The organism is Streptomyces sp. 5-10, from assembly GCF_014712245.1.
Lineage (GTDB): Bacteria > Actinomycetota > Actinomycetes > Streptomycetales > Streptomycetaceae > Streptomyces > Streptomyces violaceusniger.
The window spans coordinates 55,457-113,127 of record NZ_JACVYG010000027.1 but is presented as its reverse complement, the minus strand read 5'-3'; the positions used below and the strand labels follow the sequence as shown (position 1 = coordinate 113,127).

The following is a 57,671-nucleotide window of genomic DNA, read 5'->3' as shown; positions in this document are numbered from 1 at the left end:
GAAGGTGCTGCACTGGCGGCCCGCGACCTCCGTCGCCATGGTCGGCGTCGTCGTCCTGGCGCTGGTCGCCGGCGGCATGAGCATGTTCGGCGGCAACGACGAGGGCCCCCAGGTCTCCGCCAACGTCGGCAAGGGCCAGTCGGTCAACATCGGCTACATCAACTGGGACGAGGGCGTCGCCACCACCTTCCTGTGGAAGGAACTCCTGGAACAGCGCGGCTTCAAGCCCAAGGTGCAGTCGTACGACGTCGGCGCCCTGTGGACCGGTATGGCCTCGGGCAACATCGACATGCAGACCGACGGCTGGCTGCCGGCCACCCACGCCGCGTACTGGTCGAAGTACAAGAGCAAGCTGGAGAACCTCGGCTCCTGGTACGGCTCCACCTCGCTGGAGGTCGCGGTCCCCTCGTACGTCAAGGGCGTCAAGACCCTGGACGACCTGGAGAAGAAGTCCAGCACCTTCAAGAAGAAGATCATCGGCATCGAGCCCGGCGCCGGTGAGATGAAGCTGATGCAGGACAAGGTCATGCCGGGCTACGGCCTGAACAAGAACTTCACCCTGGTGAAGGGCTCCACCGCGGCCATGCTCTCCCAGCTGGACCGCTCCTACGCCAAGAAGGAGCCGATCGCGGTCACCCTGTGGTCCCCGCACTGGGCGTACGACAAGTACAAGCTCACCAAGTTGAAGGACCCCAAGGGCGCCTTCGGCAAGGGCGACCACATCGACACGATCGCGCGCAAGGGCTTCTCCCAGGAGAGGCCGCAGATCGCCAAGTGGATGAAGAACTTCAAGCTGGACGAGAAGCAGCTCACCAGCCTGGAGTCGGCCATCCAGGACGCCGGTAAGGGCAAGGAGCAGCAGGGCGTGCGCGCCTGGCTGAAGCAGAACCCGGGCATGGCCAACAAGCTCGCCCCGGTGCCCGGCGGCGCCGACCAGAAGGGCAAGGACGCGGGCGCCGCGCCGAAGATCGGCTACTTCCCGTGGGACGAGGACGTCGCCACCACCTACCTGTGGAAGAACGTCCTGGAGCGGCGCGGCTACAAGCCGGAGATCAAGCAGTACGACGTCGGCTCCATGTTCACCGGGATGAGCACCGGACAGGTCGACGTCGAGTTCGACGGCTGGCTACCGGTCGCCCAGAAACAGTATTGGGACAAATACAAGAAGAACCTGGTCGACGTCGGGTCGTGGTACGACAAGACCTCCCTGGAGCTCGCGGTGCCGTCCTACGTCAAGGACGTGAAGTCGCTCGCGGACCTCAAGGGGAAGGCGTCCACCTTCAAGGGCAAGATCGTCGGTATCGAACCCGGGACCGGCGAGATGAAGATCCTGAAGGGCAAGGTGCTCAAGGAGTACGGTCTGGACAAGGAGTACACCGTCAGTGACGGCTCCTCGCCGGCGATGCTGGCCCAGCTTGAGCGGTCGTACGCCAAGAAGGAGCCGGTGGTCGTGGTCCTGTGGACCCCGCACTGGGCCTACAGCAAGTACAAGCTGACCAAGCTCGCCGACCCGAAGAAGGCATTCGGGGCCAACAACCAGCTCCACACGCTCGCCAACAAGTCCTTCCCGAAGAAGTTCCCCGAGTTCAACGGGTGGCTGAAGAAGTGGCACATGACCGAGAAGGAGCTGGCGACCCTGGAGCAGGCCATCCAGGACGCCGGTAAGGGCAACGAGGAGAAGGGCGTCCAGAAGTGGATGGACGCCCACCCCGGCATCGTCGACAAGATGGCGCCGGTGGCTTCCTGACCCACCGTCCGCACCACGCACACCGCGGCCCGGAGCGCATCGCGTGCTCCGGGCCGCGGTGTCTTCCTTTCCGGAACAGCCCGCCGCCCACTCATGACCTCCGCACGGCCCGTACCCGGCGTTGTGGAACCCACGGAGCCGGGCGGGCCGTCGCGCCGAATGGTGGAGCCGCCGTACGGTGGAGCGATGAGCCCTCGCACCCCCGTACGGCGCGTGGTGTCCCTCGTGCCCTCGCTCACCGAGGCCGTCGCCGCCACCGCGCCGGAGCTGCTCGCCGGGGCGACCGACTGGTGCACCCATCCGCCCGGCCTCACCGCGGAGCGGATCGGCGGCACCAAGAATCCCGACACCGCCCGGATCGCCGCCCTCGCCCCCGATCTCGTGATCGCCAACGAGGAGGAGAACCGCCCCTCCGACCTCGCCGCGCTGCGCGCCGCCGGACTCGAGGTCCTGGTGACCGAAGTGCGCACCCTGGAGCAGGCGTTCAGCGAGCTGGAGCGGGTCCTGGTGCGCGGCTGCGGACTGGCCCGGCCCGGCTGGCTTGACGCGGCCGAGGCCGCCTGGGCGGACGTACCGGCCGGGGGCCCGGCGCGGCACGCCGTCGTACCGGTGTGGCGGCGTCCGTGGATGGTGCTGGGCCGGGACACCTTCGCCGGTGACGTCCTGGCCCGGCTGGGCGTACGGCACCTCTACAGCGCGCATCCCGAGCGCTATCCCCGGATCCCGATCCAGGAGTTGACGGCGGGGGAGGCCGATCTGGTGGTGTTGCCCGACGAGCCGTACCGCTTCACGGCCGACGACGGGCCCGAGGCGTTCCCCGGCCTCCCCGCGGCCCTCGTCAGCGGCCGTCACCTCACCTGGTACGGCCCCTCGCTGGCGGAGGCGCCCGCCGTCCTCACGGCCGCGCTGTCGGCGGCGCGCTGACGGCCGTCGTACATTTCCTCGGTGAGAAGACGGGGAAGACGAGCCCGTCCACCCTCATGAGCCAGGATCACCCGGGAGTCCGGATCACCCGGGAGCCCGGATCACCTTCACCGAACACTTCACCGGAACACCTTCGACGGAGGACCGTTGCTGAACGTCATCGCCGTACCCATGGCGCCCGAGGCGGCCCGAGCGGTCCGCGACCGGCCCGACGCGCTGATCGCCGCCCCGCTGCCGGACGACGCCGAGGTGCGGGGCGACTGGGTCCGCGCGCCCGGCGCCCGCGGCGGCGCGGTGATCTACGTGCACGGCGGCGGGTTCGCCCACACCATGCCCGAGGCCGAGCGGGTGATGGCCTACCGGCTGTCGACGGCGACCGGACGCCCGGCCCTGCGGGTGGACTACCGGCTGGCGCCCGAACACCCCTATCCGGCGGCGCTCGAGGACGTGCTGGCCGCCTGGCGCGGGGTGCTGGACGAGGGCGTCCCGGCCGCCGAGGTCGTTCTCGCCGGGGAGTCGGCCGGTGCCACGCTGGTGCTCTCCGCCCTGCTGGAGATCCAGCGGACCGGCGGTCCGCGGCCCGGTGCCGCGATCGCGGTCTCGCCCATCACCGACTTCGCCCTTACGGGTGCGTCGATCGCCGCCAACGACGGTAAGGACGTACTGAGCCGGGCCGCGCTCGGCTCCATAAGCGCCCAGTACCTGGCCGGGGCGCCCGCCGACCGGGCCCCGCAGTCGCCGCTGTACGGGGATCCGCGCGGACTGCCGCCGCTGCTGATCGCCGTGGGCGCGGACGAGGTGCTCCTGGACGACGCCCGCCGCTTCGCCGAGGCGGCCGGCGCCGCCGGGGTGAGCGTGCGCCTGGAGGAGTACGCGGGCATGCCGCACGCCTTCCACCTGTCCGAGCCGGGCGAGGTGCTGCTGGACCGGATCGGCCGGTGGCTCGCCGACCCGGTCCGCGTCTTCACCGTCAGCGACCCGGACGCGGGCCCCTACGCGCTCACCGACGGCCCCGACGGCGCCCTGTGGTTCACATTGGTCCACCAAGGAGCGATCGGCCGCAGGGACGCCGACGGCCGGATCACCGTCCACTCCGTCGGAGCCAAGCCGACGATGATCGCCCAAGGGCCCGATGGCGCCCTGTGGTTCAGCGAGTACGGCACCCACCGCATCGGCCGGATCGCGATGGACGGCACGACCTCCTCCTTCGTCCCGCCGACCGCCGACGGCGGGCCTTACGGCATCGCCGCGGGCCCGGACGGGGCCATATGGTTCACGCTGTCGGCCGCCGACCGCATCGGGCGGATCACCATGGACGGCGACATCACCGAATACGCCGCGCCCGGAGCCTTCCCGTCCGCCATGGCGGCGGGGCCCGACGGCGCCCTGTGGTTCACCCTCAACCAGGGCAACGCCATCGGCCGGATCACCATGGACGGCCGGACGACCGCCCACCCCCTGCCGACCGAGGGCGCCGCGCCGGTGGGCCTCGCCCAAGGGCCGGACGGCGCCCTGTGGTTCACCGAGATCGGCGCGGGTCAGATCGGCCGCATCGCGATCGACGGCACCGTCACCGAGTACCCGCTACCCGACCGCCAGGCCCGGCCGCACGCCATCACCAGTGGTCCGGACGGGGCGCTGTGGTTCACCGAATGGGGCCGCGGCGGGGTCGGGCGCATCACCACGGACGGCCGGATCACGGCGTACGACCTGCCCCGAGCCGACTGCGAACCCCACGGCATCGCCGCGCACGACGGCGCGCTGTGGTGCGCCCTGGAGACGGGAGCCCTGGCCAGGATCGACGTCCCCCGCTGATCCTTCCGCACCCCTGGCTCGGCATGGCCTCGGCGGGGACGCGGGCGGGGCCGCGGGCCGAAGCCCCCGCCCCCGCTCACCCCCGCATCACCCTCAGCCGTCCACCGCGCAGCAGGAGTCGCGCCGCAGCAGCCGCCCCACCTCCAGCCACTCATCCGCCGACTTCCCGTGCGGTGCCGCCGCGGCACCGGCCCCCGGGAAGGACTCGACCAGCTCGCGCTGCTCGTACGGCACCCCGCCCCGCAGCACCGACACCGTCCGTACCAGCGTGTCGAAGTCCGTGAAGGGATCGCCGTCCACGACCGTCAGGTCCGCCAGCTTGCCGACCTCCAGGGTCCCCAGATCGCGGTCGGCGCCGAAGGCCCGCGCCGGGAGGACGGTCGCCGTGCGCAGCGCCTCCTCCGGCGACAGCCCGAACCGGTGCAGGGCGCGCAGCGCCATGTGCAGATGGAGGCCCACCGGCACCAGCGGCTGGTCCGTCCCCAGGGCCACCACCCCGCCCCCGGAGAGGATCCGCTGGTAGACCCCGATCTCTGTGCGCAACGTGGCCAGTTGGTCCGAGGTCGGGGGCGTCCCGGCGAGCTGCCGTACGAGCGCGGTGTCCCACGGCGGCATCAGCCGGGTGACCCGCTCGTCCTCCGCCAGCGAGGGGTCCGCCCCGACCAGGGGCGAGGCCGTGAACGGTGTGGCGATGAGCCGGAAGTCGGAGGTCGCGGTGTAGATGTCCGCCACGTCCTGCTGGGAGTGCCCGGTCGCCGTCGTGGCGTGGCCGTACTCCAGCCGCTGGGTGGCCTGCAGATGCGTCGTCAGGTCCTGTCCGAGCTGTATGCCCGGTGAGCACAGATGGCTGCCGGTGCGCACGCCGAGCCGCTCATGTGCGAACCGGGCCGCCTCCTCCATGATCCAGCCCGGTGCGCGGACATAGGTCTTGACGAAGTCCCAGTCGAGCGCGGCACCGCGCGCCAGGGAGCGCCGCAGACCATCGCGGGTGCGATGCGCCCGGCCCATGCTGTACGCGACGCGCGGCCCGTCCAGCAGCTCGCCGGTGGCCAGCAGCCGCGGCCCGGCCAGGGCGCCCGCCGCGACGGCCTCCCTGAGGCGCGCCTGCTCATAGGCGAACCCGCCGAGGGAGACCGCGGTGGTGATGCCGTACGCGAGCTGCAGGGCGGTCTGACGGCCGCCGTAGGTGTACTGCCAGGGGTGGGTGTGGGCGTCCCACAGCCCGGGGATCACGGTGCGGCCGGAGGCGTCGACGCGCCGCTTCGCGGGCCGCCCGGCCCGGTGCGCCTCCACGGCCGCGATGCGCCCGCCGCGCACCACGACGTCCACGTCCTCGCGGACCGTGCCGCCCTTACGGCCGTCACGACCGGCGCCGCCCTCGCCTCCGGTGCCGTCCCAGAACCGCCCGGCGTGGACGACGGTGTCCGCGGGGCGCGGCCGCCGGTGGTCCAGCGGGATACGGACCGTCCGGGCGGTGCCGCTCGTGACGTCCAGCAGCCGCAGCCGGCCCGCCGACAGATACAGGACGCTGCGGGAGTCCCCGGACCAGGAGGGGTGATCGGCGGCCTCGTCGGTCAGCCGGCGCGGCGCGCCGTCGGGGGTGCCATCCGCCCTTACGGGCAGCAGCCACAGGGCGGACTCGACGATGAGCGCCATATGGCGGCCATCGGGGGACCACACCGGTCCGGAGTCATAGCGGTCGGAGAGGGAGGTGTGCGGGGCGACGGCGTGCTGCCTGGCCGCACCCGTGCTGATGTCGATCACCCGGATCAGGTTGTAGCCCTCGCGGAATCGTTGATTCAGCCGATTGCGATCGCACAGGGCGACATAGCGCCCGTCGGGTGACCAGCTCGGTCGTCCGGGCAGCCCTCCGGCGCCCATCGGCGCGGCGAGCACCCGTTCCGTACCGGCGTCGAGATCGCGCAGGACCAGGTTTCCCGACATGTCGACACTGGCGAGCCGGGTGCCGTCGGGGGAGAGCGCCGGATGCACCCGGCCGCCGGAGGCCAGCACGGTCTCCTCGCCCGAGGCCAGCTCCCGGCGGCGCACGGCCAGCAGTCCGTCGCGGTCGTCGGCGTACACCAGGGCGCGCCCGTCCGGCGTCCAGGTGGGAGCCAGCAGATACCGGGTGGGGGCCGCCCGCACGACCCGGCGCGGGGCCCGGCCGCCGGAGACCTCGGCGACCCAGAGGGAGTTGAGGGCGGCGAAGGCCACCTTACGGCCGTCGGGAGAGAGCGCGGGCAGATGCAGCCCGCGCACCGGCCGCACCCCGCCACCGTCGAAGTCGTACCGCTTGACGCGGTACCGGGGCCGGTCGACGGGGAGGGTGGCGGAGAAGGGGATCTCCTCGTAGGCGAGCGCCTTACGGTCGGCATCCGCCGCGAGTGCCTTACGGTCGGCATCCTCATCGGCGCGCCCGGCCCGGGCGGTGCTCTCACCGGCAGCGTCTCCATCGCCGCCGGACCGTGTCGCCGAGGGCACCCGGAACACCCGGAACCGCCCGTCCACGGTGAGCAGCAGCTCATCCCGCGACACCCAACGGGGCGGCACGGGCTGCACGTCGCCCGTGACCGCCACCGGCTCCCCGTCCACGACCAGCGTGCAGGAGGCGGCGGGAGCGGCCGTGGTGCGCAGATAGGCGAGATGGCCGCCCGCCGACACGGACGGCGTCATCACCTGGGCGCCGGCGGTGGGATCGGTGTGCTCGACCGTGACGGGTCCGGTGCCGTCGGCCCGTACGGAGGCCACCGTACGGGCGCTCAGCGTCGTCTCGGCGGGCGCTCCGCGCACGAACAGCACCCGCTCGCCGTCCGCGGACCAGGTGGGGTCGAAGTCCTCCCAGGCGCCGTCCTGGAGCGGCCCGTCCTGGCCGTCCGCCCCCGTGAGCCGGGTGAGCTCACCGCTGGCCACCTCCAGCACCCAGATCCGATACGGGCTGCCCGCCACGGGGTCGCCGCCGCGCTCGGAGGCGAAGGCGATCCGGCTGCCGTCGGGCGACCAGGCCGGACCGCGGTCGTCCCACGGCCCGTCCGTTCGCTGTCGCAAACCGGAGCCATCGGGGCGCAGCGTCCAGATATGGAATCCGCCGCCCCGGTAGGCGCAGACGGCCAGCAGTTTCCCATCGGGGGAGTACACCGGCCGGGTGGGCTCCAGATCGGCCGGTGTGAGCGCGACGGCCTCGCCGCCCTTACGGGCGACCGACCACAGGACGTTCTGGACCTCGGCGATCAAGCGGTCGCCGGACGGGGAGAGGGTCGCGGCGCCGTTGGTGGCGGCGGTGAAGGAGAGCGAGCCCGCCCGGGCCGGTGCGGCGGCGGCCGTCTCGAAGGGCAGGGTGGCCGCGGTGGCGGCGGCGGTGCCCACGGCGGCGGCCTGCAGAAAGCGCCGCCGGGACAGGGCGAAGACATCCGCCGGGGCGGGGGAGCCGGAAGGGCCGGACGAACCGGGGGAGCCGGTCGAGCCAGAAGTGCCGGTCGAATCGGGAGAGCTGGGCGAATCAAGAGAGGTGGACGAACTGGAAGAGCCGGTCGAGCCAGTGGAGTCGGGGGAGTCGGGGGAACTGGTGGGAAGCGAAGCGTCGTGCGAGTCCAACGGTCCTCCTGGAGCAGGGGAGTTGCATGGATCGGCAGTCGATACGCGGTACCAAGCGCTTGATCGTTACACACCCCGCGCCCCGGGGGACAGGACCACGTTGATGCCCTTGGCTTGGGGGCCCGCCGCAGGGAGAGTGGGCTTCCATTCGCACCAGATCGATTCGAGCCAGGAGATGAGAGGCATGCCCGACGGCGGTATCACCCACCGCACCGACCATCTGCCCATGCCCGACGGTGTGCGGGTGGTGACCTACAGCTGGCTGCCGGAGAACGGCGCCGTGCGCGCGATCGTCCAGATCGCCCACGGCGCCGCCGAACACGCCCGGCGCTACGACCGGTTCGCCCGCTTCCTCGCCGCCCACGGCTATGCGGTGGTCGCCTCGGACCACCGCGGCCACGGAGCCACCGCCGAGTCGACGGGCGGCTTCGGCGTCGTGGGCGAGGAGGGCGACGGCTGGCGGGCGATCGTCTCGGACCTGCGCACCATCGGCGACCGCGCGCGGGCCGCGCACCCCCGCGCGCCCCTGGTCCTGCTCGGCCACAGCATGGGCTCGATGCTGGCCCGCGACTGCGCCCAGGAGTACGGCGAGGAGCTGGCCGGGCTGATCCTCTCCGGCACCTTCCGCTCACTGCCGGGCACCGAGACCGAGGAGGCGCTGGCGGGCATCGCCCAGGAGGTCGCGGAAGGGGGCCGGAACGCGCGGTCCACTTTCACCCCGACCCTCTTCGCCTCGTTCAACGACCCGTACGAGCACATCCGGGACCGGACGGGCTTCGAGTGGCTGTCGCGCGACGCGGCGGAGGTGGCCGCGTACGCGGCGGACGAGCGGTGCGGCTTCGCGTTCAGCGCCGGACTGTCCCAGGACTGGGTCCGTGGCGTCCGTAAGATCAACGACCCGCGCCACCAGGCCCGTATCCCGACCGCGCTGCCGGTGCACGTGGCGGTGGGCACCGAGGACCCGTGCAACCAGGGGATGACGCTGGTCTACGAACTCCTGGAGGACTTCCGCTACGGGGGAACGCGGGAGCTGACCTGGAAGGGATACCAGGGGGCCCGGCACGAGATCCTGAACGAGACCAACCGGGACGAGGTCCAGCAGGACCTGCTGACCTGGCTCGAAAAACACCTCTGATCCACGGGGCCGGCCCACCCCTCACCGCAGGAAAGCAGAGATCCGCTCACGCAGTGCCAGCGGGTCCAGCCCCTGACCCGCGAGATGCTCGTCGATCGTGCCGTAGCGGCGCAGCTCGCGCCGGGGAATGCCCAGGCCGAGCACCCGATGCGGGCGATCGGCGAGCGCGTCGTTCACGGCGGCGGTCGAGGTGCCCGCGAGATAGGGCTCGACGAGCACGACATCGCCCAGCCCGCCGATCGCCGCACGCAGCGCCGGCTCATCGAAGGGCCGCACGGTCGTGGCGTAGAGCACGGTGACGTCCAGCCCCTCGACGGCCGTAAGGACGCCATCGAGCATCGGCCCGACCGCGATCACCACACCGCGGCGCCCCTCCCGTACGGTCAGGAAGCGGCCGGGGGCGATGTCCCGCGGGGCGGAGTTGGAGTGCGCCGACAGCCGTACGTACACCGAGTCGTCACCGGCCGCGGCCGCGGCCCGCAGCAGGGTCTCGGCCTCGTCCGGATGGCCCGGCACATGGACGGTCCAGCCGTCGAGCGTGTCCAGCAGGGCCACATCGCCGGGCGCCATATGGGTGTAGCCGCCCGCCGGCCAGTCGTACGAACCGGCCGCGCTCACCAGCACCCCGCCCACGCCCTGATGCCCGAAGTCCAGCTTGACCTGCTCAAAGGGCCGCTCGACCAGAAAGCTGGCGAAGGTGTGCAGAATCGGCCGCATCCCGGTCAGGGCCAGTCCACCGCCGACGCCGATCAGCAGCTGCTCGCGGATGCCGACATTGATCACCCGGTCGGGATGCGCCCGGGCCGCGTCCGTGAAGCCGTCCTTACCGATCTCGGCCAGCACGACGGCCAGCCGGGGATCGTCGTCCAGAAGACGGGAGACGACGGAGGCGAAACGCTCACGCATGGTGTCCATGAGAACAGTCCCTCTCACACTGGAATCGGATCAGATCTTGGCCTCGACCCGGGCCACCACGACACGCGGCCGCCCCGGGTGCGGCGCGGTGTACGCCTCGTACAGCGCCTGGTGATCACGCCCGTCCACGGTCGCCGTGGACCACCCCGCGGCCTCGAAGCGCGCGGCGATGCCCCCGGGCCGCCCATGGCTGGCGGAGGCGTTGTCGACAACGACCGCGTGCAACCGCTCCAGCCCCACGGCCCCGGCGTACGCGATCGCCTCGTGATTGCTGCCCTCGTCCAGCTCGGCGTCACCGATGAGCGCCCACACCGCCGCCCCGGAGAGCCCCTGCGCCCCCAACCCGAGCGCACTCCCCACCGCCAACGGCAGCCCATGCCCGAGCGACCCACTGCTGATCTCGACCCCCGGCACGAGCACCCGATCCGGATGGTGCCCCAGCGGCGAGTCATACCCCCCGAACCCCGCCAGCAGCGACTCGGGGAAGAACCCCTTGGCGGCAAGCACGGCGTAGTACGCCATCGGCCCATGCCCCTTGGACAGCAAAAACCGATCCCGCTCCGGCGCCTCCACGTCCCCCGGCGAAACCCGCAGCACACGGTCGTAGAGCACCCAGAGCACGTCCAGCGTCGAGGTAGCGGCCGGCCCGTGCTTCTCGTCCCCGGTCATCAGACTCATCAGCCGAGGAAGATCGTCGTACCCATAATCGGTGTGAACGTCGGTGAAAGTCATGCTGCGAGCGTGCAACTTTAACCAAACTTCAAGTCAAGCCCCACCCACCCCACTCGCGCTCGCCACCCCTGGTCACAGGCTGCAATGACCCGACCCCACCAGGTGAACACCCCAGCTGGTCCCGCCGGACTCCCGATCTTCACCCGGGGGTGGCAGCGACCACCCCCTGAAGTGCGGTATTGTTCTTCATGCGCGGTCGGCGAGGGAAAGCCCAAGCCGAACGAGCACCGGGACGTGGCGCAGCTTGGTAGCGCACTTGACTGGGGGTCAAGGGGTCGCAGGTTCAAATCCTGTCGTCCCGACGGTGCAGAGGGTCTTCGCAGGTCAACACCTGTGAGGGCCCTCTTTTCGCGCTCCCGTTCCCCGCGTCGAGGTCGAGCACGCCGCTCACCGACACCTTGACTCGGAGGGTTTCTCTCCATGCCGCTTCTGGACCTGGACAAGATCACCGCAGGGCTCCCCAAGACCTGGGAGGGCTTCCTGCGGGACTGGGACCGCTCCCTGCGGGCGGGAAACTACCCGGAGACCACCCGCTACAACTACCTCCTCGCCGCCGCCCAGCTCGCCCGCTACCTGAACGAACACGCCACTCCCGACCTCGAGGCGGAGGACGCGGCCGAGGATCCGGCCGAGGTCACCCGGGCCCACGTCGAAGCCTTCCAGGGGTGGATGATCGAGACGCGGTCGGCGTCGACCGCGCTGAACAAGCACAAGGGACTTCAGCAGTTCTTCAAGTGGCTGATGCTGGACGAGGAGGAGAGCGACCGCTCGCCGATGGAACGCGTCCGCCAGCCCAAGACCGTGAAGAAGCTGATCCCGGTCATCCGGGATGACGACACCAGGAAGGTGCTGGCCGCCTGCAAGGGCAAGGCGTTCCTCCAGCTGCGGGACGAGGCCATCATCCGCCTCTACTACAACACCGGCGCCCGCCTGTCCGAGGTCGGCAACCTCACCCTGGAGGACATCGACCTGGTCACCGACTCGGTGCACTACCACGGCAAGGGCAGCCGCGACCGCCGCGTGCGGTTCGGCCCGAAGACCGCCCGTGCGGTGAGCCGGTATCTGCGGGCCCGCGCCAAGCGCAAGGGCGCAGAGCTGCCGGATCTGTGGCTGGCCGAGCGTGGCGGGAAGCGCCTGGCACCGAACGGCATCAAGATCATGATCAAGCGCCGCGGCCTGTCCGCCGGGCTAACAGGGGTGCACGCGCACCGGTGGCGGCACAACTTCGCCCATGAATGGAAGCGGGCCGGCGGGGACTCCGGTGACTTGATGCTGCTGATGGGCTGGGTCTCCGAGGACATGCCCCGCCACTACGGAGCCAGTGCGGCCGCCGAACGTGCGCAGGAGACCCACCAGCGGATGGGGATCGGCGAGAATGTCTGAACGCTTCACCCGCACCGCGCTGGAGCCTGGCGGTGCGTCGGACGGCGCGGCCACGGTCCGGGCGGTGACCGGCATGATGGCGGCCGTCGTCAGCCTGACCTTCCTCTTCGGCTTCGGCAACGTATGGAACCTGGCACTGCGGCTGGGCGTCCCGGCATGGGTGGCCCCGCTGGTCGCCCCGGCGGTCGACCTGTCCATCCTCGGCCTGCTGCTCGGTATCCGGTACCTCGCTCTGCACGGTGCACCGGTGGACCAGTTGCGTTCGGCGCGGCGGCTGCTGGTGCTCTCCAGCGGCATGACCCTGGCGCTGAACACAGCCGACCCGCTGATCGCGGGCGCCCTGGGGAAGGCCGCCTTCGACGCGGTCGGCCCCGTCCTCCTGATCGGATGGGCCGAGGTCGGACCCGGACTCCTCCACGCACTCGCCACCAGCCAACCCAGGCCGGCATCACACCCATCCGCGACGCCGCAGTACGAACAAGCCTCCGCTCAGGCAGCGGCGTCCCAGAACGATGGCCAAGCCACCAGCGCCTCTTCCCCGCATGCGGCAGGGGCGGAACGACATTGTGATGGTGATGAGTTGCTGGAGCGCGCCCGGCAGGAAGACGCTCGTCACTGGGAGACCTACCAGCGGCCGATCTCCGCGGAAACACTCCGCAAGCGGCTCCACGTCGGCGCGGCACGCTCACGCATGCTGGTGACGATGATCCGCTCCGACACCTCCTCCAGGCGCGCTGATCAGACGCATGGCCTCGAGGGAGTACCTGGGCGGCGGGAAGCGTGAACGTTCGGTGGGCGGCCTTTCACTTCCCGGCTCGTTTGGCTGACAAGTGGAGGAAGATGTCGCGGAAGACGGCTGTCTGAACCTTCGCGATCTCCTCGCCAAGCTGACCGGAAGCCAGCTCGACCTTGAACTCCATCCTGAGAGGATCGCTGCGCCCCTCGCCTGTGACCAGGCACGTGGTGAGGGGCGCGCCGTCCGCGGCCCCCTCAGGGCGCGAACCGTGCTCGCGAGTGCGTTCGTTTCTGTGGTGCTGAACCGTTTCTGTCATACCCACCGCTTACCGGGCGGCGGAACATCGCGCACGGCAACTGGGAGAAACGCCATTCGATGTAGTGAACAACTCGATACGGCTGACACTCCCGATCCAGCCGAGCCGCGCTGACGAGGCGATGGACAGACGTTGGACATTGGCGGTGCGATGCTGGGTGCCTCATGCCAGGAGGCAGATCCTTTTCTGCAAAAATAGTGTGCCAGGCGCCCCTACGCAGTCGAGGCAAGGTCGCAGCGGCACATCTCAACAGCGAGTGCGATCGAGCCCCGTGTCATCGGCTTCGTCGACGACCTCGTTGGAGGCGGTCGGATGTTAGTGCCCCCGGCAGGGCACCACGCAGAAGGATGACCCCACTGACCTGTGGAATTTGGTCGGCAGGCTGGTGATCAAGGGCAGCTTCGAACCCGTGTCGTGGGGCGGAGCGGGTCGATGAATGGCGAGAGGTCGACACACGCCGGTAGCCGGGCGGGGGCTCCTTTCGAGCGAGCGGTCACGCTTCGGGCGGTGACGCTGATCATGGCGGCGGTGGTGGGGCTGACGTTCTTGTTCGGCTTCGGCAATGTATGGACCCTCGCGTTGCGGTTGGGTGTGCCGTCGTGGGTGGCACCCCTTGTGGCCCCGGCGGTAGATCTTTCTGTGCTGGGTTTGCTGCTGGGTACCCGCTATCTCGCGCTGCAGGGTGCGAGCCGGGAGCAGCTCCGGCCAGCGCGTCGGTTGCTGGTCTTTTCCAGTCTGATGACCTTGGCGCTTAACGTGACGGATCCGCTGCTGGCCGGTCAGAACGGCAAAGCTGCTTTCGACGCGGTGGGGCCTTTGCTGTTGATCGGTTGGGCAGAGGTGGGTCCGGGGCTTCTGCAGGCCATAAGTCGTGCCGAGGGTGAGGTGTCATCTGAGTTTGAGAGAGTAGAAGCCCCCACGAGCCCCGCAGAACGCGCTGCGGCGATGATGGAGCAGGACCGCATCAACGTCGACCTCGTTCCGTCTCTGGACGAGGATGATCAGCGAAGCCAGCTCGGTGCTGATGGGGACGACCTTCTGAAGCTCGCGCTGGCAGAAGACGCGTGGCATTGGGAGACGTATCAACGGCCGATCTCGGCTGAGACGCTACGGAAGCAGCTGCACATCGGGGCAGCCAGATCCCGGATGCTGGTGTCCATGGTGCGCTCGGCAAGGGCTGATTATCTGTCGATGGGGGCACGGTCTGTCGAGTCTGGTCGTGTCTTCTCGGTCTCGCCGTCAGATTGACGGTGCGGGCGAAGAGGGCTGGTGCGTCGAGCACGTTTGAGGTGGCGGTTCCGTATCGCGCGAGGTGTGGTCTATGTCACCTAGGCTGAGCGAGGTGATTGTCCTGAATGTGGGCTCATGTCCCTTTGTGGCTGCCTGGACTGGTGTGCGAGGCGATGTCTACTCTCGCGTTCACGATTCCATCGAGAATTGTTCATAACTGAGCAAGGTCTGGGGAGGCCTTGTGGGGGGAGTCTGCTATGCCTTTGGGCATTCGGCGGTGTACGCGCGTGTCCGGGGTGGCGTTGGTTACCTCGGTCATCTTGGGAGCGCTCCCGCACGCTGGTGTACAGGGCGCCGACGTGCGCACGGCGCCGGTTGCCAAGGAGGCGCGCGGTGTGACGAGCGCGGTGAGCGAGGAGCTGGCGCGGGCGGCTGCTGAGCGTGAGGGCAAGCCGGTGGAGATCGCTTCACTGCGGGGTGAGAGCAGCGAGGTGTTCGCCACTCCTGACGGGAAGTTGGAGGCCAGAGAGTATCTGCGTCCCGTTCGAGCGCGCGTGGATGGTGAGTGGAAGGCCATCGATACCGCGCTGGTGAAGACTGGCGACGGGATGGTTGCGCCGAAGGCGACGACGGTGGACTTGAAGTTCTCCGGCGGTGGGAGTGTGCCGCTGGTGCGGATGACGAGGGCGGGGCGTGAGCTGGCGTTGTCCTGGCCGACGGACCTGCCGGCCCCACGATTACAGGGGGACACGGCCACCTATCCGGATGTCCTGCCGGGTGTGGACCTGCGGATGGGAGCTCAGGAGGACGGTTTCACACAGTTGTTGGTGGTGAAGTCGGCCGAGGCCGCGGCCAGTGAGGAATTGGCGGAGTTACGGCTGGAGCTGGACGCGGGCGGCCTGGACGTCCAGGAAACCGGCACCGGCGGGGTCGCGGCGAACGACAAGGGCGCGGGCGGCGCGGTGTTCGAAGCGCCTCAGCCAGTGATGTGGGACTCCAGCCCCGGCCCCGGCGCACAGGAGACCGTCGGCGCACGGGCAAAGGCCGCTGACGTATCCGAAGCCGACGATGGGGAAGAGCCGGCCGCGGGTGAGTCGGGGAAGCTGGCCCCGGTGGGGGTGGAGGTACCGGCGGCGCAGGATGAGCTGGTGCTGAAGCCGGATGCCGATGTGCTGAAGGGCGAGGGTACGGTGTACCCGGTCTTCATCGACCCTCAGTGGTACTCGCCGAAAGCGTCGGCGTGGACGATGGCGTCGAAGTACTGGGCGTCGTCACCGCAGTGGAAGTTCAACGGTGACTCAGACGGCGGCATGGGGTACTGCGGCTGGAATTACTGCCAGCCGCAGGACACCAAGCGCCTCTTCTACCGGATCCCGACGTCGCGGTTCGCGGGCAAGTCGGTGCTGTCGGCGGAGTTCGTGGTGCGGAACACATGGTCCGCCTCGTGTGACGCGCGAGGCGTGCAGCTGTGGCGCACCAAGGGGATCTCCTCCTCGACGACGTGGAACTCACAGAACGCGGACGGCTTTTGGATCGATCACCTGAAGACGGAGTCGTTCGCCTACGGCTACGACGGCTGTGCGGCAAAGGACGCGGAGTTCTCCGTGAGATCTGCCGTACAGGAGGCCGCGGACAAGAAGTGGTCGACGATGACGTTCGGCCTGCAGGCCTCCAGCGAGAGCGACCGGTACGGGTGGAAGCGGTTCTCGGATGACGCGTATCTGCGGGTGAAGTACAACCGTCCGCCCACACAGGTCAGGATGTCGCAGCTGACCATGGAGTACGGAGGCACCTGCAAGAAGCCGGGAGACACGGCTCGAGTACGCACCCTGGGCAAGGTCTACGCCAACAACATCACAGACCCGGACCGCGACAGTGTTGCGGTGCAGTTCCAGGCGAAGTGGGACGCGGGCGACGGCAAGGGGCTGATCGCGCGGTGGAAACCCGCGTTGACCTCGTCGAAGCGGTCGGGTTCGGACTTCGCGATCGCGTTGCCATCCTCGATTCCGGCGAACAAGACCGTCCATTGGTACGTCCGCTCCTACGACGGTGCGCAGTACTCGCCGTGGTCGTACGCGGGCGGTGCGACGGGGTGCTACTTCGTCTATGACACCTCGGTGCCGAAGGCACCCGCGGTCGCGTCGGGAGAGTATCCGGCGTCGGACCCGGAGGATCCTGAGGATCCGTGGCTGGACGGGGTGGGCCAGTACGGCACGTTCGAACTGGACTCGTCCTCCACGGATGTGACGCGGTACCGCTGGGGTTTCAACGGCGATCCGGTGTCGGCGAACCAGGTGTCCACCTCCGCCGGTGCGGCCAGGTCGGTCAAGGTGCTCCCGGCGAAGCCGGGCCTGAACTTCGTCACCGCCCAGGCCTTCGATGAGGCGGGGAACGGTTCGGAGATCCGCACCTATCAGTTCCGGGTGAAGGCCGGGCAGCCGGAGCGGGCGACGTGGCAACTGGACGAGAAGCCCGGTTCCGCTCAGGCGGAGGGTTCGACGCCGCCTCGTACGCTCGCTCTGCACGGTGGCGCCGCTACCGGGGCGGAGGGTGTTGTGGGCAAGGGGCTGTCGCTGAACGGTACGGACGGCTACGCGGCCACGGACCTGTCCGTGGTCGACGGCACCCGCGGGTTCTCGGTGTCGGCGTGGGTGAAGCTGTCGGAGGTGCCCGACCACGCGGCGATGGTGGCGTCCCAGATCGGCAACCAGACCGCCGGTTTCGAGCTGTACTACTCCGCTTCGTATGACCGGTGGGTGTTCAACACCTTCGCCGACGACGAGCCTGGCGCGACGATCGTGCGGGCGATGGCTGGCACACCGGGCGGGGTGAAGGCCGGGGTGTGGACTCATCTGGTCGGCGCGTACGACGGCGTGGACAAGAAGCTCCAGCTGTTCGTCAACGGCAAGCTGGCGGGCACGGCCTCCCACGACATCGACTGGAACGCCCGGCGGGGCTTGCGGATCGGCGCGGGCGCGTCCGGCGGGACCGCGAAGGACTTCTTTCCCGGCGCGATCGACGAGGCGCAGGTCTTCGACAAGCCCGTCGCCCAGGACGAGGTCGACAAGCTCTACGCCCACCAGACCGTCGGCGACCCCGGACGCCCGGCGGTGGCGGTCTTTCACCTCGATGAGGAAGCCGGCGCCGCCGATATCAAGGGCCACGGCGGGGTGATCCCCGCGAAGTACGTGGGCGGCGTCACCACGGGAGTGGCCGGTGTGGCGGGCAAGGCCACTCGGTTCAATGGCACGGACGGATACGCGAAGATCGGCCAGGAGCGCGCTCCGCACGTCAACACCTCGCGCAGCTTCACGGTCTCGGCCTGGGCCAAGCTGGACAAGAAGCCGGACGGCGCCGCGGTCATCACAGCCCAGGCCGGGGAATACGCCCCGGGCTTTGAGCTGTACTACTCCAAGACCTATGACCGGTGGGCGGTCAACCAGTACTCCGCCGACACTGCGGATGCGACACCGATCCGGGCCATGCAACCGGACGGGACGCAGGCGCGCGCGGGGGAGTGGGTGCATCTGGTCGGCGTGCACGACACGGTGGCCAACACCCTTACCCTGTACGTCAATGGGGCCAGGGCCGGATCGACTGAGCTGGCCGGTGCGTTCTATGCGGATCAGTCGATGTACATCGGGGCCGGCTCCTACAGCGGAGGGGTCGACAATCACTTCCCGGGCACAATCGACGATGTGCGGCTGTTCGACCGCCCCGTCTCGGCCACCGAGGCGCAGCAGCTGTTCAAGCAGCGCGCGCTGGTCAAGGGACGCTGGATGTTCCAGCAGGCGGCCGGTTCGCCACTGACCACACCGGACGCCTCAGCGTCCGGCAACGACATGACGCTCAACGGTGGCGCACAGGTCGGAGCGGGCTGGGTCGACGGTGGCCTCCTGCTCGACGGTGTCAACGACTACGCCGCGACGTCCACGGTGCCGGTGGACACGAGCGCGAGTTTCACGGTGACGGCATGGGCACAAGCCGCAGCCGTACCGAAGGACGAAGTGGCGCTGCTCAGCGCACCGGGCGCGCAGCAGAATGCCTTTGCCGTGCGGTATGTGCCCAGTACGACGCCGGACACAGATCCGGGCCGATGGCGGATCTCCATGGCGAGTGCCGACGGTAAGGACGCCATCGTCAAGCAGGTGGAGAACGGTCAGTTCTCCAGCTCGGCTGAATGGACACATCTGGCGTTGGTCTACGACGGGTTCGCCAAGCAGCTCAAGCTTTACGTGAATGGTGAGCTCGAAGAGATCGCCTGTGCGGACACCGACGGGGACGGCGTCTCGGATGAGACCTCATGCGCTGACCGGATCGCTCAGGTGGACGACGTGCTGTCGTTCAAGGGAACGCAGCCGCTGCAACTCGGCCGGGCGAAGACCGGAACCACCTGGGGCCAGTACTGGCCGGGCGCCGTCTCCGATGTGTGGGCGTTCCAGGGGACACTGACCGACGCCCAGGTCGCGCGACTCGCGATCGGCATACCCGGTATGGCCACAGACGTACCCAGCGGCGATTGATTCACCGTAGTGAGCCGGGAACTGCCCGGTTCAGTACGCCACAGCCCAGTTCAGGCAAGCGCGAGCTTTCGTTCCACCGCGGGACGCGTGCGTCCGTGGTGCACACAGTGAGGGATGAGAACAGGGATGAACGGCAGACCCAGGAAGCGGTTACGCTCGCTGCGCCCTCGCGTTGCGATGGCCTCGGCTGTGGTTATGGTCGCCACCTTGTTGCAGGGGATGACGCAGCCTGCCCTCGCCGCCGATGACGGAAAGGGCCGTCCTGACCTTCCTCGCGCCGAGAAGCCCGTCCGCGGCACGGTCGGCAAGGTCAAACCACGCACCATGACGAAGGGACCGCGAACCCCGCAGGCGGCCTCCCACGTCGCTTGGCCCAAGGCCGCCTCAGCGGTGGTGAAGCTGCCGGGAGCAGGTGCGAAGGCGTCAGCGTCGGCGATACCGGCCCAGGGTCTGCCGCTGGCACTGGATACAGATGGTAAACCGGGCGCGGCACGTGGCGAGGTCGCTGCCCGCGTACTGGACCACAAGGCCGCCGCGAAGTCCGGCGTCGACGGTCTACTCTTCTCTCTTCAACCCAAAACGGGTGAGAGGGCCACGAAGGACACCGCGTCAGGGCGGGTGCGGGCCAGAGTCGACTACTCGTCCTTCGCGCAGGCCTACGGTGGTGGCTACGCCTCCCGGCTGACGCTGGTCGAGTTGCCTGCCTGCGCCATCACGACCCCGGACCGACCCGGATGCCGCACACTTACACCCCTTGCGGCGGTCAACGACGCCGAGAAGCAGACCCTCCTCGCTCGGGACGTGGTCTTGCGGGGGGATACGCCGACGGTACTGGCGGTTGTGGCGGAGGAACAGGGTGAGAAGGGGGACTACAAAGCCACTTCGCTCTCCCCTTCAGCCGCATGGAACACCAACCTGAACACTGGGGACTTCACCTGGTCGTACGCCATGCCCGTACCGGACGTACCAGGGGACCTGACACCGACTGTGGGTTTGTCGTACTCCTCGGGCGGGATCGACGGCCGTACCACGAACACCAACAATCAGGCCTCGTGGGTCGGCGACGGCTTCGACCTCTGGCCGGGGTTCATCGAGCGCCGCTACAAGCCGTGCGCGGACGACGGAGTGAAGAACGCGGACGGGAACAAGCCCGGCGACCTGTGCTGGGCCTATGACAACGCGTACATGTCCTTCAACGGCAAGGGCGGGGAACTGGTCCCGAACGGGACGGATTCCTGGAAACTGAAGAGCGACGACGGCACGAAGATCGACCGGCTCTACGGTTCGGACACCAACGTACGCGACAACGACGCACGGAATGACGAGTACTGGCGGGTCACCACGCCGGAGGGGACCCGCTATTACTTCGGCTACAACCGGTTGCCGGGATGGGCCGACGGCAAGGAAACCACCGACTCCACCTGGACGGTTCCTGTCTTCGGGAACGGCTCCGGTGAACCGTGTCATGGGGCGACGTTCGCCGACTCCTGGTGTCAACAGGCATGGCGATGGAACCTCGACTACGTCGTCGACCCGCATGGGAACGCCATCGCCTATTACTACGACAAGGAGACCAACTCCTACGGCCGGAACCTCAAGGCCAAGGACAACACTCGCTATGTCCGCGGCGGCGAGCTGGATAGAATCGAATATGGACTGCGGTCGTCGTCGATGTACGGCACCAAAGCCTTGGCAAAGGTCGACTTCACCAGCAGCGAGCGCTGTCTGCCCGACGAACAGACGCACTGCGCGTCCATCGACAAGGACGCCTTCTATTGGTACGACACCCCCTGGGACCTGAACTGCACATCGGACGAGGACTGCGACAAGGGCCGCTTGGCCCCGGTCTTCTTCACACGTAAGCGGTTGACCAAGGTCACCACTCAGGTTCTCGAAGGCGGTGTCCCCAAGGACGTCGACTCATGGAGCCTGGCCCATCGGTGGGGCAAAGCCGACACCGACTACCAGCTGGAACTCGAGTCCATCCAGCGCACTGGACACAGCGCCGAGCCGGCCATCACTCTGCCGAAGACCACCTTCGCCTACACCCAGCTGGCAAACCGACTCGACAAGACCGGCGATGGCTACGCGCCCTTCATCAAGGACCGCCTCTCGACCGTCGCCGACGAATCCGGTGGCCAGCTCGACGTCGACTACTCCAAGGAGGCCTGCGACTGGGACACCTTGCCAACCCCGCAGACCAACACCACCCGGTGCTTCCCGCAGTACATCGGTGGCAGCACGAGCGACGACCCCGAGCGGCAGTGGTTCAACAAGTACGTGGTCACCTTCGTGACCACCACCGACCGCACGGGCGGCGCACCTGACCAGGTCACCGCCTACGACTACAAGGGCGGCGCGGCCTGGCACTTCGACGATGACGACGGGCTGACCAAGGAGAAGTTCAAGACCTGGTCGCAGTGGCGCGGCTACGGACAGGTTCGCGTGCAGACCGGTGGCCAGGGTGGCTCGAAGGCGATGAAGTCGCAGGAAGACACGTACTTCCTCCGTGGCATGGACGGTGACCGCAAGGACACCGGAGGCGGCACGAAGAGCGTGTCGGTCAGCCTGGAAGACGGCGAGGGCGACCCCATCACCGACCACGAGTCGGCCAACGGCTTCGCCTACAAGACCGTCAGCTACTCGGGACCCGACGGAAAGGTCCTGGCCAAGAAGGTCAACCGTCCCTGGCACCACGAGACCGCCAAGAAGACGCGCGACTGGGGCACGGTCACCGCCAACTTCGCCGGAACAGCGCACACCAAGACATTCACCTCCCTGGATGACGGCGCTGGCGCCAAGTGGCGAACGGTCTCGACGGCCACCAGCTACGACACCGTCGCAGGCAGGGTCACTCAGGTCGACGACTTCGGCGACACCACCACCGCCGCCGACAACACATGCACCCGCACCACCTACGCCACCAACACCGACAAGAACATCCTCACCCTCCCCTCCCGGGTCGAGACCGTCGCCAAAGCATGCGACGCCGCGGTCAGCCGACCCGATGACGTCAATACCGACACCCGAACCGCCTACGACGGCGGTGCCTACGACGCGGCTCCCACCAAGGGAGACGCCACCGGGGAAGCGGTACTGAAGACGTACAACGGATCCACGGCCGTCTACCTGGAATCCGGCTCCACCTACGACTCCTACGGCCGAGCCCTGACCAGCACCGATCTGACCGCCAATGTCACGGTCACCGCGGCAGGCACACTCACCCGGACGACCCGTGGCGACGGCCGCACCACCACCACGGCCTACACCCCCGCCATGGGCATGCCCACCAGCGTGAAAGAGACCTCGCCGCCCGCCAAGAGTGGCGACGCGAGCACCGCGCAGACAACCACCACCACCCGCGATGCGCTACGCGGTCTGCCACTGAAGCAGACCGACACCAACGAGAAGACCACCAGCTACGCGTATGACGCGCTGGGCCGCTCCACCAAGGTGTGGCTGGCGGACCGGCTCACCGGCCAGACCCCGACCTACGAGTTCACCTACCATGTCACCGAGAACCAGCCCGTTGCCGTCGGCACGAAGACACTGGGCAACAACGGCGTGCAGCGCACTTCCTACACCCTCTACGACGGCCTCCTGCGCGAGCGGCAGACACAAGCCCCCGGCCCGGACGGCGGTCGACTGCTCACGGACGTCTTCTATGACGAACGCGGCCTGAAGTCGAAGGACTTCGCCACCTACTACGCGGACGGGAAACCGGCCACCACACTCTTCAAGCCCGAAGACGCGCTGAGCGTCGAGACGCAGAACCGCTACGCCTACGACGGCATGGGCCGCCAGACCGAGGCACGGAAGATCGCCGGAAACGGCGACGGTGGCACCGTGCTGGGCACCACGAAGACGATCTACGGCGGCGACCGCACCACAGTCATCCCACCGGTCGGCGGCACCGCGACCACCACCCTCACCGACGCCCGCGGCCGCACCACCGAACTGCGGCAGCACCATCAGCGCAGCGTCAACGCCGCTTACGACACCACCGCCTACACCTACACCTCCCGGGGCGAGCTTCAGGAGGTCTCCGACCCCGCGAAGAACACCTGGCGCTACACCTACGACCTCCTCGGCCACCAGACCCAGGCAAACGACCCGGACAAAGGCACCACCAACAGCACCTACGACGACCGCGGCCAACTGACCTCCACCACCGACGCCCGCAATACCACGCTCGCCTATGTCTACGACGGCCTCGGCCGCAAGACCGAATTGCACAAGGACTCACCCAGCGGCGAGCTGAGAGCAAAATGGGCCTACGACACCGTCAGTAACGCGAAGGGATACCTGGCGGAATCCACCCGCTACGACGACGGCCGGGCCTACACCACCAAAATCGTCGCCTACGACCGCCTCTACCGCGCACTGCGCACGTCCGTCACCATCCCCGCCGAAGAGGGCGAACTCCAGGGCACCTATCTGTCCGCGACCACGTACAAAGCCTCCGGACTCGTGGAAGGAAAGGGCTACCCCAAGGCCGGATCCCACCCGGCGGCCACCCTCGTCTACACCTACGAGGACGAGACCTTGCGTCCCGTCGCCATCGACGGTGGCCAGGGAGTGAAGTCCACCACGCTCTACAGCCTGACCGGGAAGCCCAGCCAGTACGAGCTCTCCAGCAGCGGAAGCAAGAAGACCTGGGTCACCAACACCTACGAGTGGGGCACCCAGCGGCTGGCCACTGCCCGTGTGGACCGGCAGGACGTGGCAGGCGTCGACCAGTACAGCACGTACGGCTATGACGAGTCGGGCAACGTGCTGTCAGTGTCGGACGTCTCCCGCTCCGGCACGGACAACCAGTGCTTCACCTACGACTACCTGCGGCGCCTGACCGAGGCATGGACCCAGGACCAGAAAAGCTGCGCCACCGCACCGAGCGGCAGCGTCCTGGGCGGTCCAGCGGCGTACTGGAACTCCTACACCTACGACCAGATCGGCAACCGCCGCACCGAAACCCTGCACGACACCGGCGGCGGCACCACCAAGGACATCAAGCGCACCTACACATACCCCGATCCAGGTCCCAGGAGTGCACGGCCGCACGCCATGACCTCCGTCACCGCCACCGGCCCCACCGGCACCGCCAAGGACGACTTTGGGTACGACGAGACCGGCAACACCACCACCCGCACGCTCGGCGGTGACACCCAGACCCTGCGCTGGGATGCCGAAGGGCATCTTGCGAAAGTCACCGAACCGGTCGAGGGCGGCAGTGACAAGGTCACCGAATACCTCTACGACGCCGACGGCAACCGCCTGATCGCACGTACCCCCACCGAGACCACCCTCTACCTCGGCACCACCGAAATCACCCTGCCCAAGGGCTCCACCACCCCCAAGGTCACCCGCTACTTCGATCTCGGCGGCGGCCACCAGGCAGTCGAGGAAGACGACGGCACCGTGTCCTTCACGGTGGCCGACCACCACGGGACCGCCCAACTCGCCATCGATGCCACGACCCAGAAGCTCACACAGCGCCGCACTCTGCCCTTCGGCGGCGTGCGCGGCCAGCAGCCCACCACCTGGCCCGGCACCAAGGGCTTCGTAGGCGGCACCGACGACGCCAAAACCACCGGCCTCACCCACCTCGGGGCCCGCGAATACGACCCCACGACCGGCCGGTTCCTCTCCGTCGACCCGGTCATGGACCTGACCGATCCCCAGCAGATCCATGGCTACAGCTACGGCAACAACAACCCTGCGACCTACAGCGACCCCAGCGGTTTGCGCCCCGACGGCCCGGCCGGCGGAGCCGGCTACAACGACGACGCGGCCAACCGCGAGCAGGGCAGACAAGGCAGCGGATGGGTCCTGGACAACTCCGGCGGATGGACCTACCGGCACGAACAGTACTGGCCGAACCCCGGAGGATCACGCAAGAGCGCTCGCACGCTCGACTACACATGGTCCTGGAGAGCGCAGTCCAAAGGTGCCAAGAGCCGCGGGCCTTGGATCACCGTCCTGGGGGAAGACGAGAAGCCCGGGTTCTTCGAACGGCTCTTCACCTCTGCCGCCACCTTCTACGGCGAGGCCACCAATGTTGCGCCAGCGATCGACTGCGCAACTGGGGACGTGTCGCGGTGCACGGATTTCGGAAGCGGAAAGGTGCAGGCGCTCAAAGCCCTGGGGAGAGCAATCAAGGGCACGAGTAAAGAGTCTGAATGTCACAGCTTCCTGCCCGGAACAGATGTCCTCCTCGCAGACGGATCGACCAAGAATATAGAGGAGGTCAAAACCGGTGACCAGGTGACCGTCACCGACCCCGCCACGGGCCATACCACCGTACGCAAGGTCGCAGGCACCATCGTCACGGAAGACGACAAGAAGTTCGTCGATCTCTCCATCACCACTGGTGATGCTGAGAAGAGCGCGGCCCTCATCTCCACAGTCACACATCCCTTCTGGGTCGAGAGCGAGGATCGCTGGGTCGACGCCGGAGACCTGAAGCCCGGCATGACCCTCCGAACCTCGAACGGTGACACTGCAAAGATCCAGAGTGTTCGCTACTTCGAGCGCCGCCAGCGCACTCATGACCTCACCATCAGCGGCATCCACACGTACTATGTGGTGGCGGGCAAGACGCCGGTGTTGGTTCACAACAGTGGAGCGTGTGGCCCGATCAAGGGTGCGGCGGGCGAAACAAGAGCGGTCCAGGAGCTTCAGGACCGGGGTTATACGATCATGGGGACGCACGTGAAACTTGAAGCTAAAGACGGGACGATATCGTATGTCGATGTCGTTGCAACCAAGAATGGTCCCGGATTGGGTGCGCCTGAGTACTTTGAAGTGAAGAATGGCCCGTCAGCCAGACTGTCACCGCAGCAGAAGACTGTGTATGGACAGCTTGGGGATAGTGGGAATGTAGTTCTGCGGTCCGACCAGTTGAGTAGTTGGGGATTACACAGTGGGGATTCGCTTCCGCAGGCCGACGTCAACGTAATCCTTTACGGTGGGGCGAAGGCATGGTAAGAGGGGTCGAAAAGGGATATGGGTGCTCGGCTTTATTTGCCCACGAGACGAGGTGAGTAAGAGATGAGCTACGATCTGGCAGTTTGGCACGGAGATATGCCGTCCGATGATCGCGAAGCGGCTAGGGTGCATAATCGCCTGTACGATGAGTATCTCGACGGCGATGAGCTATTCCCGGTGGTAAGTGCCATTGCTGACTTCTTGGCCGCCCTTACTGAGCGTTGGCCGGATAGGGATACTGGAGACGATACGCCGTGGGCTTCAACGCCACTTTCCGGAGGGGCAAGTGGGCCATACGTTTACATAACCCTTTCGTGGAGTAGTGCAGACACGGCGTCTGCCTATGTGGCGCAGATTGCCAACAGGTCTGGCCTGGTCTGTTTTGACCCCCAGATGAAGGCGCTTCGGTCAGACTAGCTGCGGCTTTGGGCGCAAGAGGTCGCGCGTGTTCCGGTGTGGTGGTCGCACGCGTTCCCTGGCACCGGAACACGGTCGGCGAAGTGAGCCAAGACGGGGGAGTAGAACCCTCTGAACGGGCTGCGGTGCCCGTTGGGGGTCGCGGTGCGATCGCAGCCAGGCAGGCCAAGGGCGGCGACTGGTGTCGTGGTCGGCTTGGTGGGTGAGGTGGCTGTAGATGTGGGCGGTGGTGGAGAGGGTGAAATGGCGCAGGGTCTCGGAGGCGATGGCGAGGGGGACGCCTGTGGTGAGGGTGAGAGTGGCGGTGAGGTGACGCAGGCCGTGCACGGTGACGCGGGACACGCTCATGGTGTGGGGAGTACGCGGGCTGGTTCGGGTCTGGAATCTACGAGGGACGACTTCCGGTGTATCGGAGTCCGGGTCCGGTTCTGGGAGTGAGGAAGCCAGGCCCAGAACGAGGACCTACCGCATGGAGTCGTCCGCTCGGTCAAGCTGCCCGCGTCGCGGGCAGCTCCCGGCAGTGGCGTGACGGCTGAGCGGAAGATTTCCGCTCAGTCGCAGTTCTACGAGTGCTCAGGCTGACGTCTGTCGCACGCTCTATGGGGAGATCAGTAAGCTTTTCTCACCAGGCGGATGAGACCAGAACCCGTGGGGGCACAGCTCTCACCGGGCTTCCAGACGTTTCAGGAAGTCAGTACACGCATGGCGAGTACAGACCCGTCAGGATCCACCGAGACGGGGCCTCGCCACTTGGCGTCCCACTTGTCGACGGGCCAAGTGGTTCGTCGGGCATAGACCTCATGGCGGTACTGTTCCACCCGTCCTTGTTCGAGGTGGCGGAAGAGGTCCTCCGCGACTCCGGAGAACGCCTCGACGCGTGTCCTGTTCAACCGGAAGACGTGGTCTGTGCCGACGAGCTGGATACCGAGGAGCTTCTCGCGTGCGTCCTGGACACTGCCTGTGGCCGCGTGTGCGAAGCCGGCGAAGTGACGGATGCCCTGCCGCTTGGTGAGGTACTGGAGGGTTGCCTCGCTGTCTCCTGCGAAGGCGGTCAGCCCCGCGGCGGCTGTGCGGGCGAGGACGTGCCGGAACCATTCGTAGCGTTCCGGCGTGACATGAAAGCCAGGTTCGGGTTGAGGGGCTCTGTCGCCCTCAGTAGGCGGCTGGATGCCCGGGAAGGAGTTTTCCTCCTCGATTAGATGATCCAGGTTTCTGCTGTCGGAGGCCGCCGGGCGGCTTAACCAGCCGTCCCTTCCGTCGAAATGCAGGGCGTGGATAGTGAGAGGGCCCTCCATGGGCAGCTCTGTGCTGAATACCAGGCTCGGTGTCTCGTTCCATGATCCGATGTGTACCGCTTCCACGTGTGCTGAGGCGGAAGCGAGCTGATCGTGGGAGGTTGCGGCGTTGCTGTGGTTGCCCTTGGACTCGATCGGGAAGACCCGCGACGGCTCTCCGGGCTTCCACACCTCGGCGAAGAACCGCGGACGGTACCGGTAGCCCGATCGAGGCCCCTTGTCCCTGCTGGTCAGAGCCCAGCCCGCGCGTAGAGCTGTGTCGGCCGGAACGATGGAAACGAGGTGACGCGGATAGCGGCGGCTCAGGATCTGTTTGGCCAGCGCAAGCGCGAAGCCGATACCGAGTTCCCCCGACTGGAGCGCCTTGTAGTAGTCCGCCGTTTCGCGGCCTTCGGCCGAGAGCTTCATGTAGGCATCCGAGCCCCCGGTCAGAGCTTGGCTGTACTTCAGGCTTCCCCAGTGCTCGGCGAGTCCTCGACCGGCCCCTCGCCGAGCGAGGGCGATTGCCCGCCCGAGCGTGTGAAGCACATCCCAGGGGGTTAGACGGAAGGAGCCGACTTCCTGTGCAGATATCACTTGGAGCTTCGGCTTGCGCCGCGGGGCTTCGAGATTCTTCTCCTTCCTCTTCTTGTCATCCTCGGCGCCTGCTGCGTCCACGCTGCCGACGAGGGCCGTGCTTGAGTGGGTTGCGACGTTCGATGGCTGCGAAAGTTCCGTCAGTACTTCTGCTGTGGGCTTCACCTTGTTTCCCCCTTACGAATCGCACGAGCGGTACAGGTCGACGTGACAGTTCAGCGGGGTCGAGTTGCTAGGGCTAGGGGGCGGCGAGGTCGTTCAGGACCGCATTGACGACGGGCCAGCACATGTTCAGCGTGTCGCGGTCTGGGGTGTGGGCCTGGCGTATCTCGGCGCGCGGGTGGACGAAGTTGCGGTATTTCCGCAGTTCGTGGCAGAACCGTTGGACGTCGGCGCCGATCCAGCCTGCGTCATGGCAGGTCTTGATCAAGGTATCGAGGTTCACGCTGTCCGGGGAGGCCCTGCCGAGCAGGGATGTGTCGCGCTCCTGGACGACGTGGACCAGGACGCCTTCGAGGAGGCTGCCGAGCATGATGATGGCGGCCACGTGGGCGCCGTTTGCGTAGCAGGTGCGCGCTTCGTCCAAGCGGTGCTGAAGGAGAGCGGCCATTTTTCGGTCGCTGATGAGGTCGGTCATGGCTGCTTTGAGCTCGACCGGGGCCTGGCTGCCTGGGTGGGCGAGGGAGGGATCGCAGGGGACGATGCGGGGGCGGCCGCCGGGGTTTTCCAGGCGTGCGCCTTCGTGGACGAGGAAGGCGTTGACGGCAGAGATGACGGCAGGCAGCTGGTCAGGTTCGTCGAAGTATTCCCGCGGGTCGGCGAGTCGAAGCAGGACCTTTTCCAGTTCGGTGGGTTCCTCTCGGCGTTCGGCCAACCGGGCAAGGGTCCAATCCCTGCGGTACTCGCCGTCGTACTCCGGTACCTGCTGCCAGCCGGCGTGCTCCAGGAAACGGGCGATTTCGAAGCCCTTGCGGTAGTAGAGGTGATCGTCGCCGCAGATGACGCGGGCCAACTCCTCCAAGGTATTGGCGTCCAGGATGCCGAGTGGGGACTGTGGGGTCATGCCAGGCGGCCTTCCGTGTTGTCGTCGTCTGTTTCGTTGTCTTCGTTCATGTCGAGAGCAGCGACCGGATCGGTCGTGTCGGGACTGTCGGGGGACTCCGCCGGGCCCTCGGCCAGCTCCTCGTCGGAGGAGAGGTCGAGCGGCGTCCATGCGCTGGCGGGGGTGGTGGCCGAGCGGGGCCTGCCATCGGCGGCGCTGAACGTGGCCGGGTGGATATCCAGCCGGTTCAGCTCTTCCCACAGGCCGGCCAGGGCTTCGTCAGGATCGAAGCGAAACTCGCTCTCGCGGATCCGCCAGAACGTCCATCCCACCCTTTGAAGCTCACGATCACGCCGCTGGTCATGCTGTATCTGCTCGGGTGTTGAGTGGTACCGCTCGCCATCGCATTCCACGGCCAAGCGCCCGCGCGCCCCTACGACGACGAGGTCAATGCGTTTGCTTCCCGCCGTGTACTGGGGGATGACGTGATACCCGCGAGCCTTCAGACGCAGGTAGACGTGCTGTTCGAAGAGTGAAGGAGGGCACGGTCGGCCCAGTCGAGACGTGGCTTCGGGTTGCCACGGCGCAGCACAGCAACCTCATGACGCAGAACGAGCAACTCGACGTCCTTGGACGCGGAGGAACGCCCGAGTAAAACAAACCAGCTGAGCAGCCGAGTGATGACCAGGTAGAGCAGGCGTAAGGACACGAAGGATGATTTTGCCTGGCCTGTGATGCTTCATCGATTCTTGCTGGTCACGGGGCAGGGCCGAGTTCTGGAACCCCACAGGTCCAGCAGATGCGCCCAGATCTGCTGGACCGCCCCCTCCGGCGTCTTGCTGGCCGGTACCACTTTCCTCCCGCGCTGATGGGTCCTGACCCCTGCGAGCACGGACTCGATCTAAGAGGTTGGGTGCGCGGTGGCGCCCAGGACCCGGATCCGTCGGCCGGCGTGCTCGATGACGGCAAGCACGTACATCCGAGCCCCCGGACAGGGTGACCGTTTCGAAGAAGTCACAGGCCAGCAGGGCGTCGGCCTGGGAGCGCAGGACCCGAGGCCGTCCCGAACGCTTGGGCCGGGAGGCGGCAGCATGGCGGCGGGCGAGAAGGTCGCGGTGCCAGCGGAGCACCGTGTCCGGACGCACTAGCAGCCGCACTCCGCGGAGCACATCCAGTGGTGGCCGCACTTGGCACGTATGCCGCCGGGCGTTGCTCACCGGCCAGCTGCGTCGGCGCGTCAAGCGCGGTCGACGGGCCACCTGAGTCTTTGCCCATGGGGAAGTCGCGACCCGGTGCCGTGCCGGTAGGCGCCCAAAGCGAGCAACACACGGAGCGACTTGTCCTCACCGCCCCCGCGCGACCCGCTGACGGGCGACGTAGATGATGGTGAGGAGGGCGAACCAGACAGCACCGGTGTACAGACCCACTCGTGTGTCGCCCTCGAATGCCAGACTCACCAGGACGATGACCACCATCGCGACCACGAAGATGTTCGTCCAGGGAGCGCCGGGCAGCCGGAACACCGGCAGGGGTGCGCCCTCCAGCACCAGCCGACGGCGGAACCGCATATGGGAAATGGCGATCATGCTCCACGTCCACAGCCCGGAGGTGCTGACGACGCTGGTCAGCGTGATGAAGGCATCGGCGGGCGCAAGGTAGTTGAAGAGCACCCCGACGCCGACGGCGAGCGTGGTGACCGTCAGCGCCCGCCCCGGCACCCGGCGCCGTGTCGTGTGGTGGAGCGCTCGCGGCGCCGAACCCGCGGATGCCAGGCCGTAAAGCAGCCGACTGGCCGAGAACATATTCGCGTTACATGAGGAAAGTGCCGAGGTCAGGACGACGAAGTTCATGATTCCCGCGGCGCCGGCCAGCCCCGCTTTCGAGAACACCGAAACGAACGGGCTCACGTCAGCGGTGTACCGCGTCCACGGCTGGACGACCATGAGGATGAACAGCGCGCCGATGTAGAAGACGATGATGCGCCAGATGACGTTGCCCACCGCTTTGGGGATCGTCCGCTCCGGGTGTGCCGCCTCGCCCGCGGTGATGCCGAGCATCTCCACCCCGATGAACGCGAAGACGGCGATCTGCAGGGTGAGGAAGAAGCCGTGCCCGCCGTTCGGGAAGAAGCCGCCGAATGTCCAGAGGTTGCTCAGGCTCGCACCGTGGCCGAGCGCGGTCACACCGGTGACGATGATGACGGCCCCGAAAAGGATCAGCCCGACGATGGCGATGATCTTGATCAGCGCGAACCAGAACTCGGATTCCCCGAACATCCGGACCGAGACCCAGTGCACGCCGAACAGCAGGACCAGGCCGATGAGCGCGGGCACCCACTGCGGAAGGTCCGGATACCAGTAGTGCATGTAGACACCGCTCGCCGTGAGCTCGGCCATCGGGCCCACGATGCACTGCAGCCAGTACGTCCAGCCGGTGACGAACCCGGCGAAGGGGCTGACATGGATACGGGCGTACTCGCTGAACGATCCGGCGTGCGGCGAATGGACGGCCATCTCCCCCAGGCCGCGCATGAGGCAGTACACGGCCGCCCCCGCGAGGGCGTAGGCGATGAGCAGCGCCGGACCGGCGATATGGATGCCCCGCCCGGAGCCGAGGAACAGCCCCACGCCGATGGCCATGCCGATGGACATCATCTGCATGTGCCGCGGACTGAGTCCTCGCCCCAGCCCGGCATCGGCCTCCGGCCCGGTCGGCGTATGGCGGGTGGCCGATGCGGCCGCCGCCCCGGCCGTGTTCACGGCCGGTCGCGAGCGTGACAGATCGTTGTCGGGTGCACTGGGCATCTATGGTTCCGCCTCTCGGATGGATACCTAACGTATACTTGGCGTATCGGTGGCACGCCAGGCTTCTCACACGGGTGTAATGACGTGAAACGGGGCCGTTACCGAGGTAGCGGGCCCAGGGGATGCCGCGCCCACCCCCGTGCGCGGAGGTGGACGCCGGTTACCATCGGTGGCGTTCGGACAGCCGAGGGGTGCGTAACGGCGTGCCCTTCCGGGCCGGCGCCGTGGGCCACAGCAGAACGTCCGGATGATGCTTCACCCGTCGTTCCCGTTCGCAGGAGAGTGATGAATGCCGGAGAGCCGGAAAGCGGCGGCTGCCATGTCGAAGACCGGACCGACTGAGCCCAGTGTCCCGGCAGCGGAGACGAACGCCGAAATGAGCGGGTCCCCGGCCTCTCCGAAAAAGGTCTCCCAGACCGGGGCCGCCGTGGAGAAGATCCGCTCCCGCATCATCGACCTGACGATCCCGCCGGGTAGCCGGATCGACGAGCCGCTGCTGCTCAAGGAGTTCCAGCTGGGCCGGACCCCGGCGCGGGAGGCCATCAACCAGCTGGCCGCGGAGGGCTTTGTGAAGATCTTGCCCAACCGGGGTGGCACATTCGTCCGCAAGCTCGATCTGGCGGAGATCGGCGAGATCGTGGTGGCTCACCAACTGGTGGAGAACAACCTCGCCCAGTTGTGCAGGCTCGACGACGAGACGCTCGCCGACGACCTGGAACGCATTCAGTCGGTGTACCGCGTGGAGGTCGACAATCGGAGATACCTCAACATCACCGCGTTGAACGAGCAGTTCCACATGCGCATGAACCAGTCGATCGGCAATAGCTTCTTCCATGACTTCGCCCAATCGACCCACCGCCATGTGCGTCGGCTGCTCGTCTATCTCTACACACTCGAGTCGGCATTGCCCGAGCAGCAGGACGAGCAGTTCGAGCTCAATGTGCGGCAGCATGACCGCATCATCGAAGCGGTGCGGGACAAGGACCGCGAGAAGCTCACCGAGGTGCTGCCGGAGCACGCGGGCGCCACGCAGGACCGGCTGGTACGGCTGTTGCAGAGCAACACGGTCACCCCGTTCCCCGTCAAGCTGCGCCCTCTCGTCCTGCCGGAGGACTGAGCCACCCGGCTCACGGCTCAGCTCGCTCGGGTCCCGTTGCCGGTCGTGGCCTTGAGGCCGAATGCCCCATAGGCCGAACGCGCCTGCTCGGAGGCGAGGAAGCGCACCAGCTCCAGCGCGGGGAGCAGGCCCGCCGCGGCCGTGGACGGTACGGCGCTGAACTCGGTGTCGTGGTCGGCACCGGCCGGGAAGGGGCCGACCACGTCGACGCCGCGGACCGCCATCAGCTCGCTCACCTGCTGGATCGCGAGGTCTGCTCTGCCGTCCAGCACGGCGTCCGCGGTAAAACCCTTCTCCACGACCGTGGCGCGTGCGTTCACCTCATCGGCCACCCCGAGTTCGTCCAGCAACCGAGCGAAGTAGATGCCGCTGGCCCCGGTTCTCGAATAGGCGACCGACCGCGCGTCGCGCAGCGTACGCACCAGCTCATCGACGGTCGCGATCCGCGGGTGCGGTGTTCGCGCACGGACCGCGAGGCCGACTCCGGTGCTGGCGAGCGGTAGTCGCGCCGCGCCGTCGACGACGCCCTGCGCGGCCAGTTGCCCGATGTCGTCCGTGACGGCGATCAGGACGTCGGGGTGCTCCCCCAAGGCCATCCGTTTCCTCAGTACGGACGTCGGATCGAAGACAGCCCTGACGGCTGTTCCCGTCGCCTCGGTGAACTCTTCGAGCAGCCGGTGTTCCAGGGCGCTCCGCACCGCCAGGGTACTGAAGAGTGTGACATGCCCATGATCTTGCGTCCTACGCATGACTGCTTCACCCGTTCCCTTCCGGGGCGTACCTCGTCAGCCATTCGAGCCCATCGGCGGTGGCGTTCGCGGGGCGATACTCACAGCCGATCCAGCCCGGGTATCCACGTGCCCTCAGCCGGTCGAACACGAAGTCCCAGGCGATCTCCCCAGTGCCCGGTTCTGCCCGGCCGGGCACGTCCGCCACCTGAATGTGAGCGATGGACGGCAGGTGTTCCTCCAGGCGGGTGCTCAGGTCGCCCTGGCTCATCTGGCAGTGGTAGATGTCGAAGAGCATGCCAACCCGGGCACTGCCGACAGCCGCCACGACGCCCGCGGCCTGTTCCTGGGTCTGGAGGAAATAGCCCGGAATGTCCCGAGCGTTGACCGCCTCGATGACCAGCCGGACGCCCGCGCTGGAGGCGAGCTGTCCTGCCCACGCCACGTTCGCGACATACCGGGAGAAGGCCGTGTCGCGCGGGACACCCGCGGGCCGTACACCGGCCCGCAGGTGGACAAGCGGACACTCCAGCTCGACGGCATAGTCGAGCGCCCGTATGACGCCGTCACGGAATTCCCCGACGCGGTCCGGCATGCATGCCGTTCCCGCGGCCGTGGGCGTCCCCGGAGGCCCCACCGGACTGTTGATCAGCACCTGGCGCAGCCCCGCGTCCTTCAGCCGCCGACGTAGCTCCACCGGTGAACGACCGTAGGGCGAGGCGTACTCGACGGCGGAGAACCCAGCCTCGGCCGCGGCGTCGAAGCGCTCCTCGAACGGCACTTCACCGAAGAGCCAGCCCAGATTCGCGCTGAAGCGCAGCCCGTGGTCCGTCGTCATGACGGGGCGCCGAGCGCGGCGACAACCTCGATCTCGACGCAGGCGCCGTGCGGGAGTTGCGCTACGCCGATGGCGCTTCGTGCGTGCCGGCCGGAGTCGCCGAGGGTCTCGATCAAGACCTCGGACGCTGCGTCGATCACCTTCCCCTGAGCGGTGAAATCCGGGGCCGAGGCGACGAATCCGGTGATCTTGAGGATCCGCAGGACCCGGCCCCCCTCTCCGCCGAGTTCGCTGTCCAGAGTGTTGAGGCACGCCTGTGCGCACAGCCGCGCGGCGGCCCTGGCGGATTCCAGGTCGACGTCCGCGCCGACCTTCCCGTGGTAGGCGATCCGGCCGTCCTTCCGGGGAAGCTGGCCGCTGACGTACGCGACGCCCTGGTGCACCACCACGGGAGTCACGTAGCCGCTCGGGGCGGAAGCCTTCTCGTTCGGTGTCGCCATCTTCCGCTCCCTAAGCCTTGAGACCGTTGACGAAGTCGGAGATCTCCCGCGCGAGTGCCTCGGGTTCCTCCTCGGGAATGTAGTGACCGCTGCCGGCGATGACTCCGCCGCGCACGTCGCTGCCCAGCGGCCGCATGCTCTCGTAGAGGTCGGGGGCGGAACCGACCTCGCCACCGAGGGCGAGGATCGGGACGCCGATCTTCCGCCGCATCAGGGGGGTGTTCTGCTCGATGTCCTCCAGGACCGCTCGGTAGTAGCCGAGCATGCCCCGCAGTCCACCAGGGGCCTGGTACACACGCTCGTACTCGTCGATGTCGGCCTTGCTGAAAGTGGACCTCCAGTTGGCGGTCTTCCTGCTGAAGAACCATTCGATGAGGATGCGCTCGCGGCCCTGGAGCAGTGCCTCGGGCAGGTCGGGGATCGGGTTGAACAGGAAGTGCCAGTTACGCCAGTTGTCCGGGCCGAGCGTGATCGTCGGCCGCAGTGTGACACCCGGGATGTTGCCGTCGAGGAGCACCACTCCGCGCAGGTCGGCGGCGAACTGATGGGCATAGGCGTACCCCACCCAGGCGCCGACGTCGTGCCCGACCAGCACGTACCAGTCCTCACCGAGGACCTTCAGCAGCGAGCGCAGCCGCTTGCCGGTCGTCAGGGTGTCGTAGCCGTCCACGGGCTTGTCGGAGTCGCCTTGTCCAGGGAGGTCGACGGCGATCATATGGAAGCGGTCCGCGAGCAGCGGCATCAGGCGACGCCACGCGTAGCAGCTCTGCGGGAAACCCGCGACCAGGACGATCGTGGGTCCTTCACCGGCTTCTACGATGTGGAACCGGAGGTCGTCCGCCCACACCATGCGGTGCTTGAGTTCGATGTCACTCATTGCTGTCCTCTCGGAAGCGGTTGTCGGGTTCGGTGACCGGCCATGCGCCGCGGGGCCGGGAAGTCGCCCACGAGGCGGTAGGCTCAGCGACCACCGTCGAGTTGTGAGACCTCTTGGTCGCTGAGCGGGCGAGTGGGTATCCCACGCAGCAGCAGGAAGAGTTTCGCCGTCTCCTCCAGCTCTTCGATCGCCGCCGCCGCGGAGTCCAGAGTCGTATCGCTGACGATCGGCCCATGGTTGGCGAGCAGGATCGCGTGGTAACGGGCGGCGAGGCCGTACATCGCGGTGGCGAGCGCCGGGTCGCCGGGGCGGTGGTAGGGAACGAGGGGCAGTCGGCCGACCCTCATGGCGAAGTAGGCGGTGAGCGGCGGAACGCACTCAGCCGGATCGAGCCCGTCCATGCAGGACACCGCCACCGCGTAGGTCGAGTGCAGGTGAACGACGCCACCGGCGTCCCGTCGCTGCCTGTACAGCACCAGGTGCAGGAGGCTTTCCTTGGTCGGACGGTCCCCACCGACGTGGCGCCCGTTCTCGTCCAGCTTCGACAGCCGATCCGGGTCAAGGGTGCCCAGACTCGCGTTGGTGGGCGTCATCAGCCATCCGTCGGACACGCGCACGCTGAGGTTGCCGCTGGTTCCGGTGGTCAGCCCGCGGGCGAACAGGGAGGCGCCCAGAGCGGCGAGCCGTTCCCGCGGCCGGGCTTCGTGGCCGTTCGTGATCAGGTTCATGGCAGCCGCTCCCAGGCGTCGAGGAAGAAATCGCGCGAGCCGAAATTCCCCGACTTCAGCGCGAGTGCGAGTGGCCGGGGGGTGCCGAGCGCCCACGTCCACGGGACTCCTGGACTGATCTCCGGCCCGATGACCAGCCCCGTAACACCCAGTGCCCCTACGACCGCGCCGGATGTCTCCCCACCGGCGACGATCAACCGGCCGACCCCCATGTCGACGAGGCCGCGGGCGATCGAGGCGAGGGTGTCCTCGACCCGTGAGGCGGTGTCGTCGGGAAGCGATGACTTCGCCGCTGTGACATTCCGAGCCGGTTGCGTCGCGTGCAGCAGGACCGGCCCGTGCGCCAGAAGCGGGCGCGCCCAGCGCAGTGCCGCCGTGACGACGTCCTCGTCTCGGACGATCGCGAAGGGGTCGACGGGGAAGGTCGGGTACACCGCTCGCACCGCTTCGACCTGGGCGTTCGTCGCCGCTGAGCAACTGCCCGCGATGACGGCTCGCGCCCCGCCGGATGGCTGGGGGGCCTCCGGGGCACTGTCGGTGAGGTCATCCGGGTGCGCACGGAGAGATGCGGCGAGTCCGATCGCCAGCCCCGAACTCGCCGTGACCAGCGGCAGATCGGCGCACGCACGGCCGATGGTGAGGAGGTCCTGGTCGTCGGTCGCGTCGACGACAGCGAACCGGATTCCCGCCGAGCGCAACGCGTCGAACTCGGCGTGGATCCGCTCCGGCCCCTGAACCACGGTTCCGCGGTCGACCAGACCGACTCGCGAGGGAGTCTGCCGCCGCATGAGCCGCACCACGTTCGCGTCATCCATCGGCGTCAGGGGGTGCTGACGCATGGAAGTCTCGTCCAACGGCACGTCGTCCACGAAGAGCCTGCCGTCGCGGACGGTACGGCCGTTGGCCGGCAGCGCCGGGCATACGACGGTGAAATCCATGCCGAGGGCGTCCATCAGAGCGTCCGCGACCGGGCCGATGTTGCCCGCCGGGGTGGAATCGAAAGTCGAGCAGTACTTGAAGTAGAAGCGATCGCAGCCGATCTCCCGCAGCCACCGCAGCGCGGTAAGGGACTGCTCGACCGCGTCGGCAACCGGCGCCGTGCGGGTCTTCAACGCGACGACGACCGCCTCCGCGCCCGACCGCGCGATGTCCTCCCAGGTGTCGGGGACGCCAATGACCTGCACAGTGCGAATCCCCTGCGCCACCAGTACCGAGGCGAGATCGGTACCGCCCGTGAAGTCATCGGCGATGCATCCGAGCAACATGCCCGCACCCCTTTCCGATCGCGTCGGCCGACGGGCTCACTCGGGGACAGCGGCCCTCACGAGGCGCCATGGACAGCCTCCTTCAGGGCGAGGACGGCTGTCTGCGGCGCGGTGAAGACGGGCACGTCCACCCGTGCGCGGACCCGCTCCACCGCCTGCGAGGTGGAGAAATGGGCCAGGACGATGGCGTCGCAGCCGGAGAGCCTCGGTGCCTGCTCCGCGACCAGCCGGTTGTGTGCCCCTGCGTCCCCCGAACGCAGCAGCTCGATCGCGGAGTCGACGACGATCGACCTGAGCTTCGCAGGTGATCCCAGACGTTCCGCCTCGGCGGCGAATTCGTCCTCCATGGTCGGGACCGAGGGCGCGAACGTGGCAAGCATCCCGACGTCGGTGCCGCACGCGAGTGCCGCCCGGAACATCGCCTCGTTCGGTTTGACGACAGGCACGGGCAGCAGAGCGGCCGCGCGTTCTATCGCCGGGCCGAACGCCGAACAGGTCGCCAGGATGCCGTCGGCGCCGGTGCGGTGGGCGTAGCGCACCAGATCCACGAAACGTTCGATCAGCTCCTCGGTCAGCTCCGGCCTACGTGCCCGCTCGGTGGTGAGCCCGTCATCGAGCAGATTGGTCAGCTCGGCCTCGGGCCATTCGCTGCGGAACGCGTCATGGACGGGCGGCATGGCGACGGACGTCGCGTGAACAAGGACAATACGTGCTGTGCCTGTCATTACTTCTCTGCTCTTTGCGTCGCGCCGGGCATCGGCCCGCTGATAGCGGGCCACCATCGACCGGTCAGGTGTTTCGTGACAAAACGGCTGTTATGGACTCGATGATCTCAATGTGGTCGCCGAGCGGGAGCCTGTCGATCGTCATCTGCAACTGGCCGGGCCGATCGACACGACTGTCATCGATGGCCTGGCCGATGGTGACCGCCGCGGTGAGGACGTCGCGCTCGGACTGCGCGTGGAAGTGCTTGAGCAGATACGGGGCCAGATCGGGCCGCAGGCTCGCGACGGCTCCGAGCAATCCGTAGGCACCCCAGTTGGCGACACCGGAGACGATCAAGTGGTCGGCGCCGGTCCGCGCGGCGACCAGGGCACCGTTCGGAATGTCCTCCTCGATGATCTCCCGGGGCAGTACACCCATGCCGATCTCGTTGCCGCCGTCACCGATCCCGATGGTGGTCCAGGGTGAGCTCCAGCCGTCGTCCTGGAACAGGTAGTCCAGCGGCGCGGTGTCGTCCGAGATGTCCCACCCGTGCTCGCGGTGCGCCCTCCCATCGGCGCCCAGGGAGCAGCGCTCGATCGCGATGAGGTGGGTGAGCGGCTGCTCCGCCGACTCCAGACGTCCGCGCAGGCTCCGTACGGCGGCGGCGTCCACCGATACGACCTCGAGCGCGACCCTTCCCGGCAGAACACCGGTGACGGCCCATACCGCCTTGGCGCATGGCGCGTCGGTGATCACCGTGACGGGTATTCCGGCCTCGATGAACCCCGCGGCGAGCTGGCCCATGCCGTTCAGGCCGTCCGTCTCAGGTGACGGTGGTTCCGCGTGCCGGACGAAGAACCCGCACACGATACCGATGTGCGGCGAGGGGTGGTCCGCTATTGACCGGGCGGCGCGCTCCAGATTCCCCTGCGCGAACGCGGCAAGTCGACTGATGTCGCGGCGCACCTTACGTCCGACGATACCTTCGATCTCGGTGATAGGCGTTGGCATTTGCCCTCCAAGGGGTCGCGTATACTTAACGTATATATGGCCTCTGGGTGTGTCAACCACACTTCCGGGCCGGGCGGCGTGCAGCCGAACCGGCGGTAAGGAGCTCGATGCGGTGACCGCGAGGTCAGTGCCGTCGGGATTTCGGAGTCGGCGGCCGACCGGATCATCGACCGCATCGACCCTCTGCTGGCCTCGCCGCCCCGAAGCCGGTTCGCGAGGGGCACTGTGCTGATCGTGGACGGGACGTTGGTGCCCACCCGAGACCACGCGGTGGCCACTGCGCGCCCACCTGTTCCACCACAGCGGCCCGGAACGCTTCCAAAAGGACGCATCCGGGGACTGTGCGAGGTCTACCGCGGCAGCAAGGCGGCACTCAACACGTTCATACGCAGCTACGCCAACCGGTCAGGCCGACACCGACCGTGCCCTGCTGCTCATAGTTGCGGGTTAGGGCCCCGGCCGGGCAGGGCCGGGGCCGGTCTTGTCGGCATGCAGGGGGCGCGGAAGCCCGCCCGCTTCCTCCTGGAGGGCGACGTCGTCGAGACGCGTATCGGCGGCATCGGTGAACTCCGCCAGGCCTGCGTCGCCTCTGCCGAGACGGGAGAGCGACAGGTGACCGCATGATGCGGTCGGCCTCACCGCCTCATCGCTCCCCGCGCTGCTCGGCAGCCTCCTGAATCTGATCCTGGTGCGGTCCAATCCAGCGTCGGGGCTGCACCGTCGTGCCGCCCCGACGCTGCCTTCGTCGTTAAGCGGATCCGGATCCACCTCGGCCGCGGGTTCGGTTGACGCAGAAAGTCGCAAGGACTGGTGGCCTCAAGGGGGGGCCGGCGGTACGACGGGGGCCGGCCGAGCCGGGGAAGGACACCTCCCTCACGCTCGGGCCGGTACTCGTCACGGCCGACGAGCTTGCTCCGTACCGCTCGGGAGGCGGCCAGCAGTGCACGGTGTCCGGCCAGGTCGCCTTCGGTTTGTCGGTCTGTCGCTGCAGCACGGCGAAGTTGGTGGCGTAGCGCCAGAATCTCGGCCTCTTTGTCGTGCTCACTCCTTGGCAGGAGCCGTATCAGGGTGAACACGCTCGTCAAGGTCAGACAGAGCAGTCGCGGCAGCACTCCATCATGCGGAAGTCGGCCCACCGCCTTGCGTGTATCGTTTCGCAGAACTAGAGTCCTTATTTATAGGACGACCTGGGGGTTGGTGAGGTGCAACTCCGACGAGGTATGGGGAGCGCAGGATGTCTACGCCGACGACCACAGCTGCAGTCTGGGTGTACGAGCACGGCGGTCCGGAGGTGCTCGTATACGGGCACCATCCCTTGGCCGAGCTCGGGCCGACGGATGTACTCGTGACTGTGGACACGGCTCCCGTGTCCGGCTGGGACCTGAAGTACCGACGAGGGTTCCAGGCCGGGACGAAACTGCCTGGCCGCAACCCTTTCCCGATGCCGCAGCAACTTGGGCGAGAAGCCGCTGGCACTGTCCTGGCCACCGGGCCCGAGGTGAAGGGGATACATGTCGGAGATCGCGTCGTCGCCGTCGTGCATCCGGAGAACCCCTACGCGATGGAGACGTACCGTGGCCGGGGCAACCTCTCCAGCGGCATAGCCGTTCCGGGCCATCAGTCCCTCGGGGGCTACGCCGAATACCTGGTGCGTGACGAGCGACTATGGCTGCCGCTGCCCGATCACGTCGACCTCGAACAGGCCGCGGCCACCCTGTGGAGCTACGGCACCAGCCACCGTGTGCTGCGCGATCGGCTGCGCGTGACGCTGGGGGACACCCTGCTGGTAACAGGTGCGGCAGGACCCATGGGCCTGGCCACCCTGGCTCTGGCCCGCCTCTTCGGAGTGCGCACCATCGCCACGACCCGCAAAGCCGACAAGGCCGCTGGCCTACGGGCAGCAGGCGCGGACGAGGTGGTGATCACCGACGACCTCAAGGGGGCGGGTAATGCTCTTCTCGAACTGACGCGCGGCCAAGGAGTCGACCATGCGGTCGACTACTCGGCCAGCGCCGCGCTGCTACGTCTGGCACTCGATGCGCTGCGCTTGGGCGGCAGGCTGTGCCCGGCCGCGGGAGAACAGAACCCACCTGGCCTCATGCCTTTCACCGTCTTCGACCTGACCCGCCTCGAAGCGGACATCGTGGGTGTTCGAGGTGCCCGACACGAGGACGCGTTGCGGATCCTCGATTTGCTCATCAACGGTCGGCTGCACACCCCGATCGCGGCCCGCTTCCCTCTGGCGAAGGCCGCCGACGCGCATGCCCTGATGGAGAACGCGACGGACATCGTCGGCCGCATCGTCCTCAAGCCGCACCCCTGATGTCCTCCGTGCATGAGGACCCCCAACGGACCATAGCAACCGGAGGAGCGGGACATGTTCGTCGAGTCTTGCGCGGGGGCACTGCGGAGGCTTCCAAGCTCGGCGGGTTCCTTCCAGGTCGGCGCGCATGTCTACGAAGTCGTCCCGGTGGCAGAAGCCTGACCGCATCACCTGGCAACAACCCGACGAAAGAACACCCAGCCGTCCTCTTGCGCCTATTGGCATGGCATAGCGATATGACCATTCGTGCTGGCTGCGGGGCAGCCGGGTTCACCTATCCCTCTCGGGGCGCTTCCGCCCCACTTAAGGAGCTGACGTGATCGACCTGAGGAACATCGACGCTGCAGAACCCTTCCTCAAGCAATTGCAGGGCGAGGACAGCGGTCCCATCACCCTCATTAACACCTTCGTCGTCCCCGAGGGTGAGATGCAGAGGGTCCTCGACCTCTGGCGGGAGGACTCCTTCATCATGAAGGCCAAACGCGGCTTCATCTCCGCACAGCTCCATCGAGGTCTGGGTGACAGCAACATCCTGACGAACGTGGCCGTTTGGGAATCGGTCTCTGCCTTGCGAGACGCATTCAGCAGCGAGGAGTTCCAGAGCCTGCTGCCACACTACCCCGACGGCTCTTACTGTTATCCGCACGTCGTCCGAAAGGTGGCAGTGGAGGGGATCTGCGTCGCGTGAGGTCGCAGCAGGACCCCGGTTCGCGCGTCACCTTCCGCGAATCGCCGCCGTCGCCACCGCCGATTTCCACTCTCTGCCCGCCGTAGCCCTCCAGGCGCCTGGGCCGTGAGGGGGTTCGGGGGCGGAGTCGCTGGGACGGCGGTCGATGAACCCGTCGCGACTGGCTGTCGGACGGGCGCCGCGGATGAGTCTAGAGCTAGAGGTATAGTCTTAGAGTCATGCCTTCTCCCTCTCGTGTCTCGGCCTTCCGCCTTCTATGCTGACCGTTAAACAGGATTTGTGTCCCTCATTCCAGGACAGGAGCTGTTATGAGTCCCTCCCCCGTCCCTCCCGGGCGACCGGCCGAGCCCAAGATCGATCGCTCCCTCACCCTGCATCTGCGGGGCGACTGGGGCAGCGCCAACCTGCACCGGGTCTGCGGCTGGATCGCCCAGGAACTCGCGGACCGCTGCGGCTCCCGCACCCGGATTGCCACCTGGAACAGCAGGGGCTTCAGTGACGCCGTGCGAGCAGTGGGACATGGAGAGGTGCATGTGGCACTCACGACCCCGGCTGCCTTCACGGCCGCGGCGCTCGACGGGCGCGGGGTCTACCGCGACGAGTCCTTCCCGGACCTGCGAGCTCTTGGTGTGGTGCCGCAGCGGGACCGGCTGGTCGTGGCGCTGCACAAGGACCTCGGCATCACCACGTTCGCCGAGCTGCGGCAGCACAAGCCCATGCTGCGGCTCGCGACGTCCGTGAACGACGGGGTCAATTACGTGGGGCTTGCCGCTCACGAGGTCCTGACGCGGGCGGGTGTCGACGTCGTCGGCTGGGGTGGTGAACTGCTCGAGGACGAGCGGCCGTTCGAGTCACTGGACCACGTGAAGGAGGGACGGGCGAACGCCATCGTCCACGAGGCGATCATGCTGCCCGTCTGGCAGGAGATCGGCCGCGACCTGAACTTCCTCGAGGTCGAGGACGATGTCCTCACCGGCCTGAACGACGACTTCGGCTGGCCGGCGGCGGTCGTGGACGACCACTACTTCCCTGGCCGGGCCGCCTTCAGGACCCTCGACTTCTCCGACTTCCTGGTGTGCGCCCGCGCCGACCTCGCCGACGACGTCGCCTACGCCATCGCGTGGGTGCTGGGGGAGACGCGTCACATCATCGAAGGGCAGTACCGGCACCTGGCTCCCGAGCGGAGCCCGATCACCTACCCCCTCGACCCCGCGACCATGGGCAAGGCCCCGATCCCCCTCCACCCGGGGGCCGCCCGCTACTACGACGCCTTGCCCACGGCATGACTCCCGCCCAGGCACGCAGGGCTGCCGTGGAGGCGTCCCACGCTCTGGCCGCGGCCGGTCAGGGAGACATGGTCTGGGGACACGCGGCCGTGCGCGACCCGGAAGGCCGCGGTATCTGGATCAAAGCTCCGGGCTGGGGCCTCGAAGAGGTTCGTGACGACCGGCTTCAACTCGTCTCCTACGACGCCGAGGTGCTGCACGGAGAGGGTGTCCCGCACAAGGAGTGCCACATCCACCTGGAAATCCTGCGGGCGTCGCCGGAACTGAACTGCACCGTGCACACCCACGCGGTGTCGGCCGTCGCATTCGCCGCCCTGGACGTGCCGCTCATGCCGCTCTCCCACGAGGGCGCCCTGTTCTCCGGTGACGACGTGCCGAGGTTCCGGGACACCGGTGGGCTCGTCAGCAGTTCTGACCTGGGAAAGAGGCTCACCACGGCCCTCGGCGCCGCACCCGCCGCCCTCATGCCCAAGCACGGGCTCGTCGCCGCCGGGCGGACCGCCGCGGCGGCCGTCATGCACGCCGTACTCCTCGACCGCGCCTGTGCCGTCCAGTTGCGGGTACAAGCGGCCGGCCCTGCGGTCGTACGTTCCGATGCCTGGGAGGCGCGCGCCAAGCGCGCCCAGTGCTGGCCCGACAGCCAGCTTGAGGCCGGCTACCGCTACCTCGTCCGGCAGGCGGCCGGCTCGCTCGCCGACGTGGGGGCATCTCCTCACACCACCTGACACCGGAGGCCCGCTTCCCCTTTTCCTCAGCCGGTGCGTCTCCCGTCATACCGCTCCCACTCAGTGCACACGAAGGACACAGCACCATGACCGACCAGCCCAACTCCGCAGCCATCACGACCGACTGGACCACCGTCTCCACCGCGGACGGACCGATGCGCGTGTATGTCGCACGGCCCAAACGGCCCGCCGACCGGGCCGTGATCGTGCTACAGGAGGCGTTCGGAGTCAACGACCACATCCAGGACATCGCCGGCCGTTACGCCGCCCACGGCTTCCTCGCCCTCGCGCCCGACCTGTTCCACCGCAACGGCGTCAGCATCCTCGACTACGAGCAGCACGCCGAGGCCATGCCGTTGATCGGTGCCATCGGGCCGGACGAGATCGTCGCTGACATCGAGGCCGTCCTGACTCACCTCCGGGCGGAGGAAGGCGTACCCGCCTCCCGCACGGCGATCAATGGATTCTGCTTCGGTGGCCGTGCCGCCTTCACCGCCGCCACCGCCATCGGTGGATTCGGCGCCACTGTCGTCTTCTACGGTCCCGGCATCGCTGCCGGCCCCCACGCGGTCGTGGACCGCGCGGTGAACATCGACGCCCCCATGCTGCTGCATGTCGGTTCCGTGGACCCCACCATCCCCGGTGAACACGTCGCCACCATCGAGCGAGCCCTCACTACCGCGGGCGTCGAGTTCGAGAGCTACGTCTATGAAGGCGCGGGACACGCCTTCGCCTGCGATGCCCGTCCGCACATGTACGTCGAGGACAGCGCGAGGACCGCCTGGCAGCGCACCCACGCCTTCCTCGACAAACATCTGCCCCCCACCGCCTGACCCATCACCTCCGGACGAAACAAGGACGTTTCATGGGCACCGTCACCGAAGTCATCGAGGTCGTCTGCTCCGACGAGCCCGCCCGCTCGGTCGAGCGCGACGAGCACCTCCTGCTCTCGCCCCCGCGCCCCAACCCCTTTCCCGTGAAGCTCTGGAGGGACCACGAGCCACTGAGCGTGGTGCACTTCCCCCAAGAGTACGAGGCCGTGCCCTTCGCTCCGCCGCGCGGAATCTACGAGAGCGCCCAGATCCGCGTCGAATGGCAGACGATGGACAACCGGCAGCCCTTCTACCACCGCAACTGCGACGTCGACGAGATCTCGTACCAGATCGACGGCGAGCGCACCCTGATGACCGAACTCGGTGTCGTCGAGCACAGGCCGGGCGAGTTCTCCCGGATCCCCCGTGGAGTCGCCCACGACAACTGGGGGCGCCGCGAGAGCCATCTGCTCTTCTACACCCCGGCTCCGGTCAGAGAGGAACGCGCCCCCCTGCGCCGCTCCGAAACGGTGTTCCCGCCCTTCCCCGGCTGGGAGCCCGGGGCGGTCAACGAGGCCGTCACTCAGTGCATGGGCGCCCCCGGGCACGACATCACCGTCGCGCCCGTCGACGAACGGCGGCTGCTGGAGCAGGTGAACGCGGAGAAGGCTCGCATCAGCGTCCTGGCCGGTGCGGACGAGGTCGGCATGACCTGGCTGTACCAGTCCGTCGGCTTCCGCCTGGGCATCGTACGGCTGCGGGCCGAGGGCCCGCGCGTGTACCGGCGCACCCTGGACGCCTACGAGATCCAGTACCAGATCAGCGGCCACCGCACCCTGGTGAGCCAGCGCGGCATCGTCGAACTCGGACCGGGCGACTTCGTCCGCATTCCCCTGGGCATCGCGCACACCAGCGTGTGCGGCGAGGTGAGTGAGCACATCGCCCTGTTCTCCGACCGCGAGCTGCCGCAGATCGCGGAGACGACCAGGGCCGCCGAGCCCTACACCCCCGAGCGCCTGGCCGCACTTCAGCCCTGAACGACGCAGGAGCCGCACGTCATGACCACCATGCTCGCCGCGCGTGCCCAGAAGGGTTCCACCGCGCTACACCTGGACAAGATAGCCACTCCCGAGCCCGGGCCGTACGACGTTCTCGTCAAGGTGGCGTCCGCGGGCCTCGCCCCCGGAATGATGACGCTGCTCGCCCAGGGTGCCTTCAAGCACCTGCCCACCACGCTCGGCCACGAGGCCGCCGGCAACGTCGTCGCCGTCGGCACCGAAGTGGAGGGCATCGACGCGGATGCCCGCGTGCGGGTGCACCCGAACCTGAACTGCCGGACCTGCGGCTACTGCCGGTCCGACCGGGACATGATGTGCCCGCAGCAGGCGATGATCGGGCATGCCGCCTTCGGTGACGTCCCGATGCCGCTGTACGACCGCTACCACGACGGGGGGCTGGCCGAGTACATCCGGGTGCCGCACTGGCTCGTCGACCCGCTGCCCGACAACGTGTCCTTCGACGTCGGCGCCAAGGCTCACGATCTCGCCAACGCCATACGCGCCCTGAAGTGCGCCGACCTGCCGCTGGGGGCGACGCTCGTGGTCACCGCCGCCACCGGCACGATGGGCACCGCCACCGTCAAGCTTGCCCGGCACTTTGGGGTGTCCCGGCTCGTCCTCGTCGGCCGCAGTGCCGAACGGCTGGCGGCCGTCCAGCCCCTCGCCGGTGACGTGCGCACCGACTGCGTGGCCCTCGAAGAACTGCCCGCGAACTGGGCTGAGGAAGGCGGTCTCACCCGAGCCCTGCGCGCGCTGGTCCCGCAGGGAGCCGACGCCGTACTCGACTTCGTACCGGACGGGCCGGCCACCTCCCAGGCGCTCGCCGCGCTGGCGACCGGCGGCAGCCTCGTGCACATGGGCGCCAACCGCAGCCCGCTGATGCTCCCCATGGCCGCCGTCATGGTCAACTGCTGGCGCATCGTCGGCACCCGCGCCTGCACCCGCACCGATGCGAGGGAAGTCCTCACCCTGCTCGGCCAGGGCGCCCTGGACGCGGAGGAACTCATCACGCACCGCTACCCGCTGGCCGAGGCCAACGAGGCGGTCGCCGCCCTGCGGAATCGGACCGAGCCGATCTGGATGGCGGTGGTCAACCCGTGAGCGCCGCATCCCAACTGCCCGTACTCGTGGTCGGAGGCGGTCCCGTCGGCCTGACCGTGGCAAACCTGCTCGCGGCCCGCGGAGTTCCCCTCGTCCTGGTCGAGCGCAACGCCTCCACCAGTGACGAGGCCAAGGCCATCAGCCTGGACGACGAGTCCCTGCGGACGCTGCAGACGGCCGGTCTGGCGGACAAGGTCCTGGAGATCGTCGTCCCGGGTACCGGCACGCGGTACTACGACCGCAAGGGCCGGCCCCTCTTCCACGCCCGGGGCCCGCAGCCGTACCGCCTCGGCTTCCCGTTCAAGAACCAGTTCGCCCAGCCCGAACTGGAGAAGCTTTTGCTGGACGAGCTGAAATCCCGTTCGGGGGCGGACATCCGCTTCTCCACCGAACTGCTCACCGTGACGGACAACCCCGACGGCACCGGCGCCACCGCCGCGATCCGGACCCCCGGGGGCACCCGCACCGAAGCCCTGCGAGTCAGCTGGGTCCTGGCCTGCGACGGAGGCCGCTCGACCGTACGCGAACTGCGCGGCATCGGTATGACAGGCACCAGCCACCAGCACGTCTGGCTGGTCGCCGATACCACCGGTGACCATCACGACGAGCGCTACGGAATGCATCACGGCACCCCCGAACGGCCCACGGTGATCGTGCCCGGCCGAGGCGGCCGCTGCCGCTACGAGTTCCTCCTGCGTCCGGGGGAGGGCGAGAAGGGTGCACGGCCCGACTTCGAGACGGTGCGCAGGCTGGTCGCGCCCTACCGGTCGCTCACCGAGGACCAGGTGGAACGCTGCACCGCGTACACCTTCAACGCCGTCGTCGCCGACCGGTGGCGCGACGGGTGCGTGCTGCTGCTCGGCGACGCCGCGCACATGATGCCGCCCTTCGCCGGCCAGGGACTCAACTCCGGCATACGGGACGCCGCGAACCTCGCGTGGAAGATCGACGACGTGTGGCACGGCCGCGCCGCGGACAGCCTCCTCGACACCTACGAAGCGGAGCGGCGCCCGCACGCCACCGCCATGGTCCGCTACTCCGAACGCCTCGGTGATGTCGTCATGACCACCGATCGGCGTCGGGCTCTCGTACGCGACATCGCCGCCCGTGCTCTGCTGCGCGTACCAAGGGGGCGTCGCTACCTCACCGAGATGCGGTTCCGACCCTCAGCACGGCATGAGAGCGGCCTGGTCGTCGGTGACCACTCCCTGACGGGCACGCAGCTACCGCAGCCACGGGTCCTGGTCTCCCCGAGCCTGCACCCGCTCTGGTTCGACGAGGTCCTCGGCCAGTCGTATGCCTTGCTGGGCGTCGATGTCCCGGACGCCGCCTGGCGACGCTTCGACACTCACTGGCCCGACGACACGCTGGGCATCAGGCGGATCGATGTGGCGCTCGGCGACCGCATGCCGCCGACGACCGGAGTGCGCGAAGCTGTCGCGGACGCGGACGGCCGCCTGGAGGCAGCCCTCTCCACGGCCCGCAACCGGTTCGTCCTGGTCAAGCCCGACCGCTACATCGCGGCCGTCCTGGGGCCGCAGGACATCCCCGCCGTCGCCGCGGCACTGTGCAAGAAGACCGGGTGACGTCCCTGCCGACCACGACGGCCGCCGTCCGGGGCCACGATCACGGGGTCCCGAACAACTGGTCTACGAGCAGCGGCCGCTGCCGGCGGGCATGGCGGCCCGGCTCACGGCCGCCCGGACATCGTGGCCGTGGACGTCGACCCACGTCCTCGAAACCTCCGGCTCACCTGCAAGCATAGGTCCAATGCAGGCCGGGCCCCGGCGCTGCTGCGCCGGGGCCCGTACGCTCAACTCCCGTCGGCTTCGGTCGCCCCAATTTGATGGGCGCGTTCGTCGGCGAGCATCGCGGTGACCGCCGGAACGGAGAAACCTCCGATTCCCAGGAGGTGGTGCACCTCCCAGGGAATCACCTCGTATTCGCGGAACCCTCCGGCAACGAAGGGCTCACTGCGGAAGAGGTCATCGACGGCCTCACGGCGCATGTGGCCGACGACGATGATGCCAAGACCTCGGTCGGGGCTGGGCCCGGCCATCAGTATCCGGCCCGTGAGCTGTTGATGGTGCATCCATGCCAGGTGATCGCCGAGGGCCTCCTCGATCGCGCGTTCCCGGTCGCCGCTCCAGCGGTGCAGTGTCAGGTACCACATCGTCCCATGTCCCTTCAGCCGGAGAAGTTGAATGCGGTGCCCACCCGCTGTTTGTCTGCCCACGCGCGGATCCACGCCAGGATCGGGACATCCCATTGGAAGGGCATGGCCAGCTCGAACACGATCGTGTCCGTGTGGGAACTGCGGGCGGGCACCTTTCCTGTGATCACATCTGCCAGTTGCAGGGCATCGGCGGGTAGGGGCGGAGGGGTGTCGCCGATGAAACCGCTGGCGAATCCGAAAGCAACCAGCTCAGGGCGCCGAGTCGTTGGTACCGCCAAGCGGGCACCACGCTTGAGGAGGTTGCCGCCCGCACCGGTCATGCTGATCAGCAACGCACCGGGACGTACGGCCTCGGGATCGGGTACGGCTGACTCACCGAAGGAGTAGCGGCCCGCGGCGGTGATGACATCGGCGCCAGCCACCGCCTCGTCGATGGACGCCGCTACCGACACGTGGACGTCGTCGCCGAGCTGGGTGCGCAGGCCCGCGCCGAAGGCCGTTCGGCTCTCGCGCGTTGGGCTCCATACCCTCAGGTGGCGAAGGCCAGGCATCACACGGCGGATGGTGCGCACATGACTGCATGCCTGCACCCCGCTCCCCAGCACCGTCAGTGTGGCGGCGTCAGCGGGAGCGAGATGGCGCACGCCGACTGCGGCAGGGACCGAAGTGCGCAGCGCGTTGAAGTCGTCCAGCGCGATCAGGCTGTCGACTGCGCCGGTGGTGCCGTCCAGTTGGACCCCGAGCGATGCGTTGGGGCGGGCTTCCTTCACTCGGTTGGGGAAGACACGCAGGGTCGCGGGACCGCTCGCGAGCGACACCAACTGCGCGGCCAGCTCATCGCCATTGGCCAGGTCCAGCCCCGCGAAGACGGTCTGTGCGCGATCGCCGGAGTGGCACTGGGTGACGGAGGTTTCGACTGCGTCGATGGCGCTGTCGAGCTCGTCGTCGTTGGTAGCGAGCCGACTCAGGTCCGAGCGACTCAGCAGTAGCGGCATGTCAGTACCTCTCTCGGTCGGAACAGTACCCATTCATCCTGTACTTCGAGACATAGGTTGTGCAAGACAGGACAGCGGTAGCGGCCGCTGGTGGTCGGCGTCGTGCCCCGCGTCCGTAGGTGCGGCACGCGATCCGCACGCGCCGCGAGAGGATGATGCGAGGCGATCGCGGACGCCGACGGCCGTCTCGATGAGGCGCTGACCGCCACTCGCAGCCGACGCCACACTGCCGGCGATCAGGCCGTTGTGGTCTCCCGCACGCATACGTTACGGGTCTCGCCGAGCCCTTCCACGACGGTTCGCAGGGTCTGACCCTCCTTGAGGTACACCTTGGGGTCACGCCCGTCGCCGACACCGCCGGGCGTCCCCGTGCAGATGATGTCGCCCGCCAGCAGCGTGATGATGTCGCTGACGTAGGCCACGATGTCGGCGATGCCGAACAGCAGGTCGGATGTGCGTGAGCGCTGCATCACCTCGCCGTCCACCTCGCAGCGGATCTCCAGGTCCGGCTCCTTGTCACCGAACTCGTCCGCGGTGACCAGTTCGGGCCCCACGGGCGTGGTGGCCTCGAAGGTCTTGCCGGCCAGGAACTCCCGGGTGCGGCGCTGGTATTCGCGTACGGTCACGTCGTTGACGACGGTGTATCCGGCGACGAAGTCCAGTGCCTTCTCCTTCGGGACGTGACGGGCGGGTCGGCCGATGACAAAGCCCAGCTCGGCTTCCCAATCCGTGCTGTCGCTCACCGCGGGAAGTGTGATCGGGTCGTAGGCCCCGATGAGGGACCCGTCGTACTTCGCGAACAGGGTCGGGTATCGGGGTGTGTCCCGCCCCATCTCCTTGATGTGCGTGGCGTAGTTCAGGCCGAGGCAGATGATCTTGTTCGGGTGTGGCACCAGGGGTGCGTGGACCGCCTTCGCCGCGTCGACGCGATCGCCCTCGGCGGCTCGGGCCGCGCTGTGCCAGTTGTCACCCGAGCTGAGCAGGGCGCCCACGTCGGTGTGTGTGAGCAGGGTGTAGGAGTCGCCGTCGCGGCGGGCCGCCCGTGTTCCGTCATCCGTGCGCAGAGTCGCCAGTCGCATATGAGGTGCACCTCTTCCGTGTGTTGGCCGACGTCAAGCCGAATCGTGCGAGTGTTGTGGGTGTTACGATATGCAGGATTGTAGTCCTGTTATACGCGACTAGCGAAAGGTGGTGCCATGGCCATCACCGGACTCGGCCACACCGGTCTGTGGGTGTACGACCTGCCGAAGATGCGCGACTTCTATGAGCGCGTGCTGGGGCTGACCGTCACCGACGAGGACGAGGGCCTGGACATCGTGTTCTTCAGTGCGCGGCCGGACGAGGAGCACCACGAGTTCGTGCTCCAGGGCGGGCGCACCTCTCCCATCGGCGACAAGCAGCAACACCAGATCTCCTGGCGTGTGGGGTCGCTGGAGGATCTTCGGGTCTTCCATCAGCGGTTCGAGGAGGAGGGGGTCAGGGTCCAGCAGGAGGTGACGCACGGCAACGCCCTCGGGATCTACTTCTTCGACCCCGAGGGCAACCGCAACGAGGTCTACCTGCGCATCGAGCGGGACGTGCGGCAGCCCTTCCGCAAGACCATCGACTTCGGTCTCCCGCCCGAGCAGATCCACGCCGAGGCCGAGCGGCTGCTCAACGACGACGGCGCCGCCTATCAGCCCGTCGAATAGCTCAGCCGAAGGTCTCTCCGTCCAGTGGGTCGTCGGCTGGCCCCGCAGGGCCGGGTGGGGTCAGTACCCCCCATGTGGCTCTGAGCGCCTATGATGTCCTGCATGACAGGACGGAAGCCAGAGACTGGGACGACAGCGAGCCAGTACCGTGAGCGGAACTCGACTGCGGATCGGGCGCTGGACATTCTGGGGATGTTCTCCGAGAGCAAGTTGTCGGTTTCGGGGCAGGAGGTGGCCACGGCCCTGGGGGCTGCCCGGTCGACCGCCTACCGGTACGTGCAGAGCCTGGTGCAGAGCGGGTTCCTGGAAGAGGACCCGGGCGGGGGTTTCCGGCTGGGGCTGCGCGTCCTGGAACTGGCGCGTCTCGCCCGGCGGGGGTATGGCCTGTCGGAGATCGCGCTGCCCGTCATGCGGCACCTGTGTGCCCAGGTGGGGGAGACGGTACTGCTGACGCGGCGTGCGGGTGGCACCGCCGTGTGCGTGGAACGGTGCGAGGCGGAGCATCCGGTGCGGATCTCCTATGAGCGCGGCGCCGTCCTTCCGGCGAACGCCGGCGCCTCCGCGTTGGCGCTGCTCGCGTGGCTGCCCGAGCAGGAGTGCCGCGGGCTGCTCGAAGGCCAGCGGTTGCAGAGGTTCACCGCCCGAACGATGACGGACGTCGATGTGCTGATCGAGCGCCTCGCGGAGGTTCGCGCCGATGGCTACGTCGTCAGTCGGGGTGAACTCGACGCGGACATTCTCGGTATCGCCGCGCCCGTAAGGGGGGCCGACGGCACGGTGGTCGCCGCGCTGAGCATCGCGGCCCTTGAGCACAGGGTTCCGGACCGCCGACTCGGAGAGGTGATCGATGCCGTGCGCGGCGCGGCCGGCCTTGTCAGCGACCAGCTGGTGGTCACGGAGGACTGACCGGCGCGACGACCCGCGCGGGAAGGTGCCCTGTCCAGTGGAAACCATGTCCTGCGCGGTCTGGAGTCGCTGCCGGTCACGGTTGTCGCCGGCCGAGCGGTTGTCCCGCGGCCGGCGTGAGTGCCTGGGCGAGCTCCCACAGGTCGGGCAGCGCGGAAGCGATGCGCTGCGACGCCTCCGGTGGAAGCTGTCGCAGAGCCTCGGCGATCGCTGTGCCGAGGCTCGCGTCGACCTCCCCGGCCGCTGTGCGCATCTTGTCCGTCGGGTGGAGTTCGACGTAGCGCTTGTCGTGGCCGCTCGTGCGGCGTTCGAGATAACCGTCGCGGGCGAGCTGGGTGACCAGGGTGCTGACGTTGTTGGGCTGCATGCCCAGCACCGTGGCCACCTCTCGGACGCTGAGGCCCGGCTGGCTGTCCACCAGCCGCAGCACTTCGACCTGGGCGAGGGGGCGCCGGTGCTCGCCGCTCGGAGGTGACTGGCGCTGATGGAGGACCCGGTGCAGGGTCCAGATCACGCGCGCCAGTTGCACGGATGGCTCTTGGGGGGCGAGCTCGCTCATCCCCCAAGAATACATCTAGGGCTAGAGTCTTTTGGTGTGGGTGACCGTGTTCATCCGTGAACTCCTTCGACCGACCGCTAGCTGTCGTGCGAGCCGGTCATGAGGGCGGCCAGGTCGTCGGGCCGGATGAAGGAGGGCGGCGGAGGCGGCCCCCAGTTGAACAGTCCCTTGGCACCCTCGAAGACCTCCGGCTTCCACAGCTGGTCGTCGACGACGCAGTCCAGGTCGGAGTAGTACTCGGAGAAGTTTCCGGCCGGATCCTTCAGGTACCAAAAGAAGTTGGAGCCGGCGTGGTGGCGGCCGAGGCCCCACACGTGCCGCTCCGGGTGGTCCTCCAGCATGGCCATGGCGCCGCGCCCTATCTCGTCGACGTCGTCGACCTGCCAGGAGGTGTGGTGCAGGAATGCCACGGGCGCGGACAGGACGAGGACGTTGTGGTGGTCGGTGGAGCAGCGCAGAAAGGCACCGACATCGCCCATCAGGTCGGACACCTGGAAACCGAGGCCGTCGCGGAAGAACCCGGTGGTCGATTCGAAGTCGGTGGTGCCCAGGACGGCGTGGCCCAGCTTGCGGGGCCGTACGGGATCGACGCGCTGGGTTCCCGGAGCGCGTGTCCCGACGCGTTCCAGGCGGCCGGGGCCGTTGTAAGGGGTGGGCGGCGTCAGCGGCTGTGTGACGCGCGGCTCCACCCGCAGCACGGCACGGACGCCGGTGATCTTCTCGTACGCCGTGAGGGCGCCGCCCTTCATCTGGGCGGGTATCCCGAGCCGGTCCAGCCGCGCCCCCGCCGCCGCGAGGTCGTCGGGAGTGTCGACACCGACGGTGAGCTCGACGAGCCGGCGGGTGGGGGCGTGGACGACACGCAGTTGGCGGCCTCCGTCACGGGTGCGGAACCAGCCGTCCGCCTCGGGGGTCAGGCCGAAGTCGGTGTAGTAGGCGGCCGTCGCATCGGTGTCGGGGACACCCATGACGACGGAGGAAAGTCGGTGCAGTGCCATGCGGAACTCCTGGACGCGGATGAATACAGGGTGGGGTGTGTTGCTCAGTCGCGGAAGGTCTGGCGCAGTTCGCCGATCCCGCGTACACGGCTGACGAGTACGTCGCCGTGGGTGAGCCAGCGTTGGGGGGTGCGCCCCATCCCCACCCCCGCCGGGGTGCCGGTGAAGATGACGTCTCCGGGCAGCAGCGGCAGGACGGCCGACAGACGGGAGACGAGGGCGGGTACGGAGAAGATGAGGTCACGGGTGCGGCCCTTCTGGACCTCCTCGCCGTTGATCGAGCAGCCCAGTTCGAGGTCGTCGCTGTTGTCCAGGGCGTCCGGGGTGACCAGGTACGGTCCCATCGGGGTGAAACCGGGGTAGGACTTGCCGAGCCCGAACTGCGGGGCGGGGCCGGTCAGTTGGGTGATCCGCTCGGAGATGTCCTGGCCGACGGTGAGCCCGGCGACGTACAGCCATGCGTCTTCCGCGTCAACCTGGTCGGCACGTTCGCCGATGACGGCGACGAGTTCGACCTCCCAGTCGGTGTGCCCGCCCTTCGGCAGCCGCACCTCGGTCACCGGGCCGGTGATGCTGGAGACGTACTTGGTGAAGACCGGTGGCAGGGTGTCCGGCGCCTCGAAGCCGGACTCGTCGGCGTGCGCGCGGTAATTGAGCCCAATGGCCAGTAGCTGACGCGGGGCGGGCGCGGGCGAGCCGAGGTCCGCGGCGGCGAAGGGCCGCCCCGCGGGCAGGTCGGCCGTCCCCGCCCACTCACGGAAGGCGTTCCAGCGCTCGTAGACGCCCTGGGGATCGGGGCCGAAGCGGCCGCCGCTGGCCTGTTCGACGTCGACGGCGGTGTCGTCGTCCGTGACGAGGACGAGACGGCCGGAAAGGTTGGCGATGCGCACGTGCTGCTCCTTGGGGAGGGCGGGAGTGAGAAGACCGGGTCAGACGAGAGGGGTGATCTTCTCCTCGACGCCGAGCAGGGCCTTGCCGTACACCTCCATCGCTACGGTCGGCGCGGCGACCGCGTGCCGGCCGGCGGTGTTGGCGTCCCGCCAGATCCGCTGAAGTGGGTTGACCTCGGCGAAGGAGGCGGCGCCGTGCACGCTGACAAGCGTGTTGATGGCTTCGAGCACGTTCTGGATGACCCAGCCGGTGTCGGCGCGCACCCGGGCGCGTTCGGTGAAGCTGAGGTAGGTGCCGTCCTGCGCGGCCTGGTCGATCTGCGCCGCGGCGCGCTGTGCGTGGAGGATGGCGGTGTCGATGCGCAGGGCCGCCTCGGCGATCTGCATCTGCACAGCGACGGACTCCGCCTGCGTCTCGTAGAAGGTGTACGAGATGGGCTTGCGGGCGGCCTTCTCCGTGACGTACTTCAACGCCGCACGGCCCAGTCCCAGTTGCGGGCCGGCCAGGACGAGGGCCAGGACGGGCACGAGCGCCGAGCGGGACAGGACCTCGTCCTTGTGCTCGGTCGGGTAGTCGCCCTCGGTGGCGGCGGGGATCGACATGACGCGGTGCTCGGGGACGAAGATGTCCTCGGCGACAAGGCAGTTGCTCGCGGTCCCCTTCATGCCGGCCACGAACCAGGTGTCCTCGAGGGAGAGGTCCTCACGGGGCGCCAGGAGCAACGCCTGGTCGACGATCTCTCCCTCCTCGTCGGTGAGGGGCACGCCGAGGGCTGCCCAGTCGGAGTGCGAGGAACCGGAGTTGTAGTACCAGCGGCCCGACACCCGCCAGCCGCCGTCCACCTTGACGGACGTGGAGGTGGGCGTGAGGACGCCGGTGACCCGTGCGTCCGGGTTGGCGCCGAAGACGTCGTCCTGGGCTTTGGAGGGGAAGAGGCTGGTGAGCCAGTTGCAGACGTTGACGAGGGTGACGACCCAGGAGGTCGACCCGTCGCCCTCGGCCAGCGCGGCCGAGACGTCGAGCATGGTACGCAGAGACGTCTGGTGACCGCCGTACCGCTTCGGGACCGAGAGCTTGAGCAGTCCGGCTTCAGCGAGGGCGTCGATCACCTCGTCCGGTACCCGGCGGTCGGTCTCAGTGGCCATCGCGTGTTCACGCAGCAGCGGCTGGAGGGCCACGGCACGTGCGACCAGGGCGTCATGGGTTGTCATGGTGGGGCTCTCTTTCTGTCGGTCTGCCTGCGGTCGGAGAGCTGGAGGTCTGGGTGCGTGGGGAGCGGGCAGGAGTCAGCGCGCACAGGCGGCGACTTGCTCCCGGACGGTGTGCTGAGGGCGGCTCGCGTAGGCGGAATGCGTTCCGAAGGTGCGGTAGCCGTAGACCAGGGGAGGGGCCGGTGTCGTACGTGCGTGGGTGACGGTGCCGAGCAGCAACAGATGGTCACCGCCGTCCACTGTGCGCGTCAGCTCGCACACCAGCCATCCCGGGGCGGTCTCCAGGCACGGCAGACCGTGGTCGAAATGCCAGTCCACTTCCGCGAACCGGTCGGCGCCACGGCGTGCGAAGCGCAGGGCGAGGTCGTCCTGGG

The 57,671-nt window shown here is 67.9% G+C and carries 44 protein-coding genes, 1 tRNA gene and 3 pseudogenes (2 of these 48 running past the window's edge); 24 read left to right on the top strand and 24 right to left on the bottom strand.

Features of this window, described 5'->3' with window-relative positions:
- The 4 genes and pseudogenes from IEJ02_RS27195 to IEJ02_RS48900 all read left to right on the top strand — a co-directional run.
- A protein-coding gene (locus tag IEJ02_RS27195; RefSeq protein ID WP_191067266.1) for an ABC transporter permease/substrate binding protein crosses the window boundary here: on the top strand, nucleotides 1–1,747 show its 3' portion. 875 nt of this gene lie to the left of the window's left edge; 1,747 of the gene's 2,622 nt are visible here — the last part of the coding sequence; its start codon lies off the left edge, out of view; it ends in the stop codon at nucleotides 1,745–1,747.
- 186 nt (nucleotides 1,748–1,933) lie between these two features.
- On the top strand, nucleotides 1,934–2,671 hold the full coding sequence (locus IEJ02_RS27190; protein ID WP_191067265.1) for a helical backbone metal receptor: 738 nt from the start codon (nucleotides 1,934–1,936) through the stop codon (nucleotides 2,669–2,671).
- Between the two features lie 171 nt (nucleotides 2,672–2,842).
- A pseudogene (locus tag IEJ02_RS48905) lies at nucleotides 2,843–3,556 on the top strand (alpha/beta hydrolase); the annotation flags it as partial.
- Between the two features lie 33 nt (nucleotides 3,557–3,589).
- Nucleotides 3,590–4,486, top strand: coding sequence for a Vgb family protein (locus IEJ02_RS48900; RefSeq protein WP_498067112.1), 897 nt, complete (start codon nucleotides 3,590–3,592; stop codon nucleotides 4,484–4,486).
- A gap of 93 nt (nucleotides 4,487–4,579) precedes the next feature.
- Here IEJ02_RS48900 and IEJ02_RS27180 read toward each other — a convergent pair whose 3' ends face one another.
- Entirely contained in the window at nucleotides 4,580–7,849 is a 3,270-nt protein-coding gene (locus IEJ02_RS27180) for an amidohydrolase family protein (protein WP_317985932.1), read from the bottom strand.
- Nucleotides 7,850–8,261: 412 nt separating this feature from the next.
- Here IEJ02_RS27180 and IEJ02_RS27175 point away from each other — a divergent pair, with 412 nt between their 5' ends.
- Nucleotides 8,262–9,212, top strand: coding sequence for an alpha/beta hydrolase (locus tag IEJ02_RS27175; RefSeq protein ID WP_191067263.1), 951 nt, complete (start codon nucleotides 8,262–8,264; stop codon nucleotides 9,210–9,212).
- A gap of 21 nt (nucleotides 9,213–9,233) precedes the next feature.
- On the opposite strand, the gene IEJ02_RS27170 is transcribed toward IEJ02_RS27175, so the two are convergent.
- Both IEJ02_RS27170 and IEJ02_RS27165 read right to left on the bottom strand, forming a co-directional pair.
- A complete protein-coding gene (locus IEJ02_RS27170; protein ID WP_191067262.1) occupies nucleotides 9,234–10,127 on the bottom strand; it encodes a transketolase family protein in 894 nt (297 codons plus the stop codon).
- Between the two features lie 30 nt (nucleotides 10,128–10,157).
- Complete coding sequence (locus IEJ02_RS27165) at nucleotides 10,158–10,859, bottom strand: thiamine pyrophosphate-binding protein (RefSeq protein ID WP_191067261.1); 702 nt, start codon at nucleotides 10,857–10,859, stop codon at nucleotides 10,158–10,160.
- Between the two features lie 228 nt (nucleotides 10,860–11,087).
- Here IEJ02_RS27165 and IEJ02_RS27160 point away from each other — a divergent pair.
- From IEJ02_RS27160 to IEJ02_RS27130, 7 genes are all read left to right on the top strand, one after another.
- Nucleotides 11,088–11,161 (top strand) — tRNA-Pro (locus IEJ02_RS27160).
- Between the two features lie 118 nt (nucleotides 11,162–11,279).
- The gene (locus IEJ02_RS27155; RefSeq protein WP_191067260.1) at nucleotides 11,280–12,242 is read left to right on the top strand and encodes a tyrosine-type recombinase/integrase; all 963 of its coding nucleotides are present in this window, start codon (nucleotides 11,280–11,282) and stop codon (nucleotides 12,240–12,242) included.
- Nucleotides 12,235–13,026 (top strand): SpdA protein, encoded by a 792-nt coding sequence (locus tag IEJ02_RS27150; RefSeq protein WP_223864475.1) that lies wholly within the window; start codon nucleotides 12,235–12,237, stop codon nucleotides 13,024–13,026. Before IEJ02_RS27155 ends, IEJ02_RS27150 begins: the two co-directional genes overlap by 8 nt.
- A gap of 775 nt (nucleotides 13,027–13,801) precedes the next feature.
- Entirely contained in the window at nucleotides 13,802–14,542 is a 741-nt protein-coding gene (locus IEJ02_RS27145) for a SpdA protein (RefSeq protein ID WP_275560605.1), read from the top strand.
- A 239-nt stretch (nucleotides 14,543–14,781) separates the two neighbouring features.
- The gene (locus IEJ02_RS27140; protein WP_191067259.1) at nucleotides 14,782–19,047 is read left to right on the top strand and encodes a LamG-like jellyroll fold domain-containing protein; all 4,266 of its coding nucleotides are present in this window, start codon (nucleotides 14,782–14,784) and stop codon (nucleotides 19,045–19,047) included.
- Nucleotides 19,048–19,242: 195 nt separating this feature from the next.
- Nucleotides 19,243–26,034: a polymorphic toxin-type HINT domain-containing protein gene (locus IEJ02_RS27135; RefSeq protein WP_223864473.1), complete on the top strand. Its 6,792-nt coding sequence runs from the start codon at nucleotides 19,243–19,245 to the stop codon at nucleotides 26,032–26,034.
- Nucleotides 26,035–26,097: 63 nt separating this feature from the next.
- On the top strand, nucleotides 26,098–26,451 hold the full coding sequence (locus tag IEJ02_RS27130; protein WP_191067257.1) for a hypothetical protein: 354 nt from the start codon (nucleotides 26,098–26,100) through the stop codon (nucleotides 26,449–26,451).
- A 683-nt stretch (nucleotides 26,452–27,134) separates the two neighbouring features.
- Here IEJ02_RS27130 and IEJ02_RS27125 read toward each other — a convergent pair.
- The 5 genes and pseudogenes from IEJ02_RS27125 to IEJ02_RS27110 form a co-directional block, all read right to left on the bottom strand.
- Nucleotides 27,135–28,487, bottom strand: coding sequence for a hypothetical protein (locus IEJ02_RS27125; protein WP_191067256.1), 1,353 nt, complete (start codon nucleotides 28,485–28,487; stop codon nucleotides 27,135–27,137).
- A gap of 73 nt (nucleotides 28,488–28,560) precedes the next feature.
- Nucleotides 28,561–29,385 (bottom strand): DUF4145 domain-containing protein, encoded by an 825-nt coding sequence (locus IEJ02_RS27120; protein WP_191067255.1) that lies wholly within the window; start codon nucleotides 29,383–29,385, stop codon nucleotides 28,561–28,563.
- On the bottom strand, nucleotides 29,382–29,846 hold the full coding sequence (locus IEJ02_RS27115; RefSeq protein ID WP_370467145.1) for a PDDEXK-like endonuclease domain-containing protein: 465 nt from the start codon (nucleotides 29,844–29,846) through the stop codon (nucleotides 29,382–29,384). Before IEJ02_RS27115 ends, IEJ02_RS27120 begins: the two co-directional genes overlap by 4 nt.
- 422 nt (nucleotides 29,847–30,268) lie before the next feature.
- A pseudogene (locus IEJ02_RS48895) lies at nucleotides 30,269–30,581 on the bottom strand (integrase); the annotation flags it as partial.
- 126 nt (nucleotides 30,582–30,707) lie between these two features.
- Nucleotides 30,708–32,168 (bottom strand): amino acid permease, encoded by a 1,461-nt coding sequence (locus IEJ02_RS27110; protein WP_191067254.1) that lies wholly within the window; start codon nucleotides 32,166–32,168, stop codon nucleotides 30,708–30,710.
- Nucleotides 32,169–32,544: 376 nt separating this feature from the next.
- Here IEJ02_RS27110 and IEJ02_RS27105 point away from each other — a divergent pair, with 376 nt between their 5' ends.
- Nucleotides 32,545–33,285: a GntR family transcriptional regulator gene (locus IEJ02_RS27105; RefSeq protein WP_191067253.1), complete on the top strand. Its 741-nt coding sequence runs from the start codon at nucleotides 32,545–32,547 to the stop codon at nucleotides 33,283–33,285.
- Nucleotides 33,286–33,302: 17 nt separating this feature from the next.
- On the opposite strand, the gene IEJ02_RS27100 is transcribed toward IEJ02_RS27105, so the two are convergent.
- From IEJ02_RS27100 to IEJ02_RS27065, 8 genes are all read right to left on the bottom strand, one after another.
- Nucleotides 33,303–34,034: a molybdate ABC transporter substrate-binding protein gene (locus IEJ02_RS27100; protein WP_191067252.1), complete on the bottom strand. Its 732-nt coding sequence runs from the start codon at nucleotides 34,032–34,034 to the stop codon at nucleotides 33,303–33,305.
- 7 nt (nucleotides 34,035–34,041) lie between these two features.
- Entirely contained in the window at nucleotides 34,042–34,851 is an 810-nt protein-coding gene (locus tag IEJ02_RS27095; protein WP_191067251.1) for a hydroxypyruvate isomerase family protein, read from the bottom strand.
- The gene (locus IEJ02_RS27090; RefSeq protein WP_191067250.1) at nucleotides 34,848–35,291 is read right to left on the bottom strand and encodes a RidA family protein; all 444 of its coding nucleotides are present in this window, start codon (nucleotides 35,289–35,291) and stop codon (nucleotides 34,848–34,850) included. Before IEJ02_RS27090 ends, IEJ02_RS27095 begins: the two co-directional genes overlap by 4 nt.
- 10 nt (nucleotides 35,292–35,301) lie before the next feature.
- Nucleotides 35,302–36,168 carry an alpha/beta fold hydrolase gene (locus IEJ02_RS27085; protein ID WP_191067249.1) on the bottom strand — a complete coding sequence of 289 codons (867 nt, stop codon included), beginning with the start codon at nucleotides 36,166–36,168 and terminating at the stop codon, nucleotides 35,302–35,304.
- An 83-nt stretch (nucleotides 36,169–36,251) separates the two neighbouring features.
- Entirely contained in the window at nucleotides 36,252–36,896 is a 645-nt protein-coding gene (otnC, locus tag IEJ02_RS27080) for a 3-oxo-tetronate 4-phosphate decarboxylase (RefSeq protein ID WP_191067248.1), read from the bottom strand.
- Nucleotides 36,893–38,161, bottom strand: a complete 1,269-nt coding sequence (gene otnK, locus IEJ02_RS27075) for a 3-oxo-tetronate kinase (protein WP_191067247.1) — start codon at nucleotides 38,159–38,161, stop codon at nucleotides 36,893–36,895. Before otnK ends, otnC begins: the two co-directional genes overlap by 4 nt.
- 56 nt (nucleotides 38,162–38,217) lie before the next feature.
- Nucleotides 38,218–38,838 (bottom strand): aspartate/glutamate racemase family protein, encoded by a 621-nt coding sequence (locus tag IEJ02_RS27070; protein WP_223864472.1) that lies wholly within the window; start codon nucleotides 38,836–38,838, stop codon nucleotides 38,218–38,220.
- 112 nt (nucleotides 38,839–38,950) lie between these two features.
- A complete protein-coding gene (locus tag IEJ02_RS27065) occupies nucleotides 38,951–39,877 on the bottom strand; it encodes a glutamate cyclase domain-containing protein (protein ID WP_191067245.1) in 927 nt (308 codons plus the stop codon).
- A gap of 135 nt (nucleotides 39,878–40,012) precedes the next feature.
- Between IEJ02_RS27065 and IEJ02_RS27060 the strand changes: the two are divergent.
- The 9 genes and pseudogenes from IEJ02_RS27060 to IEJ02_RS27020 all read left to right on the top strand — a co-directional run.
- Nucleotides 40,013–40,153: pseudogene (locus IEJ02_RS27060) on the top strand (IS5/IS1182 family transposase); the annotation flags it as partial.
- Nucleotides 40,154–41,111: 958 nt separating this feature from the next.
- Nucleotides 41,112–42,200, top strand: a complete 1,089-nt coding sequence (locus IEJ02_RS27055) for a quinone oxidoreductase family protein (protein WP_191067244.1) — start codon at nucleotides 41,112–41,114, stop codon at nucleotides 42,198–42,200.
- A 316-nt stretch (nucleotides 42,201–42,516) separates the two neighbouring features.
- Complete coding sequence (locus IEJ02_RS27050) at nucleotides 42,517–42,888, top strand: antibiotic biosynthesis monooxygenase family protein (protein WP_317985930.1); 372 nt, start codon at nucleotides 42,517–42,519, stop codon at nucleotides 42,886–42,888.
- A 308-nt stretch (nucleotides 42,889–43,196) separates the two neighbouring features.
- Nucleotides 43,197–44,174, top strand: a complete 978-nt coding sequence (locus IEJ02_RS27045) for a TAXI family TRAP transporter solute-binding subunit (protein ID WP_191067243.1) — start codon at nucleotides 43,197–43,199, stop codon at nucleotides 44,172–44,174.
- Nucleotides 44,171–44,899: a class II aldolase/adducin family protein gene (locus IEJ02_RS27040; protein WP_191067242.1), complete on the top strand. Its 729-nt coding sequence runs from the start codon at nucleotides 44,171–44,173 to the stop codon at nucleotides 44,897–44,899. Before IEJ02_RS27045 ends, IEJ02_RS27040 begins: the two co-directional genes overlap by 4 nt.
- A gap of 86 nt (nucleotides 44,900–44,985) precedes the next feature.
- Nucleotides 44,986–45,732 carry a dienelactone hydrolase family protein gene (locus tag IEJ02_RS27035; RefSeq protein WP_191067241.1) on the top strand — a complete coding sequence of 249 codons (747 nt, stop codon included), beginning with the start codon at nucleotides 44,986–44,988 and terminating at the stop codon, nucleotides 45,730–45,732.
- Nucleotides 45,733–45,764: 32 nt separating this feature from the next.
- Entirely contained in the window at nucleotides 45,765–46,748 is a 984-nt protein-coding gene (locus IEJ02_RS27030; RefSeq protein ID WP_191067240.1) for a cupin domain-containing protein, read from the top strand.
- 21 nt (nucleotides 46,749–46,769) lie between these two features.
- Nucleotides 46,770–47,870 carry an alcohol dehydrogenase catalytic domain-containing protein gene (locus tag IEJ02_RS27025; protein WP_191067239.1) on the top strand — a complete coding sequence of 367 codons (1,101 nt, stop codon included), beginning with the start codon at nucleotides 46,770–46,772 and terminating at the stop codon, nucleotides 47,868–47,870.
- Complete coding sequence (locus IEJ02_RS27020; RefSeq protein WP_191067238.1) at nucleotides 47,867–49,456, top strand: bifunctional 3-(3-hydroxy-phenyl)propionate/3-hydroxycinnamic acid hydroxylase; 1,590 nt, start codon at nucleotides 47,867–47,869, stop codon at nucleotides 49,454–49,456. Before IEJ02_RS27025 ends, IEJ02_RS27020 begins: the two co-directional genes overlap by 4 nt.
- 227 nt (nucleotides 49,457–49,683) lie before the next feature.
- On the opposite strand, the gene IEJ02_RS27015 is transcribed toward IEJ02_RS27020, so the two are convergent.
- The 3 genes from IEJ02_RS27015 to IEJ02_RS27005 form a co-directional block, all read right to left on the bottom strand.
- On the bottom strand, nucleotides 49,684–50,043 hold the full coding sequence (locus IEJ02_RS27015) for a YciI family protein (RefSeq protein WP_191067237.1): 360 nt from the start codon (nucleotides 50,041–50,043) through the stop codon (nucleotides 49,684–49,686).
- Nucleotides 50,044–50,057: 14 nt separating this feature from the next.
- Nucleotides 50,058–51,041: a hypothetical protein gene (locus IEJ02_RS27010; RefSeq protein WP_191067236.1), complete on the bottom strand. Its 984-nt coding sequence runs from the start codon at nucleotides 51,039–51,041 to the stop codon at nucleotides 50,058–50,060.
- 236 nt (nucleotides 51,042–51,277) lie between these two features.
- Complete coding sequence (locus tag IEJ02_RS27005) at nucleotides 51,278–52,120, bottom strand: fumarylacetoacetate hydrolase family protein (protein ID WP_191067235.1); 843 nt, start codon at nucleotides 52,118–52,120, stop codon at nucleotides 51,278–51,280.
- Nucleotides 52,121–52,237: 117 nt separating this feature from the next.
- On the opposite strand from IEJ02_RS27005, the gene IEJ02_RS27000 reads away from it, so the two are divergent.
- Both IEJ02_RS27000 and IEJ02_RS26995 read left to right on the top strand, forming a co-directional pair.
- Nucleotides 52,238–52,732 carry a VOC family protein gene (locus IEJ02_RS27000; protein WP_191067234.1) on the top strand — a complete coding sequence of 165 codons (495 nt, stop codon included), beginning with the start codon at nucleotides 52,238–52,240 and terminating at the stop codon, nucleotides 52,730–52,732.
- 90 nt (nucleotides 52,733–52,822) lie between these two features.
- The gene (locus tag IEJ02_RS26995) at nucleotides 52,823–53,638 is read left to right on the top strand and encodes an IclR family transcriptional regulator (protein ID WP_317985929.1); all 816 of its coding nucleotides are present in this window, start codon (nucleotides 52,823–52,825) and stop codon (nucleotides 53,636–53,638) included.
- A gap of 76 nt (nucleotides 53,639–53,714) precedes the next feature.
- On the opposite strand, the gene IEJ02_RS26990 is transcribed toward IEJ02_RS26995, so the two are convergent.
- The 5 genes from IEJ02_RS26990 to IEJ02_RS26970 form a co-directional block, all read right to left on the bottom strand.
- Nucleotides 53,715–54,197, bottom strand: a complete 483-nt coding sequence (locus IEJ02_RS26990; protein WP_191067232.1) for a MarR family winged helix-turn-helix transcriptional regulator — start codon at nucleotides 54,195–54,197, stop codon at nucleotides 53,715–53,717.
- Between the two features lie 77 nt (nucleotides 54,198–54,274).
- Complete coding sequence (locus IEJ02_RS26985) at nucleotides 54,275–55,195, bottom strand: VOC family protein (protein ID WP_191067231.1); 921 nt, start codon at nucleotides 55,193–55,195, stop codon at nucleotides 54,275–54,277.
- A 44-nt stretch (nucleotides 55,196–55,239) separates the two neighbouring features.
- On the bottom strand, nucleotides 55,240–56,085 hold the full coding sequence (locus tag IEJ02_RS26980) for a fumarylacetoacetate hydrolase family protein (protein ID WP_191067230.1): 846 nt from the start codon (nucleotides 56,083–56,085) through the stop codon (nucleotides 55,240–55,242).
- A 39-nt stretch (nucleotides 56,086–56,124) separates the two neighbouring features.
- A complete protein-coding gene (locus tag IEJ02_RS26975; protein ID WP_191067229.1) occupies nucleotides 56,125–57,297 on the bottom strand; it encodes an acyl-CoA dehydrogenase family protein in 1,173 nt (390 codons plus the stop codon).
- 75 nt (nucleotides 57,298–57,372) lie between these two features.
- Nucleotides 57,373–57,671, bottom strand: partial view of a flavin reductase family protein gene (locus tag IEJ02_RS26970; protein ID WP_191067228.1) — the 3' portion only. 232 nt of this gene lie beyond the right edge of the window; 299 of the gene's 531 nt are visible here — the last part of the coding sequence; its start codon lies off the right edge, out of view; its stop codon occupies nucleotides 57,373–57,375.

Bases quoted from the DNA above. Each gene is read 5' to 3' on its own strand.
- otnC (WP_191067248.1), bottom strand. From the start codon at position 36,896: ATGAACCTGATCACGAACGGCCACGAAGCCCGGCCGCGGGAACGGCTC.
- IEJ02_RS27045 (WP_191067243.1), top strand. From the start codon at position 43,197: ATGAGTCCCTCCCCCGTCCCTCCCGGGCGACCGGCCGAGCCCAAGATC.
- IEJ02_RS27130 (WP_191067257.1), top strand. From the start codon at position 26,098: ATGAGCTACGATCTGGCAGTTTGGCACGGAGATATGCCGTCCGATGAT.
- IEJ02_RS26995 (WP_317985929.1), top strand. From the start codon at position 52,823: ATGATGTCCTGCATGACAGGACGGAAGCCAGAGACTGGGACGACAGCG.
- IEJ02_RS27040 (WP_191067242.1), top strand. From the start codon at position 44,171: ATGACTCCCGCCCAGGCACGCAGGGCTGCCGTGGAGGCGTCCCACGCT.
- IEJ02_RS27135 (WP_223864473.1), top strand. From the start codon at position 19,243: ATGGTCGCCACCTTGTTGCAGGGGATGACGCAGCCTGCCCTCGCCGCC.
- IEJ02_RS27155 (WP_191067260.1), top strand. From the start codon at position 11,280: ATGCCGCTTCTGGACCTGGACAAGATCACCGCAGGGCTCCCCAAGACC.
- IEJ02_RS27095 (WP_191067251.1), bottom strand. From the start codon at position 34,851: ATGACGACGGACCACGGGCTGCGCTTCAGCGCGAATCTGGGCTGGCTC.
- IEJ02_RS27055 (WP_191067244.1), top strand. From the start codon at position 41,112: ATGTCTACGCCGACGACCACAGCTGCAGTCTGGGTGTACGAGCACGGC.
- IEJ02_RS27065 (WP_191067245.1), bottom strand. From the start codon at position 39,877: ATGCCAACGCCTATCACCGAGATCGAAGGTATCGTCGGACGTAAGGTG.
- IEJ02_RS26990 (WP_191067232.1), bottom strand. From the start codon at position 54,197: ATGAGCGAGCTCGCCCCCCAAGAGCCATCCGTGCAACTGGCGCGCGTG.
- IEJ02_RS27005 (WP_191067235.1), bottom strand. From the start codon at position 52,120: ATGCGACTGGCGACTCTGCGCACGGATGACGGAACACGGGCGGCCCGC.
- IEJ02_RS27110 (WP_191067254.1), bottom strand. From the start codon at position 32,168: ATGCCCAGTGCACCCGACAACGATCTGTCACGCTCGCGACCGGCCGTG.
- IEJ02_RS27070 (WP_223864472.1), bottom strand. From the start codon at position 38,838: ATGCCGCCCGTCCATGACGCGTTCCGCAGCGAATGGCCCGAGGCCGAG.
- IEJ02_RS27015 (WP_191067237.1), bottom strand. From the start codon at position 50,043: ATGTGGTACCTGACACTGCACCGCTGGAGCGGCGACCGGGAACGCGCG.
- IEJ02_RS27175 (WP_191067263.1), top strand. From the start codon at position 8,262: ATGCCCGACGGCGGTATCACCCACCGCACCGACCATCTGCCCATGCCC.
- IEJ02_RS27100 (WP_191067252.1), bottom strand. From the start codon at position 34,034: ATGCGTAGGACGCAAGATCATGGGCATGTCACACTCTTCAGTACCCTG.
- IEJ02_RS27140 (WP_191067259.1), top strand. From the start codon at position 14,782: ATGCCTTTGGGCATTCGGCGGTGTACGCGCGTGTCCGGGGTGGCGTTG.
- IEJ02_RS27165 (WP_191067261.1), bottom strand. From the start codon at position 10,859: ATGACTTTCACCGACGTTCACACCGATTATGGGTACGACGATCTTCCT.
- IEJ02_RS27150 (WP_223864475.1), top strand. From the start codon at position 12,235: ATGTCTGAACGCTTCACCCGCACCGCGCTGGAGCCTGGCGGTGCGTCG.
- IEJ02_RS27000 (WP_191067234.1), top strand. From the start codon at position 52,238: ATGGCCATCACCGGACTCGGCCACACCGGTCTGTGGGTGTACGACCTG.
- IEJ02_RS27035 (WP_191067241.1), top strand. From the start codon at position 44,986: ATGACCGACCAGCCCAACTCCGCAGCCATCACGACCGACTGGACCACC.
- IEJ02_RS27085 (WP_191067249.1), bottom strand. From the start codon at position 36,168: ATGAGTGACATCGAACTCAAGCACCGCATGGTGTGGGCGGACGACCTC.
- otnK (WP_191067247.1), bottom strand. From the start codon at position 38,161: ATGTTGCTCGGATGCATCGCCGATGACTTCACGGGCGGTACCGATCTC.
- IEJ02_RS27105 (WP_191067253.1), top strand. From the start codon at position 32,545: ATGAGCGGGTCCCCGGCCTCTCCGAAAAAGGTCTCCCAGACCGGGGCC.
- IEJ02_RS27090 (WP_191067250.1), bottom strand. From the start codon at position 35,291: ATGGCGACACCGAACGAGAAGGCTTCCGCCCCGAGCGGCTACGTGACT.
- IEJ02_RS27190 (WP_191067265.1), top strand. From the start codon at position 1,934: ATGAGCCCTCGCACCCCCGTACGGCGCGTGGTGTCCCTCGTGCCCTCG.
- IEJ02_RS27025 (WP_191067239.1), top strand. From the start codon at position 46,770: ATGACCACCATGCTCGCCGCGCGTGCCCAGAAGGGTTCCACCGCGCTA.
- IEJ02_RS27030 (WP_191067240.1), top strand. From the start codon at position 45,765: ATGGGCACCGTCACCGAAGTCATCGAGGTCGTCTGCTCCGACGAGCCC.
- IEJ02_RS26985 (WP_191067231.1), bottom strand. From the start codon at position 55,195: ATGGCACTGCACCGACTTTCCTCCGTCGTCATGGGTGTCCCCGACACC.
- IEJ02_RS27010 (WP_191067236.1), bottom strand. From the start codon at position 51,041: ATGCCGCTACTGCTGAGTCGCTCGGACCTGAGTCGGCTCGCTACCAAC.
- IEJ02_RS27120 (WP_191067255.1), bottom strand. From the start codon at position 29,385: ATGACCCCACAGTCCCCACTCGGCATCCTGGACGCCAATACCTTGGAG.
- IEJ02_RS26975 (WP_191067229.1), bottom strand. From the start codon at position 57,297: ATGACAACCCATGACGCCCTGGTCGCACGTGCCGTGGCCCTCCAGCCG.
- IEJ02_RS27170 (WP_191067262.1), bottom strand. From the start codon at position 10,127: ATGGACACCATGCGTGAGCGTTTCGCCTCCGTCGTCTCCCGTCTTCTG.